This window comes from Citrobacter sp. Awk 4 (genome assembly GCF_028069725.1).
Lineage (GTDB): Bacteria > Pseudomonadota > Gammaproteobacteria > Enterobacterales > Enterobacteriaceae > Citrobacter_D.
On record NZ_JANEWG010000004.1, the window covers coordinates 1 to 57,671 of the forward strand.

General features: G+C 53.4%; 51 protein-coding genes, 1 other RNA gene and 1 other annotated feature (1 of these 53 running past the window's edge). Of the genes, 27 read left to right on the top strand and 25 right to left on the bottom strand.

Translation table 11 applies throughout. The features are described 5' to 3' along the window. Positions 1-136 precede the first annotated feature (136 nt). Positions 137-1,189 carry a PLP-dependent cysteine synthase family protein gene (locus NNO04_RS02200; RefSeq protein ID WP_271443286.1) on the bottom strand — a complete coding sequence of 351 codons (1,053 nt, stop codon included), beginning with the start codon at positions 1,187-1,189 and terminating at the stop codon, positions 137-139. A gap of 115 nt (positions 1,190-1,304) precedes the next feature. Here NNO04_RS02200 and decR point away from each other — a divergent pair, with 115 nt between their 5' ends. The 5 genes from decR to amtB all read left to right on the top strand — a co-directional run bounded on the left by decR (position 1,305) and on the right by amtB (position 7,253). Next, positions 1,305-1,763 carry a DNA-binding transcriptional regulator DecR gene (decR, locus tag NNO04_RS02205; RefSeq protein ID WP_192611392.1) on the top strand — a complete coding sequence of 153 codons (459 nt, stop codon included), beginning with the start codon at positions 1,305-1,307 and terminating at the stop codon, positions 1,761-1,763. Between the two features lie 44 nt (positions 1,764-1,807). Then, a complete protein-coding gene (locus NNO04_RS02210) occupies positions 1,808-3,580 on the top strand; it encodes a SmdA family multidrug ABC transporter permease/ATP-binding protein (protein WP_271443287.1) in 1,773 nt (590 codons plus the stop codon). After that, the gene (locus NNO04_RS02215) at positions 3,573-5,351 is read left to right on the top strand and encodes a SmdB family multidrug efflux ABC transporter permease/ATP-binding protein (protein ID WP_271443288.1); all 1,779 of its coding nucleotides are present in this window, start codon (positions 3,573-3,575) and stop codon (positions 5,349-5,351) included. Before NNO04_RS02210 ends, NNO04_RS02215 begins: the two co-directional genes overlap by 8 nt. A 244-nt stretch (positions 5,352-5,595) precedes the next feature. After that, positions 5,596-5,934 carry a P-II family nitrogen regulator gene (gene glnK / locus NNO04_RS02220; protein ID WP_192611395.1) on the top strand — a complete coding sequence of 113 codons (339 nt, stop codon included), beginning with the start codon at positions 5,596-5,598 and terminating at the stop codon, positions 5,932-5,934. Between the two features lie 32 nt (positions 5,935-5,966). Continuing rightward, positions 5,967-7,253, top strand: a complete 1,287-nt coding sequence (amtB, locus tag NNO04_RS02225; RefSeq protein WP_271443289.1) for an ammonium transporter AmtB — start codon at positions 5,967-5,969, stop codon at positions 7,251-7,253. A 76-nt stretch (positions 7,254-7,329) separates the two neighbouring features. Here the strand turns inward: amtB and tesB are convergent, their stop codons facing one another. After that, complete coding sequence (gene tesB, locus NNO04_RS02230) at positions 7,330-8,190, bottom strand: acyl-CoA thioesterase II (protein WP_271443290.1); 861 nt, start codon at positions 8,188-8,190, stop codon at positions 7,330-7,332. Between the two features lie 211 nt (positions 8,191-8,401). On the opposite strand from tesB, the gene NNO04_RS02235 reads away from it, so the two are divergent. Continuing rightward, positions 8,402-8,923 (top strand): YbaY family lipoprotein, encoded by a 522-nt coding sequence (locus NNO04_RS02235; protein WP_271443291.1) that lies wholly within the window; start codon positions 8,402-8,404, stop codon positions 8,921-8,923. Positions 8,924-8,955: 32 nt separating this feature from the next. Here the strand turns inward: NNO04_RS02235 and NNO04_RS02240 are convergent, their stop codons facing one another. After that, entirely contained in the window at positions 8,956-9,267 is a 312-nt protein-coding gene (locus NNO04_RS02240; protein WP_442870723.1) for an MGMT family protein, read from the bottom strand. Between the two features lie 162 nt (positions 9,268-9,429). Between NNO04_RS02240 and ffs the strand changes: the two genes are divergently transcribed. Beyond that, positions 9,430-9,526: signal recognition particle sRNA small type (gene ffs, locus NNO04_RS02245), an RNA gene on the top strand. A gap of 28 nt (positions 9,527-9,554) precedes the next feature. Here the strand turns inward: ffs and yczR are convergent. Beyond that, entirely contained in the window at positions 9,555-10,982 is a 1,428-nt protein-coding gene (gene yczR / locus NNO04_RS02250) for a MocR-like transcription factor YczR (RefSeq protein WP_271443292.1), read from the bottom strand. Between the two features lie 85 nt (positions 10,983-11,067). Here yczR and yczE point away from each other — a divergent pair, with 85 nt between their 5' ends. Then, complete coding sequence (gene yczE / locus NNO04_RS02255) at positions 11,068-11,697, top strand: membrane protein YczE (RefSeq protein WP_271443293.1); 630 nt, start codon at positions 11,068-11,070, stop codon at positions 11,695-11,697. A gap of 65 nt (positions 11,698-11,762) precedes the next feature. Further along, positions 11,763-12,116 (top strand): DUF1428 domain-containing protein, encoded by a 354-nt coding sequence (locus NNO04_RS02260; RefSeq protein ID WP_192611401.1) that lies wholly within the window; start codon positions 11,763-11,765, stop codon positions 12,114-12,116. Positions 12,117-12,155: 39 nt separating this feature from the next. Here NNO04_RS02260 and NNO04_RS02265 read toward each other — a convergent pair whose 3' ends face one another. Then, positions 12,156-13,853: an EAL domain-containing protein gene (locus tag NNO04_RS02265; protein ID WP_442870724.1), complete on the bottom strand. Its 1,698-nt coding sequence runs from the start codon at positions 13,851-13,853 to the stop codon at positions 12,156-12,158. A gap of 65 nt (positions 13,854-13,918) precedes the next feature. Here NNO04_RS02265 and NNO04_RS02270 point away from each other — a divergent pair, with 65 nt between their 5' ends. Together NNO04_RS02270 and ykgO are read left to right on the top strand one after the other, a co-directional pair. After that, complete coding sequence (locus tag NNO04_RS02270; RefSeq protein ID WP_271443295.1) at positions 13,919-14,179, top strand: type B 50S ribosomal protein L31; 261 nt, start codon at positions 13,919-13,921, stop codon at positions 14,177-14,179. Position 14,180: 1 nt separating this feature from the next. Continuing rightward, positions 14,181-14,321 carry a type B 50S ribosomal protein L36 gene (gene ykgO / locus NNO04_RS02275; protein ID WP_192611404.1) on the top strand — a complete coding sequence of 47 codons (141 nt, stop codon included), beginning with the start codon at positions 14,181-14,183 and terminating at the stop codon, positions 14,319-14,321. Positions 14,322-14,392: 71 nt separating this feature from the next. On the opposite strand, the gene NNO04_RS02280 is transcribed toward ykgO, so the two are convergent. The 6 genes from NNO04_RS02280 to acrA all read right to left on the bottom strand — a co-directional run bounded on the left by NNO04_RS02280 (position 14,393) and on the right by acrA (position 21,200). Then, the gene (locus tag NNO04_RS02280; RefSeq protein ID WP_271443296.1) at positions 14,393-14,863 is read right to left on the bottom strand and encodes a YlaC family protein; all 471 of its coding nucleotides are present in this window, start codon (positions 14,861-14,863) and stop codon (positions 14,393-14,395) included. A gap of 114 nt (positions 14,864-14,977) precedes the next feature. Continuing rightward, positions 14,978-15,529, bottom strand: coding sequence for a maltose O-acetyltransferase (gene maa, locus NNO04_RS02285; protein WP_271443391.1), 552 nt, complete (start codon positions 15,527-15,529; stop codon positions 14,978-14,980). 183 nt (positions 15,530-15,712) lie between these two features. After that, positions 15,713-15,931 (bottom strand): HHA domain-containing protein, encoded by a 219-nt coding sequence (locus NNO04_RS02290; protein WP_002892050.1) that lies wholly within the window; start codon positions 15,929-15,931, stop codon positions 15,713-15,715. Positions 15,932-15,957: 26 nt separating this feature from the next. Next, positions 15,958-16,332 carry an Hha toxicity modulator TomB gene (tomB, locus tag NNO04_RS02295; RefSeq protein ID WP_012133514.1) on the bottom strand — a complete coding sequence of 125 codons (375 nt, stop codon included), beginning with the start codon at positions 16,330-16,332 and terminating at the stop codon, positions 15,958-15,960. 502 nt (positions 16,333-16,834) lie between these two features. Further along, positions 16,835-19,984 carry a multidrug efflux RND transporter permease subunit AcrB gene (acrB, locus tag NNO04_RS02300; RefSeq protein ID WP_271443297.1) on the bottom strand — a complete coding sequence of 1,050 codons (3,150 nt, stop codon included), beginning with the start codon at positions 19,982-19,984 and terminating at the stop codon, positions 16,835-16,837. A 22-nt stretch (positions 19,985-20,006) separates the two neighbouring features. Then, positions 20,007-21,200: a multidrug efflux RND transporter periplasmic adaptor subunit AcrA gene (gene acrA / locus NNO04_RS02305; RefSeq protein ID WP_271443298.1), complete on the bottom strand. Its 1,194-nt coding sequence runs from the start codon at positions 21,198-21,200 to the stop codon at positions 20,007-20,009. A 139-nt stretch (positions 21,201-21,339) separates the two neighbouring features. On the opposite strand from acrA, the gene acrR reads away from it, so the two are divergent. Next, a complete protein-coding gene (acrR, locus tag NNO04_RS02310) occupies positions 21,340-21,993 on the top strand; it encodes a multidrug efflux transporter transcriptional repressor AcrR (RefSeq protein WP_271443299.1) in 654 nt (217 codons plus the stop codon). Positions 21,994-22,113: 120 nt separating this feature from the next. Beyond that, the gene (gene mscK, locus NNO04_RS02315; protein ID WP_271443300.1) at positions 22,114-25,476 is read left to right on the top strand and encodes a mechanosensitive channel MscK; all 3,363 of its coding nucleotides are present in this window, start codon (positions 22,114-22,116) and stop codon (positions 25,474-25,476) included. 15 nt (positions 25,477-25,491) lie between these two features. On the opposite strand, the gene rsmS is transcribed toward mscK, so the two are convergent. Together rsmS and priC are read right to left on the bottom strand one after the other, a co-directional pair. Further along, a complete protein-coding gene (rsmS, locus tag NNO04_RS02320) occupies positions 25,492-25,662 on the bottom strand; it encodes a pleiotropic regulatory protein RsmS (protein ID WP_162378916.1) in 171 nt (56 codons plus the stop codon). Between the two features lie 14 nt (positions 25,663-25,676). After that, entirely contained in the window at positions 25,677-26,204 is a 528-nt protein-coding gene (gene priC / locus NNO04_RS02325) for a primosomal replication protein N'' (protein ID WP_271443301.1), read from the bottom strand. Positions 26,205-26,273: 69 nt separating this feature from the next. Between priC and NNO04_RS02330 the strand changes: the two genes are divergently transcribed. The 6 genes from NNO04_RS02330 (at position 26,274) to htpG (ending at position 32,372) form a co-directional block, all read left to right on the top strand. Further along, complete coding sequence (locus NNO04_RS02330) at positions 26,274-26,651, top strand: DUF454 family protein (RefSeq protein ID WP_203358638.1); 378 nt, start codon at positions 26,274-26,276, stop codon at positions 26,649-26,651. Positions 26,652-26,803: 152 nt separating this feature from the next. Next, complete coding sequence (apt, locus tag NNO04_RS02335) at positions 26,804-27,355, top strand: adenine phosphoribosyltransferase (protein WP_162378913.1); 552 nt, start codon at positions 26,804-26,806, stop codon at positions 27,353-27,355. A 114-nt stretch (positions 27,356-27,469) separates the two neighbouring features. Continuing rightward, positions 27,470-29,398, top strand: a complete 1,929-nt coding sequence (gene dnaX / locus NNO04_RS02340) for a DNA polymerase III subunit gamma/tau (protein ID WP_271443302.1) — start codon at positions 27,470-27,472, stop codon at positions 29,396-29,398. Continuing rightward, positions 28,731-28,795, top strand: a sequence feature (DnaX frameshifting element). Its footprint overlaps the gene before it by 65 nt. A gap of 53 nt (positions 29,399-29,451) precedes the next feature. Next, positions 29,452-29,781, top strand: a complete 330-nt coding sequence (locus tag NNO04_RS02345) for a YbaB/EbfC family nucleoid-associated protein (RefSeq protein WP_003021764.1) — start codon at positions 29,452-29,454, stop codon at positions 29,779-29,781. Beyond that, the gene (gene recR, locus NNO04_RS02350) at positions 29,781-30,386 is read left to right on the top strand and encodes a recombination mediator RecR (RefSeq protein ID WP_271443303.1); all 606 of its coding nucleotides are present in this window, start codon (positions 29,781-29,783) and stop codon (positions 30,384-30,386) included. The genes NNO04_RS02345 and recR overlap by 1 nt, the downstream gene beginning before the upstream one ends. Before the next feature lie 111 nt (positions 30,387-30,497). Beyond that, positions 30,498-32,372, top strand: coding sequence for a molecular chaperone HtpG (gene htpG / locus NNO04_RS02355; RefSeq protein ID WP_271443304.1), 1,875 nt, complete (start codon positions 30,498-30,500; stop codon positions 32,370-32,372). A 60-nt stretch (positions 32,373-32,432) separates the two neighbouring features. On the opposite strand, the gene NNO04_RS02360 is transcribed toward htpG, so the two are convergent. Both NNO04_RS02360 and NNO04_RS02365 read right to left on the bottom strand, forming a co-directional pair. Further along, positions 32,433-33,128 (bottom strand): GntR family transcriptional regulator, encoded by a 696-nt coding sequence (locus tag NNO04_RS02360; RefSeq protein WP_271443305.1) that lies wholly within the window; start codon positions 33,126-33,128, stop codon positions 32,433-32,435. Between the two features lie 30 nt (positions 33,129-33,158). After that, entirely contained in the window at positions 33,159-35,072 is a 1,914-nt protein-coding gene (locus NNO04_RS02365) for a PTS fructose transporter subunit IIABC (protein ID WP_271443306.1), read from the bottom strand. 241 nt (positions 35,073-35,313) lie between these two features. Between NNO04_RS02365 and NNO04_RS02370 the strand changes: the two genes are divergently transcribed. From NNO04_RS02370 to hemH, 4 genes are all read left to right on the top strand, one after another. Further along, the gene (locus NNO04_RS02370) at positions 35,314-37,605 is read left to right on the top strand and encodes a pyruvate formate lyase family protein (RefSeq protein WP_271443307.1); all 2,292 of its coding nucleotides are present in this window, start codon (positions 35,314-35,316) and stop codon (positions 37,603-37,605) included. Between the two features lie 8 nt (positions 37,606-37,613). Further along, positions 37,614-38,519 (top strand): glycyl-radical enzyme activating protein, encoded by a 906-nt coding sequence (locus NNO04_RS02375; RefSeq protein WP_271443308.1) that lies wholly within the window; start codon positions 37,614-37,616, stop codon positions 38,517-38,519. Between the two features lie 291 nt (positions 38,520-38,810). After that, positions 38,811-39,455, top strand: a complete 645-nt coding sequence (gene adk / locus NNO04_RS02380) for an adenylate kinase (protein WP_271443309.1) — start codon at positions 38,811-38,813, stop codon at positions 39,453-39,455. A 179-nt stretch (positions 39,456-39,634) separates the two neighbouring features. Further along, positions 39,635-40,597, top strand: coding sequence for a ferrochelatase (gene hemH / locus NNO04_RS02385; RefSeq protein WP_271443310.1), 963 nt, complete (start codon positions 39,635-39,637; stop codon positions 40,595-40,597). On the opposite strand, the gene aes is transcribed toward hemH, so the two are convergent. Beyond that, entirely contained in the window at positions 40,588-41,562 is a 975-nt protein-coding gene (gene aes, locus NNO04_RS02390; protein WP_271443311.1) for an acetyl esterase, read from the bottom strand. The genes hemH and aes overlap by 10 nt on opposite strands. Before the next feature lie 153 nt (positions 41,563-41,715). Between aes and NNO04_RS02395 the strand changes: the two genes are divergently transcribed. Beyond that, positions 41,716-43,020 carry an inosine/guanosine kinase gene (locus NNO04_RS02395; RefSeq protein WP_271443312.1) on the top strand — a complete coding sequence of 435 codons (1,305 nt, stop codon included), beginning with the start codon at positions 41,716-41,718 and terminating at the stop codon, positions 43,018-43,020. Positions 43,021-43,108: 88 nt separating this feature from the next. Here NNO04_RS02395 and ybaL read toward each other — a convergent pair whose 3' ends face one another. Then, complete coding sequence (gene ybaL / locus NNO04_RS02400; protein ID WP_271443313.1) at positions 43,109-44,785, bottom strand: YbaL family putative K(+) efflux transporter; 1,677 nt, start codon at positions 44,783-44,785, stop codon at positions 43,109-43,111. Between the two features lie 235 nt (positions 44,786-45,020). Next, positions 45,021-46,241: an MFS transporter gene (locus NNO04_RS02405; RefSeq protein ID WP_271443314.1), complete on the bottom strand. Its 1,221-nt coding sequence runs from the start codon at positions 46,239-46,241 to the stop codon at positions 45,021-45,023. Between the two features lie 177 nt (positions 46,242-46,418). Here NNO04_RS02405 and ushA point away from each other — a divergent pair, with 177 nt between their 5' ends. Further along, a complete protein-coding gene (ushA, locus tag NNO04_RS02410; protein WP_271443315.1) occupies positions 46,419-48,071 on the top strand; it encodes a bifunctional UDP-sugar hydrolase/5'-nucleotidase UshA in 1,653 nt (550 codons plus the stop codon). A gap of 45 nt (positions 48,072-48,116) precedes the next feature. Here ushA and ybaK read toward each other — a convergent pair whose 3' ends face one another. The 3 genes from ybaK to copA all read right to left on the bottom strand — a co-directional run bounded on the left by ybaK (position 48,117) and on the right by copA (position 52,230). Then, positions 48,117-48,596 (bottom strand): Cys-tRNA(Pro)/Cys-tRNA(Cys) deacylase YbaK, encoded by a 480-nt coding sequence (gene ybaK, locus NNO04_RS02415; RefSeq protein ID WP_271443316.1) that lies wholly within the window; start codon positions 48,594-48,596, stop codon positions 48,117-48,119. 199 nt (positions 48,597-48,795) lie between these two features. Next, a complete protein-coding gene (locus NNO04_RS02420) occupies positions 48,796-49,590 on the bottom strand; it encodes a TraB/GumN family protein (protein ID WP_271443317.1) in 795 nt (264 codons plus the stop codon). Between the two features lie 138 nt (positions 49,591-49,728). Beyond that, positions 49,729-52,230 (bottom strand): copper-exporting P-type ATPase CopA, encoded by a 2,502-nt coding sequence (gene copA / locus NNO04_RS02425; protein WP_271443318.1) that lies wholly within the window; start codon positions 52,228-52,230, stop codon positions 49,729-49,731. A gap of 107 nt (positions 52,231-52,337) precedes the next feature. On the opposite strand from copA, the gene cueR reads away from it, so the two are divergent. Continuing rightward, a complete protein-coding gene (gene cueR, locus NNO04_RS02430; RefSeq protein ID WP_271443319.1) occupies positions 52,338-52,748 on the top strand; it encodes a Cu(I)-responsive transcriptional regulator in 411 nt (136 codons plus the stop codon). On the opposite strand, the gene NNO04_RS02435 is transcribed toward cueR, so the two are convergent. The 4 genes from NNO04_RS02435 to NNO04_RS02450 are packed head-to-tail and all read right to left on the bottom strand — an operon-like array spanning position 52,745 to position 56,982. Next, positions 52,745-53,461 (bottom strand): DUF3142 domain-containing protein, encoded by a 717-nt coding sequence (locus tag NNO04_RS02435; RefSeq protein WP_271443320.1) that lies wholly within the window; start codon positions 53,459-53,461, stop codon positions 52,745-52,747. The two genes, cueR and NNO04_RS02435, sit on opposite strands and share 4 nt — an antisense overlap. Further along, complete coding sequence (locus NNO04_RS02440) at positions 53,431-55,584, bottom strand: hypothetical protein (RefSeq protein ID WP_271443321.1); 2,154 nt, start codon at positions 55,582-55,584, stop codon at positions 53,431-53,433. Before NNO04_RS02440 ends, NNO04_RS02435 begins: the two co-directional genes overlap by 31 nt. Positions 55,585-55,603: 19 nt before the next feature. Next, complete coding sequence (locus NNO04_RS02445; RefSeq protein WP_271443322.1) at positions 55,604-56,068, bottom strand: NfeD family protein; 465 nt, start codon at positions 56,066-56,068, stop codon at positions 55,604-55,606. Then, positions 56,065-56,982: an SPFH domain-containing protein gene (locus tag NNO04_RS02450; RefSeq protein WP_271443323.1), complete on the bottom strand. Its 918-nt coding sequence runs from the start codon at positions 56,980-56,982 to the stop codon at positions 56,065-56,067. Before NNO04_RS02450 ends, NNO04_RS02445 begins: the two co-directional genes overlap by 4 nt. Positions 56,983-57,131: 149 nt before the next feature. Between NNO04_RS02450 and fetA the strand changes: the two genes are divergently transcribed. After that, on the top strand, positions 57,132-57,671 hold the 5' portion of the coding sequence (fetA, locus tag NNO04_RS02455; RefSeq protein ID WP_271443324.1) for an iron efflux ABC transporter ATP-binding subunit FetA. It continues 138 nt past the right edge of the window; only the first 540 of its 678 coding nucleotides appear in the window; it begins with the start codon at positions 57,132-57,134; the stop codon falls past the right edge of the window.

Sequence of the window (57,671 nt, forward strand, 5' to 3'; positions counted from 1 at the left end):
TTTACGGGCCGTAAGTAACAAAGTTGGATGCAAATGTCAGATCGTATGCGCCTGTTAGGGCGCGGCTGGTAACAGAGCCTTACAGGCGCATTTGAAAAACCTCCGGCTATGCCGGAGGATATTTATTTATACTGACTTAGCGGACGTTCAGCATCCGGGCAAGTTCAGCCTGCCACGGTGCTAAATCACCGATATGTGCGCTGATCCATTGCGGATTGTAGTAGGTGTCGAGATAACGTTCGCCGCTGTCACACAGCAACGTAACGAGAGAACCTGTTTCTCCGGCATCACGCATACGGGCCGCGAGTTGCAGTGTTCCCCACATATTGGTGCCGGTTGAGGCGCCGACTTTGCGACCCAACTGCGTTTCCAGCCAGTGCGCGGTCGCGATGCTGGCGGCATCCGGCACACGCAACATCTCATCCACCACGTCCGGAATGAAAGATGGCTCCACGCGTGGGCGGCCGATACCTTCGATTTTGCTGCCGACCGGACTGCGTAATGCGGCATCACGTTCCTGCCAGTAGGGTAAAAAGACCGAGTTTTCCGGGTCAACGACCATCAGGCGCGTGTCGTAGCCCTGGCAGCGAATGTAGCGGCCAATGGTGGCCGAAGTTCCGCCCGTGCCTGCGCTCATGACAATGTGTTTAGGCACCGGGTTTGGCTCGCACTGCATCTGGCGAAAAATACTGTCGGCAATATTGTTATTCCCGCGCCAGTCGGTAGCGCGTTCCGCGTAGGTGAACTGATCCATATAGTGACCGTTCAGTTCACGCGCCAGTTGTTCTGAGGCGGCGTAAATCTCGCAGGCACTTTCCACAAAATGACAACGGCCGCCGTAAAACTCTATTTGTTCGACTTTGCGTTTTGCCGTACAGGAAGGCATGACAGCAATAAAGGGCAGCCCCAGAAGGCGAGCGAAATAAGCTTCGGAAACGGCGGTTGAACCCGATGATGATTCAATGATTGGCGTGCCTTCTTTGATCCAGCCGTTGCACAGTCCGTACAGGAACAGTGAACGCGCCAGTCGGTGTTTCAGACTGCCGGTGGGGTGCGTACTTTCATCTTTCAGATAGAGCTGAATCCCCGGAAACGCAGGCAGCGACAGCCGGATGAGATGCGTATCTGCTGAACGCTGATAGTCAGCGTTAATTTCATTAATGGCGTTTTTAACCCAGGCGTTATTCATCGGTGTTTTCCATTTGTCATTTTGTGCCCAGATTAGCGAAAAGCACGGAAAAAATTGTTGCCATTTAACCTTTAAAATAGAATGTAAGGAGAAAATTCTTCTCTGTGAGGTGGGCATGTTAGATAAAATTGACCGTAAGCTGCTCGCCTTGCTGCAGCAGGACTGTACCCTCTCTTTGCAGGCGTTAGCCGATGCCGTTAATCTGACCACCACTCCCTGCTGGAAACGCCTGAAACGGCTGGAAGATGACGGCGTTCTGGTGGGAAAAGTCGCGTTGCTGGACCCCGAAAAATTGGGGCTGGGCTTAACGGCCTTTGTGTTGATAAAAACGCAGCATCACAGCAGCGAATGGTACTGCCGATTCGTGACCGTGGTCACCGAAATGCCGGAAGTGCTGGGCTTTTGGCGCATGGCGGGTGAATACGACTATCTGATGCGGGTCCAGGTGGCGGATATGAAACGCTATGACGATTTCTACAAACGCCTGGTGAACAGCGTTCCCGGACTGTCAGATGTCACATCAAGCTTTGCGATGGAACAGATTAAATATACTACCGCTCTACCCATTGAATAATTCTCCCGGCGCTGATTGCCGGAAATCATGTCAGGACAAAATACGTGCGATTATTTGTTCAATTAAGCTGGTACTTTCGCCGGGAGTGGCGTCGCTATCTCGGTGCTGTTGCCTTGCTTATCATCATTGCGATCCTGCAACTGATCCCGCCTAAGGTGGTCGGCATTGTTGTGGATGGCGTAAGCGCACAACGCTTTACCCCTCAGCAGGTGTTGATGTGGGTGGGAACCATCGCGCTGATTGCCGTCGTGGTCTATCTATTACGCTACGTCTGGCGCGTTCTGCTGTTTGGGGCGTCTTATCAACTGGCCGTTGAGTTGCGTGAAGATTATTACCGTCAGCTCAGTCGTCAGCATCCTGAATTTTATCTACGACATCGCACCGGGGACTTAATGGCGCGCGCCACCAATGATGTGGACCGCGTGGTGTTTGCCGCCGGGGAAGGGGTGTTAACGCTGGTGGACTCATTGGTCATGGGGTGCGCCGTATTGATCGTGATGTCCACCCAAATCAGCTGGCAACTGACTCTGTTTGCCTTGTTACCGATGCCGATAATGGCGCTGATGATCAAGCGCTACGGCGATCGGCTACACGATCGTTTCAAACTGGCGCAGGCGGCATTTTCCAGCCTGAACGATCGGACTCAGGAGAGCCTGACCAGCATTCGTATGATCAAAGCGTTTGGTCTCGAGGATCGACAGTCGGCGCTTTTTGCGGCCGATGCGGCGGATACCGGCAAGAAAAATCTGCGGGTTGCACGTATCGACGCCCGATTTGATCCGACGATTTATATCGCCATTGGTATGGCAAACCTGTTGGCGATTGGCGGCGGCAGTTGGATGGTGGTCCATGGCGCGTTAACGCTCGGGCAACTGACCAGCTTCATGATGTACCTCGGCCTGATGATTTGGCCGATGCTGGCGCTGGCGTGGATGTTTAATATCGTCGAACGAGGCAGCGCCGCTTATAGCCGAATTCGCGCCATGCTGGCAGAAGCTCCGGTGGTGAATGACGGCACAGAACCCGTACCGGAAGGGCGCGGTGAACTGACGGCGGCGATTGACGAGTTTCGTTATCCGCAGGCGGCGCATCCTACGCTGGAAGAGGTTCATTTTCACCTCAAACCCGGTCAAATGCTGGGGATTTGTGGACCGACCGGCGCCGGGAAAAGCACGGTACTTTCGTTGATTCAGCGTCATTTTGACATCACTCAAGGCGATATCCGTTTTCACGGCATTCCGCTGACGCATTTACAACTGGATAGCTGGCGTAGCCGACTGGCCGTGGTCAGCCAGACGCCGTTCCTGTTTTCAGATACGGTCGCTAACAACATTGCGCTGGGGCGACCAAACGCGACCCAGGACGAAATTGAACATGTGGCACGTTTAGCCAGCGTTCATGAGGACATTTTACGTCTGCCGCAGGGTTATGACACCGAAGTTGGCGAACGTGGGGTTATGCTTTCCGGCGGACAAAAACAGCGCATTTCGATTGCCCGCGCGTTGTTGCTCAATGCGGAGATCCTGATTCTGGATGATGCCCTCTCGGCAGTAGATGGTCGTACGGAACATCAGATTTTGCATAACCTGCGCCAGTGGGGAGAAGGGCGTACGGTGATCATTAGCGCACACCGCTTGTCCGCCCTGACGGAAGCCAGCGAAATTATCGTGATGCAGCATGGGCATATTGCTCAGCGAGGCGAGCATGACGATTTAGTCCTGCAATCCGGCTGGTATCGCGACATGTACCGCTATCAGCAGTTAGAAGCCGCACTGACGGACGCCCCTGAAATGCCAGAGGAGGCGGCGAATGCGTAGTTTTGCACAGTTATGGCCAACGCTGAAAAGGCTGTTAGCGTACGGTTCTCCGTGGCGAAAACCGCTTGCCATTGCAGTGGTGATGCTCTGGGTCGCCGCGGCGGCAGAGGTGAGTGGACCGCTGCTGATCAGCTATTTCATTGACCATCTGGTGGCGAAAAACAATTTGCCGCTGGCTATGGTGGCGGGGTTGGTAGCAGCCTACATTGGCTTACAGCTGCTGGCGGCTGGCCTGCATTATGCGCAGTCGCTGTTGTTTAATCAGGCCGCCGTTGGTGTTGTACAACAACTGCGTACCGACGTAATGGACGCAGCGCTCCGCCAGCCGTTGAGCGAGTTTGACACTCAGCCCGTCGGGCAGTTGATCTCCAGGGTGACTAATGACACTGAAGTGATCCGCGACTTATACGTCACGGTTGTGGCGACGGTGTTGCGCAGCGCCGCGCTGATTGGCGCGATGTTAGTGGCGATGTTCAGCCTGGACTGGCGCATGGCGTTGGTGGCGATGGCGATGTTCCCCGCCGTGCTGGTGGTGATGGTGATTTACCAGCGCTACAGCACGCCGATCGTACGCCGTGTGAGAGCGTATCTGGCGGATATCAATGACGGTTTCAATGAAGTCATCAACGGCATGAGCGTCATTCAGCAGTTTCGCCAACAGGCGCGTTTTGGCGAGCGGATGGGCGAGGCCAGTCGTTCTCACTACATGGCGCGAATGCAAACCCTGAGGCTGGATGGCTTTTTACTGCGTCCGTTGCTGAGTCTTTTCTCGGCGCTGATTCTGTGTGGGCTGCTGATGTTGTTCAGCTTTACCTCAGCCGGCACCATTGAAGTTGGGGTGTTATATGCGTTTATCAGTTACCTCGGGCGGCTGAACGAGCCGTTGATTGAATTGACGACGCAACAATCCATGTTACAGCAGGCGGTTGTGGCGGGGGAGCGCGTTTTTGAACTGATGGATGGCCCTCGCCAGCGTTATGGTGAAGATAACAGACCGCTGCGGAGCGGGAGAATCGACGTTGACCATGTCTCTTTTTCCTACCGTGACAATCATCTGGTGCTACAGGACGTCAGCCTGTCAGTGCCGTCCCGCAGTTTTGTGGCATTAGTCGGGCATACCGGGAGCGGTAAGAGTACGCTCGCCAGCCTGCTGATGGGCTACTATCCGCTGACTGAGGGCGAGATCCGTCTGGACGGGCGACCACTCTCTACGTTGGGGCATAGCGTTCTGCGTCAGGGGGTGGCGATGGTTCAGCAGGATCCGGTTGTGATGGCCGATACCTTCCTGGCAAACGTCACGCTGGGTCGCGATATCTGTGAAGCGCGCGTCTGGCAGGCGCTGGAAACCGTCCAGTTGGCGGAACTGGCGCGCGGTCTGAGCGACGGTATCCATACGCGTCTGGGTGAGCAAGGGAACACCTTGTCGGTGGGGCAAAAACAACTCCTGGCGCTGGCGCGCGTGCTGGTTGAAACGCCGCAGGTGCTGATCCTGGATGAAGCGACGGCCAGCATCGACTCGGGAACCGAACAAGCGATTCAGCAGGCGCTGGCGGCCGTGCGTGAGCACACTACGCTGGTGGTGATTGCGCACCGGCTGTCGACGATCGTCGAAGCTGACACCATTCTGGTACTGCATCGCGGCCAGGCAGTTGAACGTGGCACCCATCAACAATTGCTTGCCGCGCAAGGGCGTTACTGGCAAATGTATCAATTACAGTTAGCCGGCGAAGAGCTGGCAGCCAGCGCGCGCGAGGAATCGCTTACCGCCTGATGCACCAGCGTCGCCCGCCACTCTCGCGGGTGGTGCAAAAATGAAACGCATCATGCACTGGCATGGTGCGTTTTTCGTTTCCCGCTTCGCATCCGACGCACTTCACATTTATCTCCTCCTGTTTTGCTGCCTGTTTTTTGTGCAATTCCGTGTCGGATTGACACATTTCGCAATGTGGCACACCCCTTGCAAAAGATTCCTCGTGTCGTTGCAGTTATTACCCATTTCTGACTGGAGGGGATCTATGAAGCTGGTTACCGTGGTAATCAAACCGTTCAAACTGGAAGACGTTCGTGAAGCGCTGTCTTCCATAGGCATTCAGGGGTTAACGGTCACTGAAGTGAAAGGTTTTGGGCGTCAGAAAGGGCATGCCGAGCTGTACCGCGGCGCGGAATACAGCGTCAACTTTCTACCAAAGGTAAAAATTGATGTGGCCATCGCGGACGATCAGCTTGAGGAGGTGATCGATATCATCAGTAAGTCTGCATGGACCGGAAAAATTGGCGACGGCAAAATTTTCGTTGCTGAACTGCAACGCGTCATTCGTATTCGTACCGGTGAAGCCGACGAAGCGGCACTGTAACTTTCAGGCTACACAGTGATAGGAACGAAAAAATGAAGATAGCAACGATGAAAACGGGTCTGGCTTCACTGGCGCTGCTGCCAGGTCTGGCGATGGCGGCTCCAGCCGTTGCTGACAAAGCCGATAACGCCTTTATGATGATTTGTACTGCATTGGTGCTGTTCATGACGATCCCCGGCATTGCCCTGTTCTACGGTGGGTTGATTCGTGGAAAGAACGTGCTGTCAATGCTCACTCAGGTCACCGTGACGTTCGCGCTGGTCTGTATTTTATGGGTGGTTTACGGCTATTCACTGGCCTTTGGTGAAGGCAACAATTTCTTTGGTAACTTCCACTGGACGATGCTGAAGAATATTGAACTTACGGCGGTGATGGGCAGTTTCTATCAGTATATTCACGTTGCGTTCCAGGGATCGTTCGCCTGCATCACTGTTGGGCTGATCGTGGGGGCACTGGCTGAGCGTATTCGTTTTTCGGCGGTGCTGATTTTCGTGGTGGTCTGGCTGACGCTTTCCTACATTCCTATTGCGCACATGGTGTGGGGCGGCGGTTTACTGGCATCGCATGGCGCGCTGGATTTTGCGGGCGGCACCGTGGTGCATATCAACGCGGCGATTGCCGGTCTGGTTGGCGCTTATCTGATTGGCAAGCGCGTCGGCTTTGGCAAAGAGGCGTTTAAACCGCATAACCTGCCGATGGTCTTTACCGGTACGGCGATCCTGTATGTTGGCTGGTTCGGTTTTAACGCCGGTTCTGCCAGTGCGGCGAACGAAATCGCGGCGTTGGCTTTCGTCAACACGGTGGTGGCAACAGCAGCGGCGATACTCGGATGGATATTTGGCGAATGGGTGCTGCGCGGTAAACCGTCTCTGCTGGGGGCCTGTTCTGGTGCCATTGCCGGTCTGGTTGGGGTTACACCAGCCTGCGGTTACATCGGTGTCGGCGGCGCGCTAATTATTGGCGTGGTGGCGGGGCTGGCGGGATTATGGGGCGTGACAATGCTTAAACGCCTGCTGCGCGTTGACGATCCTTGCGATGTGTTCGGTGTTCACGGTGTCTGCGGTATCGTCGGCTGCATCCTGACCGGGGTCTTCGCTTCTCGCTCGCTCGGCGGCGTGGGCTTTGCCGACGGTGTCACAATGGGACACCAGGTGCTGGTACAGTTAGAAAGTATCGGCATTACGATCCTCTGGTCCGGCGTGGTCGCGTTTATCGGTTACAAACTGGCGGATTTAACCGTGGGGCTGCGCGTACCGGAAGAACAAGAGCGCGAAGGGTTGGATGTGAACAGTCACGGCGAGAATGCCTATAACGCGTAATGCAGATTGCCCGGTGGCGCTGTCGCTTACCGGGCCGACAAAAAGCCGGATAAGCGTCAACGCCATCCGGCTTTTTTCAGTTGTGATTCCGCATGACTCCTTCTTGCACGGTAGACGCAACCAGCACACCGTCCTGCGTGTAAAACTCACCGCGCACAAAGCCGCGGGCGCTGGAAGCAGAGGTGCTTTCCACGCTGTACAGCAGCCATTCATTCATATTGAAAGGACGATGGAACCACATGGAATGATCGATAGTGGCAATCTGGATCCCTTTTTCGAGAAAACCAATACCGTAAGGCTGTAATGCCACAGGCAGGAAATTAAGATCGGAGGCATAGCCCAGCAAATATTGATGCGCGCGGAGGCTGTCTGGCATCGTGCCGTTTGCGCGGATCCAGACCTGACGCGTCGGCTCCGAGACATGGCCTTTTAGCGGATTATGAAATTCGACCGGACGAATCTCTAATGGGCGATCGCAGAGAAATTTCTCTTTTAACATCGGTGGTAGTAAATGCGCCACTGAGCGGGCAATTTCGGTTTCTGATTTCAGGGATTCTGGCCCCGGTGCAGCGGGCATTTGTTTCTGGTGTTCAAATCCCTCTTCCGGGCCCTGAAAAGAGGCGGTCATGTAAAAGATCGGCTTCCCGTTCTGAATCGCGGCCACCCGGCGGGCGCTAAAACTGTTGCCATCGCGCAGCACTTCTACATCGTAAATAATCGGTTTTTGCGTATCACCCGGACGTAAAAAATAGCTGTGGAAAGAGTGTACATGGCGCTCTTCAGCGACGGTTTCCTTGGCGGCACACATTGCCTGACCGACGACTTGTCCGCCAAAAACCTGACGTAACCCCAGGTCCTCACTTTGTCCCCGAAAGAGTCCTTCTTCAATTTTTTCCAGATTTAACAATGTCAGCAAATTCTTCAGTGCCAGACTCATACTTACTCTCCAGGTAATGACGGCGCCGCAGCGAGATAGCCACAGTATAACGCAATTTTAAAAGTGGTCCGATGGGTGCAATAGTCTGAATAACTGACTAATTTCAGGAAAAAATAGGTGATTTGTGCCAAACTTAATAACGTTATGTGTTTGTTAACCAATCTCCGGCGAGTAAATAACTTACTGGGGCTCTGGTGAGAAGGAGAATTTAATGAAACTTGTGCACATGGTAAGTGGTTTAGCGATGGCGGTTGCTCTGGCGGCTTGCGCAGACAGAAGCGCAAATGTCCAGACACCCACGCCAAACCCGGGCACTTCAGGTGTGGCTACACAGCCTGCAATTCAGCAACCCTCGGTTTCGGGTACCGTCTGGATCCGTCAGAAAGTGGCGTTGCCGCCGGATGCGGTATTAACGGTGACACTGTCGGATGCCTCACTGGCTGATGCGCCGTCAAAAGTGTTGTCGCAGCAGGCGGTGCGTACTGAAGGCAAACAGGCGCCGTTTAGCTTCGTTCTCCCGTTTAATCCGGCAGATGTACAGCCAAATGCCCGGATCCTGCTGAGTGCCGCGATCACCGTCAATGACAAACTGGTATTCATTACCGATACCGTTCAGGAAGTGATCAATCGCGGTGGGACAAAGGCCGATCTAACGTTGGTACCGGTTCAGCAAACGGCCGTGCCGGTGCAGGCTGGCAGTGGGGCGATAGCAACGCCACCTACAGAGTACTAATCTGAAATAAACCCTCTTCGATATGGAGAGGGTTAATACATCCAGCGGTATCGTTGTAAATCGATCTGCCCGCTCCCTGACACTATCACCCCTTCCGATAACAAAGCCTGGCGTTGACGCTGAAGGTCAGGGCCGGTCAGCGAGATCGCGCCGTGGCGATTGACGACTCTGTGCCAGGGGAGGGTGCTGCCTTCCGGTAACCGTTTTAATACGCCGCCGACCTGGCGAGCGGCACGGGGTGAACCCGCAAGCCGTGCGACATCACCGTAGGTGGTCACAAATCCTTCGGGTATGGAGGCGACAATTTGCCAGACGCGTTGAGGGAAAGAGTCTTGCATATTCATGGTGTATTCCTGCGCTAATCTCTCAGCATAATCCTCAATAGAGGCGGAGTGAAGTCACATTGCGCAAGAAACCAGCATCCGGTGCAGGATCGGTTGCATTTACCGGGGACAGCAGTGATAATGCGCCTGCGCGTTGGTTAACAACGCTCTCAATGGGGGCTCTGTTGGTTCTCCCGCAACGCTACTCTGTTTACCAGGTCAGATCCGGAAGGAAGCAGCCAGAGCAGACGACGTGTGTGCCGGGATGTAGCTGGCAGGGCCCCCACCCAATTCTGCCGTCCGGCACGTCAAATAATCTTACGCATTTTTCCCACACCGGTTTGAAAACGCAATCCGTCCCACAGGGGCTGTAACGTGCTGAATGCTGCGCGTAATGTGTCGTCCGGGTGGGTAAATGGCATCCGCAAGAAGCGATCGAAAGCACCATTCAGACCAAAACGGGTGCCGGTACCGAGCTGAATACCGGCGCTTTCAGCGTGTGTCGCGAACTGGGTGGCTAAGGTGTCAGGCAGTTCCACCCAAAAAGATAATCCCCCCGCAGGCTGAGAAAACGTCCATTCCGGAAAGTGTGTTCGCATCAGTTCACCGCATAACGCGCGCCGCCCGGCCAGTTGTTGCCGCCGTTCGGGAAGGAAGGTTCCAGAATGTTCAATCAGCCAGGCAGTCGCCAGTTGTTCCAGTACCGGCGAGCCCAGGTCGAACGTATCACGGGTTTGCACGAGCGCAGCAATGGTGCGTGACGATGCGCGAACCCAGCCCAGACGCAGTCCTCCCCAGAAGCTTTTGCCTGCTGACCCCAACATAATAATGGGCGCATCGGCGTTGTAGCAGGCGAGCGGCGGTGGTGGAGGGGCATCAAACCAAAGATTCACCATCGTTTCATCCACCACCATGGTGGTCCGCGTTCTGGCGGCAATATCCGCCACTGTCTGGCGCGTCGCGTCGTCCATGCAGCGCCCGGTGGGGTTATGAAAATCAGGCATCAGATAGGCCATTCCTGGCGACGTTTGCGCAATGGTGGCGACCAGACCGGCGGTATCCCAACCATGCTCCGGTAGAGAGACGCCCACCGGACGACACGACGCGCCCTGAATGGCTGCGATGGCGAGCGGGTAGGTGGGGTGATCCACGACGACACGGTCACCTGGTCCGGTCAGCAGACGCAGGATCAACGCCAGACCACTCACCGCGCCATTGACGATCATTATCTCATCCGGCTGGGTGGGTAACCCACGTTCGCAGTAGTGTCCGGCAATGGTTTCACGTAGCGACAATAATCCCTGTGGTAGATAACCCGAACTCAGCAGGTGCTGGGGCATTGCACACAGAGCCTGCTGGTAGGCCTGATGAATTTCCGGGCCGGCGCTCAGCGCGGCGGTGGAAAGATCCAGCGCCATGCTGGTGCTGGTGCGGGTGGGTACCCGGTGGATATGCTCTGGCAGGATGACCCGCGAACCACTCCCCTGGCGGCTTTCCAGATAGCCTTCTTCACGCAGTTGCGCCAGCGCGCTGGCAATAGTGGTTCGGCTCACGTCCAGCACGGTGGCCAGTTCGCGCTCGCCGGGAAGGCGGCTATCCAGTGCCAGGCGACCATCCAGAATGAGCAGACGCAGCGCGCCGGCGAGCTGACGCCAGAGTGGGGTACGTGAAGCGGTTTCCTGCCAGTGTCCGAGCAAGCGCTGCAGAGATTGGCTTCCATGACGGCGAGATGACATAACAGTCCACTTTTTGAAAACTGGACATTAATCATAGTGCCAATTGCGCAGAAGATGAACGTTATCTGGCGAGGAAGGGGGAATTATGTTGCGTCGATTGGTTCAATTGTATCTGGGGCTGGCGCTTTACGGTGTCTCAACCGCTATGTTTGTGCGCGCGGATTTAGGTGCCGACCCCTGGAATGTCTTTCATCTTGGCGTGGCGAATCTGCTGTCGATGAACATCGGTATTGTGATGATTGGCGTTGGCGTTCTGGTCTTGCTGTTATGGATACCCTTGCGACAACGCCCAGGGCTTGGAACACTGAGTAACGTTATTGTTATCGGCCTGGCGGCAGATGCCGCTCTGGCTATCATGCCTGGCGTTGAATCCCTGCTTGTACGCGCTGTTTTGTTAGTTTCTGCGGTGATCGTCAACGCGCTGGCAACCAGTATGTATATTGGCGCAGGCTTTGGTGCCGGTCCGCGTGACGGCCTGATGACCGGGATCCATGCGCGCACTGGTTGGCCCGTGCACTCTATTCGTACTGCGATTGAGGTTTCCGTTTTGTTGAGCGGTTGGCTACTTGGGGGGGCATTGGGTGTCGGAACCGTGCTGTATGCGCTGGCGATTGGACCGTTGATCCAGATTTGTCTGCCCTGGTTTCATTATTCGCCCGCGGCGCGCATTCCGCTGCGCAATGCTTCTACAGCACAGTACCGCAATGGCGACTAAACTTAACTGCGACTGACGCGGCCAGAATTGTCTTGCCGTGCAGTAACACTTCGGAGGTTTATCTCATGAAGTATGTTGATGGTTTTGTGGTTGCCGTACCTGCCGAAAACAAGGAGGCCTATGTGGCAATGGCGGCAAAGGCTGTCCCGCTCTTTAAAGAGTTTGGGGCATTACGCGTCGTGGAGTGCTGGGCCGATGACGTTCCGGACGGCAAACTGACCGATTTTCGGATGGCGGTGAAAGCAGAAGAACACGAGGAAGTGGTTTTTAGCTGGATTGAATACCCCTCGAAAGAGGTCCGCGACGCGGCGAATCAAAAGATGATGTCGGATCCACGAATGAAAGAGTTTGGCGAGTCGATGCCGTTTGACGGCAAGCGCATGATTTACGGTGGATTCTCTCCCATTCTGGATGACTGATGCGACTGGCTGTGCGGCGTGCCGCCAGCCACCCTGACATCACCGATGCTGTTCAGCCCACAGAATAAATTCTGACTTACCCAGGGCTTTACTGTATAGCCAGCCCTGACCGTACTGCACGCCGTGCTCACGTAACCAGCTCTCCTGGCGGGGAGTCTCAATACCTTCGGCTACCATCTCCAGTTTGAGGGTTTTTGCCATCTCAATGATGTGCGTCGTGACATTTTTGTATTCCAGCGCATCGACAAACGACTTGTCGATTTTCAGGATATCCACTTCCAGATTCTGCAAATAGCTGAGGCTGGAATAGCCCGTACCAAAATCGTCGATATAGATTGCGTGTCCCGCTTTACGGTATTGGGTAATGATTGGCGCGCAGGTCTTCGGGTCGGCAAATTCGCGTTCTGTCAATTCCAGTGCGATTTGCGATGGGGCAACGTGATGCCGATTCAGCAACTTGCTTAGATGCGACGGCAGCGTCTGCGAGGTCAGATCGCTGGACTCAAGATTGATCGAAATATGCAGTCCGGGATGCAGTTGCAACCATTTTCCCAAATCCTCAAAGACCGTGTCGATAATCAGATGGCTGAGCGATTCTGTCAGTCCTGTCTCTTCTGCCAGCGCGATAAAAATGTCTGGTGAAAGGTAGCTGCCATCGGTTTGCGGCCAGCGGGCCAGCGCTTCGGCGCCTACAACTTTGCCGGTACTTAATGAAACAATAGGCTGGTAGTGGACTTTTATATCGCGATTTTGAATGGCATCCTGCAGGCGATGGTGGGGCGACTGTATACGGCGCAGAATGCGCAGAATAAACGCGGCACTCAGAAGACCTATCACAAGACCGGCCGGGAGCCAAATAAAGGCCTGACGATACCAGTTTTTTTGCAGTGAAAGCGCGGAAGACCAGGCAACAATAGAAATACGCATTTCCGGAACAGGCTGAATATTGTAGAAAGTCCCGTCATGCTCCATATACTGGTCAGAGGCTTGCTGTAATTGTTGAACTATCTCGGGTTTGAGGTGATCATTACTGGTGATCACGATATTATGCGCTTCCCCAATAATGGCCGCATCAATGCGCGAAGAACTAAAAGGGATCACGTCAATAAAGGAGGCTGGGTCAATCATCACGATATAATGATTGGTGCCCACCGCAACCATATAACGTTTTATCCCTAAATCATTTTGTGACGTTATCCATACACGATAGCCGTCCCGGGAGATTTCTCCGGGTTCAGGCAGTGCGGCGGCGTGACTTTTTTGCTCCAGCGATGAACAGGCGGGAACGTTATTCTCCAGATATAAGACTTCCTGGACGTAGCGGTTGCTATAGGACACCCGGCGCATCGCCAGTAAATGCTCATTACTGCAAGGTGCGCCCTCAAAGCGTTCCATCTCCTTTAGCGCGAGCTTTCCCTGATCGGCGACTTTATCAGCACGTAAAGCGACGCGTGATGAATAGGTATTGAGCTCTTCGATAAATTTCTGTTCAACCTGACGATGTGCCAGCCAAAGGCTTAATCCAACAGGAACAAGGACAGATAAAATAAGTACACCCGTCACCAGGCTGGCCAGATGTCGTGTTGTCACGTTACTACCTCTATTTACGAAGCGTAGGCAAAGTATATCTGATCGTGAACGATCTCCTTTCGTTGATACCGTTATTCTATGATTTTTTGGGAAAACGTGTCTTTCATCGCCAGATAAAGCGCCATTCTGGTTCAATTCCCTTTTCATTAGTAAGGTTGAATTGTCGCTGCTGATAAAGTATTGTTATGTTATAACATAAATGTGAGGCAGCTATGAAACCAGATATACATCCTGTTTATCGCACGGTGGTTTTTCATGACACCAGCGTGAATGCATATTTTCATGTCGGTTCGACCATCCGAACCGAACGTGAAATCGAACTGGGGGGCGTGGTATATCCGTATGTCACGATTGATGTTTCCTCCAAATCACATCCGTACTACACCGGAAAACAGAAAACGTTCGACAATGAGGGCAGCGCAGCGCGTTTCCAGAAACGTTTTGGACATTTTATTGGAACAAAGCGGGGATAAGATGAAGGTAGTGAATTCACTTCGCAGTGCAAAGCAACGGCATCCGGATTGCCAGGTCGTCAGACGCAAAGGACGCGTTTATGTGATTTGTAAAACAAATCCGCGTTTTAAAGCGGTGCAGGGGCGTAAAAAAAGACGTTAATCGTTTTGCCAACATTTCAGGGAACCCGGTGCGCTCCAGGGAAGGGCGCACCTTTTCCGGCTGTATTCGGACTACGGAGTTGCCTGCGGGCGTGCAAGCGTAAAAATATCGTAGAAAGAGAGTTCACCTTTACGCGATATCATTTTTTGCAATTGCGCTTTATGGTCGCTGTCTACACGCGGTGAATGAAGAATGGCAGTGATAAGCGAGGAGGGGACAAAACGTGTGTTATACCACTCACCGTTATAACAAACTCTAAAATCCAGCACGTCGATATCTTCATAACGGTAGCGTGGCGCGACGTCAAAAAAGAAAAAGCCATTTAGCAATACAAACAAGACCACCAGCAACCAGACGGAATCCACCAGGGTTTCAGACTGGAGCATCACTGCCAGCGTGGCAAACCAGGCGATATACATGCCGACAAACAGTCCAGGATGTTTGCGAATGAAGCTAATGCTAAAACGCGGTCTGTTATCGCGCTTTTCACGCGTGTTGAGGTCGTCAATGGTTTCTGTAAGCAGGCGTTGTATCTCTGTCATCTTTTGCCTTCGTGATATCAGCAACATTCAGGGGAACAACCCATTTTAAAAGGGAGTACCGGATGAAAAAAGTAACAGATTAACCTCAATTTAGCATAACAGTTACATTTCACTTTACAGTGTTTTGATAACACGAGCAGGATTCCCGCCAACCACCACATTTGCCGGAACGTCTTTCGTCACCACAGCGCCTGACGCAACAACCACATTATCGCCAATGGTCACGCCAGGATTAATCACGGCGCGTCCGCCGATCCAGACGTTGTTTCCGATGCTGACGGGTTTTCCAAATTCCCTGCCGCCGTTGCGTTCAGTGGCGTCGAGCGGATGTGTGGCCGTGTAGATATGCACGCCGGGTGCAAGCATACAGTTATCGCCGATATGAATGGGGCAGACATCAAGCATCACGCAGTCGAAGTTCGCGTAAAACGCTTTCCCGAGATAAATGTTATAGCCGTAATCGCAGCGAAACGAGGGTTCGATACAGACGCCATTTGCGCGCCCCAGTAATTCATTCAGGATTGCCTGACGTTCATGCTTTTCATCAGGCGCGGTGTGATTGTAACGGTGGGTTAACTGACGCGCCCGCAGGCTGTCTCTGCGTAAAGTCTCGTCTGCCGGGCTATACATCTCGCCAGCAATCATCTTTTGTTTTTCTTCACTCATCATGCGCTCTCCTGTGGGTTGCCTGAATGTCGCAATACAGTAAAACGCAGTATGCTGAAAGGGAACGTTCCCATTAAGCCGGTGTGATCCTGCTCACGTGAATAAACGTTAGAATTAACAGTAAATACGGAAAATCAGCCTGTCTGATTGCACGCATGTCATCCCTGAAAAATGCATAACCAATTAACGAATAAATTTCCAGACCGAGGTGGGGATCTTGTCGTAAAGCTTATTCATCGTCAATTCTGCAAGACGATGGTCTGCTGCTGAGTAAAATACAGCCAATTCATTGTCAGATAATTCATATTTATTTTTCTCAATAACACGTTCAAGCGTGTCAATAGTCTGACAGCGTCGTAAGCGCATCAAATAATCAGTTTTAGTTAATGGTTTATCGGACATAAATCTTACCTATGATTGTAATATTTTTAACAAGACAAACTAACAGGATTAGCCCTGGTGGCGTTGACAAAACAGCGGAACAGGCGGTTACCCGACTTTCGCCATTTCTGAAGATCCTGCGCATTAATGCCATAACTGCTGAACAACATAAACGTGTCGTCCAGATATTCATCTATCTGTGCAATCAGCTTATTGTCTTCATTGTACTTAATTTTATAATTAAGTGCGAAGGTTGCAATATGCTCTATCAGTTCATTAAGCTGAAGATTGATCGCCGATGTCGGGTCGTTAACCCAGCCATGGTTACTTTCTTCAAGGTTTGCAAGACAGTCATGATACAGGGTTTCACAGAGAAACTTAAGCTGTGCGATATCATGTCTTTTGGGTGAGTATTCATCCATAACGCATCCCCTTCTTAGTGGCTTGAACAAACCGAACACCTTTCGGGATGGATACAACTTACTGACCTGGAACTTACCCTCATCTCCTGATGATTTAACTATAATCCACTCTAAAAAAGATTTCATCGTCATATTACGAAAAATTACAATTAGGGCGAATTAGGTCACTGCAGCCAGGTTTTCTCATTTTAGCAGTCATATGCACTGGCACAGAATGAAGAAAAATCTTTATTACGTTTGTAATTCATAAAGTTATCCCTTTTTAACATTACAACCTGCGGCCACTGCTTGTTGCAACGTAGAAACTACCAGGAATAGTCCTAATATTTCTTAATTAATAAGAATATAAGAAATAACCAAACAGTTCGGGAATAGCCTTTGGCAATCTATGGATTATATGCCTTATTTATACTACAGAAAATAAATGAACTGACAATAAGCGTTTTTTATGAATTTTATCCAATAAAAAGGCCGCTTACGCGGCCTTTGTTCAGAGGATGAATTAGTGATTCTCTACCGAATGACTATGTTCAATGTCTTCATTCTTGCGGCTAAAGCGGCGGCGAACCACCACAAAGAAGACCGGCACGAAGAAGATTGCCAAAACGGTTGCGGTGACCATCCCACCCATTACGCCTGTACCGACGGCGTTCTGCGCGCCGGAACCTGCGCCGGAGCTGATAACCAGCGGCATAACCCCCAGGATAAACGCCAGAGACGTCATCAGAATGGGGCGTAAACGCATACGAACGGCGTCCAGCGTTGCCTCGATCAGACCTTTACCTTCTTTATCCATTAAGTCTTTGGCGAATTCGACGATCAATATCGCGTTCTTCGCCGACAACCCAATGGTTGTCAGAAGACCTACCTGGAAGTAAACGTCGTTAGTCAGGCCGCGGAAGGTGGCGGCAAGCAATGCACCGATAACACCCAGCGGAACGACCAGCATAACGGAGAACGGAATTGACCAGCTCTCGTACAGCGCTGCCAGACACAAGAACACGACAATAAGTGAAATTGCATACAGGGCAGGGGCCTGGTTGCCTGATAAGCGTTCCTGATAAGACATACCTGTCCAGTCATAACCAATACCGGATGGCAGTTTGCTGGCCAGCTGTTCCATCATCGCCATGGCTTCACCGGTACTCTTACCTTCTGCTGCCTGGCCAAGAATTTCCATTGAAGGCAGGCCGTTATAGCGTTCCAGACGCGGTGAACCGTATTCCCAGCGAGAAGTGGAGAAGGCGGAGAACGGTACCATCTGTCCATTGCTACCACGCACATACCAGTTATTAATATCTTCCGGCAACATACGGTATTTGGCTTCAGACATGACGTAAACTTTCTTCACACGACCACGGTCAATAAAGTCGTTTACGTAGCTTCCGCCCCATGCGGCACCCAGCGTTGTATTAATGTCGCTAATAGATACGCCAAGCGCCTGCGCTTTTTCCTGATCGATGTCGATCTTGAATTGCGGGGTATCTTCCAGACCGTTAGGACGTACGCCAACCAACAGATCAGGATGCTTAGCCACTTCGCCAAACAGCTGGTTACGTGCCTGAGTCAGTTTCTCGTGGCCCAATCCCGCCTGGTCAATCAACTGGAAGTCAAAGCCGGTTGCCGTACCCAGTTCAACAATCGCAGGTAGGTTAAAGGCAAATACCATAGCGTCTTTAATCTTCGAAAACGCGCCCATGGCTCGACCCGTAATTGCCTCTACCTTGTTCTCTTTACCAGGACGTTGACTCCAGTCTTTCAGAGAGACGAACGCGATACCGGTGTTCTGACCACGACCCGCAAAACCGAAGCCGTTAACGGCAAAGACCGATTCAACGTTGTCTTTTTCTTTGGTCAGATAGTAGTCCGAGACTTCGTCCAGCACCTTCTGCGTACGCTCCTGTGTCGCACCCGCCGGTAGCTGGGCCATCGTCATGAAGACCCCCTGATCTTCATCAGGTAAGAAGGAGCTTGGCAGGCGAACGAACAGATATGCCATACCGACCACAATGATCAGATAGAGCAGCAAATAACGACCGGTACTGCGCAGAATGTTGCCTACGCTGTCGGTGTAATGGTGCGTACTCTTATCAAACATGCGGTTAAACCAGCCGAAGAAGCCTTTCTTGCCTTCGCCGTGATCGCCTTTGGCGATGGGTTTGAGCATGGTGGCGCACAGGGCTGGCGTCAGAATCAAGGCCACCAGTACCGACAAGGCCATTGCCGAAACGATGGTGATAGAGAACTGACGATAAATTGCACCAGTGGAGCCGCCAAAGAAGGCCATCGGAATAAATACCGCAGACAGTACCATCGCGATACCGACCAGTGCGCCCTGAATCTGGCTCATGGATTTACGCGTGGCCTCTTTCGGCGGCAGGCCTTCTTCCGCCATAACACGTTCAACGTTCTCGACCACCACGATGGCGTCATCCACTAACAGGCCGATGGCGAGCACCATCCCGAACATCGTCAGGGTGTTTATCGAGAAGCCGAATATCGCGAGGATGGCAAAGGTACCCAGCAGAACCACCGGAACGGCAATGGTCGGAATCAACGTCGCGCGGAAGTTCTGCAGGAACAGATACATGACCAGGAACACGAGGATGATAGCTTCCGCCAGCGTTTTCACCACTTCGTGAATAGAGATCTTCACGAAGGGAGTGGTGTCATACGGGTAAACAATCTTCAGACCCGACGGGAAGAACGGCTCCATCTTTTTCAGCTCGGCGCGGATCGCCGCAGCGGTATCCAGCGCGTTTGCGCCGGTTGCCAGTTTGATCCCCAGACCGGAGGCCGGTTTGCCGTTGAACTTCGCAATAATGTCGTAGTTCTCGCCGCCCAGCTCCACTTTCGCGACGTCACGCAGGCGAACCTGAGAACCGTCCTGATTCACTTTCAGCAGAATTTTGCTGAACTCATCGGCGGAAGTCAGACGCGTTTGCGCGATAATTGATGCGTTAAGCTGCTGACCTTTCACCGGCGGCGTACCACCTAACTGACCGGCAGCAACCTGGGCGTTCTGCGCTTTGATCGCGGAAATCACATCAACGGGCGTCAGCTGGAAGTCGTTCAGTTTATTCGGGTCCATCCAGATACGCATGGCGTACTGAGAACCGAACAACTGAACGTCGCCCACACCGGACGTACGGCTGATGGCGTCTTTCATGTTGGCGCCGACATAGTCCGAGATATCTTCCTGAGTCATGGTGCCGTCAGTGTTAATGACGCCGACTACCATCAGGAAGCTACTGGATGATTTCTCAACGCTAACACCCTGTTGCTGTACTTCCTGAGGAAGTAACGGCATTGCCAGCTGCAGTTTGTTCTGCACCTGAACCTGTGCGATATCCGCATCGGTACCAGACTGGAAGGTTAAGATGATCTGCACGGTACCCGTGGAGTCACTGTTTGAGGACATGTACATCAGGTTATCGATACCGTTCATATTCTGTTCGATAACCTGTGTCACAGTGTCCTGTACTGTTTTGGCATCTGCGCCAGGGTAGGTCGCGGAGATCGATACTGCTGGCGGCGCAATCGTAGGATATTGCGCGACCGGCAGCTTGAGGATCGCGAGTCCCCCTGCCAACATGATGATGATGGCGATCACCCACGCAAAGATAGGGCGATCGATAAAGAAATTAGGCATGTCTTAACGGCTCCTGTTTAAGTTAAGACTTAGACTGTTCAGGCTGGCTTCCGCTCGCGGCTTGCTGTTCGTTATCAGCAGTCACTTCTTGTGCTTTTACCTGCGCGCCAGGACGCACTTTTTGCAGCCCACTGACAATCACGCGGTCGCCTGACTTAAGACCTTCTGTCACCAACCACTTATCGCCGATCGCCTGAGTAGCGACGATTTGACGTGTTTCCACTTTGTCATCCGCACCAACAACCAATGCACTGGCTTCACCACGCGGGGTACGAGTAACGCCCTGCTGCGGAACCAGAATTGCGCTTGGATTCGTCCCTTCTTCCAGACGAGCGCGAACAAACATGCCTGGCAGCAAGGTGTGATCCGGGTTCGGGAAGATGGCGCGTAATGTAATTGACCCTGTGGTTTGGTCTACGGTCACGTCAGAGAACTCCAGCGTACCGGACTGCGGGAATTTAATGCCGTCGTTGGTGACCAGATCGACTTTGGCTTTCCCGTTCTCCTGCTTCAGCGTGCCATTCGCCAACTCTTGCTTCAGACGCAGGAAGTCATTGCTTGATTGCGTTACATCAACATAAATAGGATCGAGTTGTTGAACGGTGGCCAATGCGGTGGCTTGACCATTTTGTACCAATGCACCTTCTGTGACAGACGATTTACCAATACGACCGCTGATCGGCGAAGTCACTTTGGTGTAGGCCAGATTGATACGAGCGGATTCGACGGCGGCTTTTGCAGCTACGACAGCGGCATTCGCCTGTTGTGCATCAGCCAGCGCAGTATCGTAATCCTGTTGACTGATGTACTTGGTGCCCAACAGTTTCTGGTAACGCTTAACGGTCAGCTGTGCGATGTTCGCCGCCGCCTGCGCTTTGGCTAAATCACCTTTTGCACTTTCGTAAGCTGCCTGGTAAGTCGCAGGATCAATCTGATAGAGAGACACTCCTGCTTCGACGTCACCGCCTTCCGTGAAATTACGCTTCAGGATAATACCGCTTACCTGAGGGCGAACTTCCGCAATACGGAAAGCGCTGGTGCGACCCGGGAGTTCAGTCGTTATCTGCAGAGGTTCAGTTTTGAGCGTCACAACTCCAACTTCTGGCTTCTGCTGGCCCCCTTTTTGGGCCTCTTTGTCGTCACATCCTGTTAGCGCTAAGCTGCTTGAGAGCATCAGAACGACCGCCAGAGGCGTTAACCCTCTGTTTTTGTTCATATGTAAACCTCGAGTGTCCGATTTCAAATTGATCAATGGTCTAGCCCATAAACCCATTACTGCGTTTATATTATCGTCGTGCTATGGTACATACATTCACAAATGTATGTAAATCTAACGCCTGTAAATTCACCAACATATGGCACGAAAAACCAAACAACAAGCGCTGGTAACACGACAACACATACTGGATGTAGCTCTGCGTTTGTTCTCGCAACAAGGTGTATCATCCACCTCGCTCGTGGAGATTGCAAAAGCTGCTGGCGTCACACGCGGTGCAATCTATTGGCATTTCAAAAACAAGTCGGATTTATTAAGCGAAATCTGGGAACTATCAGAATCCAATATTGGTGAGCTTGAGATTGAGTATCAGGCAAAATTCCCCGGCGATCCACTATCAGTATTAAGAGAAATTCTAGTCTATCTTCTTGAAGCCACTGTGACAGAAGAGCGCCGACGGTTGCTGATGGAGATTATATTCCATAAATGCGAGTTCGTTGGGGAGATGGTTGTTGTTCAGCAGACCCAGCGAAGCATTTGTCTGGAAAGTTATGATCGCATTGAACAAACGCTAATGCATTGTATCAATTCTAAAATGTTGCCCGAAAATCTTAATACCCGCCGGGCGGCGATATTAATGCGCAGTTATATCTCAGGCATAATGGAAAACTGGTTATTCGCTCCGCAGTCCTTTGACCTTAAAAAGGAGGCGCGTGATTATGTCGCTATTCTGTTGGAGATGTATCAATTCTGTCCAACGCTTCGGATACCGTTATCTGGCGAAACTCCCTGAGACCATTCCCAGGATTTTTCCTGGACGCTTTCCATCCTGCTATTTTGTCTGCCAGAGCCGTGATATTCTGGCGCCCAGGCTATTTTCGGTCGTTTTTTCGGTTCAGAAACCTTCATTCTCATGACTATGTTGCAGCTAAATAAACGTTTACAGCATCTTGTTTTTATTGCTATTTTTTTCTTCATCCTGTTACTGGCCTGCCAGTCATCTGCCTTTGCGCGCGCGCAATCGAACGGTGACCTGCCGACGAAAGCCGATGTGCAAAGCCAGTTAGATGCACTGAGCAAACAAAAAGACCTCACTGCGCAGGATAAGCTGGTGCAGCAGGATCTTCTTGAGACACTGGAGACGCTCGATAAAATTGAGCGGGTGAAAGATGAGACCGTTCAGTTGCGTCAGAAAGTGGCGCAGGCTCCGGAAAAAATGCGCCAGGCGTCCGATGCGCTCAATGCGTTGAGCGACGTCGACAATGATGATGAAACGCGAAAAATATTGAGCACGCTCTCATTGCGTCAGCTTGAATTGCGTGTTGCGCAATTGCTGGATGAATTGCAAAGCGCGCAAAACGATCTGGCGGCCTATACCAGCCAACTCGTCTCCCTCCAGACGCAGCCAGAGCGCGTGCAAAACGCCATGTACACCGCTTCGCAGCAACTGCAACAAATTCGTAATCGGCTGGATGGCACTAATGTGGGTGAAGCGGCGTTGCGCCCAAGCCAGCAAGTGTTGCTCCAGGCGCAGCAGGCATTGCTCAATGCGCAGATTGATCAACAGCGCAAGAGTCTGGAAGGCAATACGGTGTTGCAGGATACCCTGCAAAAGCAGCGCGATTATGTGACGGCAAACAGCAACCGACTGGAACACCAGCTTCAGCTTTTACAGGAAGCCGTAAACAGTAAACGCCTTACGTTGACGGAGAAAACGGCGCAGGAAGCGGTCAACCCGGATGAGACCGCGCGTATCCAGACGAACCCGCTGGTGAATCAGGAGCTGGAGATCAACCATCAACTGAGCCAGCGGCTGATTTCGGCCACGGAAAACGGCAACTCGCTGATGCAGCAAAATATTAAGGTCAAAAACTGGCTTGACCGCGCGCTGCAGTCGGAACGCAATATTAAGGAACAAATCGCGGTCCTCAAAGGCAGCCTGCTGTTGTCTCGTATCCTTTATCAGCAGCAGCAAACCCTGCCGTCAGCGGACGAATTGAAAGACATGACCAACCGCATTGCGGATTTACGTCTTGAGCAATTTGAAGTCAACCAACAGCGTGACGCGCTGTTTCAGAGCGATGCCTTTGTCGCCAAACTGGAAGAAGGGCACACCAAAGAGATTAATGAAGAGGTTCACGACGCGCTGCTACAGGTGGTCGAAATGCGTCGCGAACTGCTTGATCAGCTGAACAAACAGCTGGGCAATCAATTAATGATGGCCATTAACCTGCAGATCAACCAACAGCAGTTAATGAGCGTCTCCAAAAACCTGAAAGAGATCCTCACCCAGCAAATTTTCTGGGTTAACAGTAACCGCCCGATGGACTGGGACTGGATTAAAGCCTTCCCGCAGACGCTGAAAGATCAGTTTAAGTCGATGAAAATCACCGTAAACTGGGAAAAGGCCTGGCCTGCGGTGTTTATTGCTTTTCTGGCGGGATTACCGTTATTGCTGATCGCCGGACTGATACGCTGGCGACTGAAATGGCTCAAAGCCTACCAGCAGAAATTAGCTGCCGCGGTGGGATCGTTACGTAATGACAGCCAGCTCAACACGCCAAAAGCGATTTTCATTGATTTGATTCGCGCCTTACCGGTGTGTCTGGTCATCCTCGCTGCTGGCCTGATCCTGCTCACCATGCAGCTTAACATCAGCGATCTCCTGTGGGCGTTCAGTAAAAAAATGGCGCTTTTCTGGCTGGTGTTTGGTTTGTGCTGGAAAGTGCTGGAGAAAGAGGGCGTCGCAGTACGTCACTTTGGTATGCCAGCGCAACTGACCAGCCACTGGCGCCGCCAGATAGTGCGTATCAGCCTCGCGCTACTGCCTCTGAACTTTTGGTCGGTGGTGGCGGAACTCTCACCTCTACATCTGATGGACGATGTGCTGGGTCAGGTGGTGATTTTCCTGAACCTGCTATTGATTGCTTTCCTCGTGTGGCCGATGTGCCGTGAAAGCTGGCGCGACAAAGAGTCGCACGGTCTGCGACTGGTCACCATTACGGTGTTATCAATCGTTCCTGTTGCGCTGATGGTCTTAACGGCGACCGGTTATTTCTATACGACGCTGCGTCTGTCTGGCCGCTGGATTGAAACGGTCTATCTGGTGATTATCTGGAACCTGCTGTACCAGACGGTACTGCGTGGATTGAGCGTTGCCGCGCGCCGTATTGCTTGGCGTCGCGCACTGGCGCGTCGTCAGAATCTGGTCAAAGAAGGCGCAGAAGGTGCCGAGCCGCAGGAAGAGCCGACCATTGCGCTTGAACAGGTCAACCAGCAAACGCTGCGTATCACCATGTTGTTGATGATCGCACTGTTCGGCGTGCTGTTCTGGGCAATTTGGTCTGATTTGATCTCCGTGTTCAGCTATCTCGATAGCATTACGCTCTGGCATTACAACGGTACGGAAGCGGGCGCGGCGGTGGTGAAAAACGTCACCATGGGAAGTCTGCTGTTTGCCATTATCGCCTCAATGGTGGCTTGGGCGCTGATCCGCAACTTACCGGGATTACTGGAAGTATTGATCCTCTCGCGGCTAAAATTGCACCAGGGGGCGTCTTACACCATTACCACGATCCTCAATTACGCAATTATTGCCATTGGCGCAATGACGGTGTTTGGATCGCTCGGCGTATCGTGGGACAAACTGCAGTGGCTGGCAGCGGCCCTCTCCGTTGGTCTGGGTTTTGGTTTGCAGGAGATCTTCGGTAACTTTGTTTCGGGTCTGATTATTCTGTTCGAACGCCCGGTGCGCATTGGGGATACGGTCACGATTGGGACTTTCTCTGGCACGGTAAGCAAGATCCGCATTCGCGCCACCACCATTACCGACTTTGATCGTAAAGAAGTGATTATCCCGAACAAAGCGTTTGTGACCGAGCGCCTTATCAACTGGTCACTCTCGGATACCACGACGCGTCTGGTGATCCGCATTGGCGTGGCCTACGGTTCGGATCTGGACAAAGTGAAAAAAGTGCTGTTGCAGGCGGCGATGGAACACCCGAAAGTGATGCACGATCCGGAACCTGACGTCTTCTTCACCACTTTTGGCGCCAGCACGCTGGATCACGAGCTGCGCTTATATGTGCGTGAACTGCGCGATCGTAGCCATACGGTAGATGAACTGAACCGTGCGATTGATCGTCTGTGTCGTGAAAATAACATCGACATCGCCTTTAACCAGCTTGAAGTGCATCTGCGCAACGAGAAGGGAGATGAGGTGACAGAAGTGAAACGCGAGATCAAAGACAACGAACCTGCGCCAGCGATGGGCTAAACGCGTTTTTTGCTTTCAGCAGCTCCCTTCCTGGGAGGAGGCGAGCTGCTGAGTTTTCCTTTCATAGTCCCGCTTTATAATCTCCAGCGCTTTCAGCACCGTGTCGGGTGCGACGTTGTGCTCTTCTAATAACATAATCAAATCAACGGCCAGTTTGACCTCGTCAGGGGCGTTTTCAAGCGACATAGATTCTCCGGGTGTTAACGGGTTAAACGTGCCAGAACGTTTTCGATTTTTTCCAGTGCGTGGCGACAGCGCGCCAGACGTGCCTCATAGGCTTCCACTTCACGATGCAATCTCTGTTGATCATCCAGACGGGTAGCCCTGGCGAGCAGGGCTTTACGCTCTTGCGTCATTTCCAGCAAACGGCGCTCAAATTGCTGGTGCTGAACACGCTTGCGTTGCCAACGGGTGAGTGTCGGAGAGGCGCTGTCCCATACCCTGAGTGACCACGAGGCGGTTTCACGTGAAATCGCTTCCATCTGGGAGGCAAGATGTTCAGCAAGCCAGGCGATTTGGGGCAACTGCTGTTGATCAACAGCATGGCGCAGGGCGGTCAGGTTTTCTCCGGCTTCCTCCAGATAGTCCTGTAGCAATGTGCTGCGTGTATGAAAAAGATGACGGTCAAAGCGAGGGCTAAGCGTTGCATGCAATGCCTGCGGAGCGCAACGCTGACGCAGGTTAATGAGTTGCTCTTCCAGCTTCTGTAACAGCATGTCGGTTTTCAATTTAACACTCCGATGAAAATGATAACCGTTATGCTAAAGTAGCATTCAGGTGTTCCAGATACTCTTATTATGCAACGTATTATTTTAATCATTATTGGCTGGCTGGCGGTAGTGCTGGGAACATTGGGTGTTGTACTGCCGCTGTTGCCCACCACGCCTTTTATTTTGCTGGCGGCCTGGTGCTTCGCCCGTTCATCGCCGCGTTTTCACGACTGGTTACTTTATCGCTCGTGGTTTGGCGGATACCTTCGCTATTGGCAACAGCATCACGCAATGCCTCCTGGTGCCAAGCCACGGGCGATCATCCTTATATTGATAACCTTCGGTGTTTCTCTGTGGCTGGTCAATATGATGTGGGTCCGGATACTGTTACTGGCCATTCTAAGCTGTCTACTCATTTTTCTGTGGCGGATCCCGGTGATTGATGAAAAGCAACAAAAGCACTGAAGCACCATAATCTCTGTTGCAATTGTTGCCAACAGTCAGTAAATTCGACCGTTTTCGAGCACAGGCGCAGGCGGTCAAAGGTTATACAATCGTTACTTTTGACCCGATATGATTGCGCCGTGAGTAACACCGTTCTTAGCAGGCATATATCCATGACCGCGACTGCACAGCAGCTTGAGTTTCTTAAAAATAGCATCAAAAGCATTCACGACTACCCAAAACCGGGCATTCTTTTCCGTGATGTCACCAGCTTACTGGAAGACCCGAAAGCGTACGCGCTTAGCATTGAATTGCTGGTTGAGCGATACAAAGATGCGGGCATCACCAAAGTCGTCGGCACTGAAGCGCGCGGCTTCCTGTTTGGCGCGCCGGTAGCTCTGGGCCTGAACGTTGGCTTTGTTCCTGTGCGTAAACCGCGTAAATTGCCACGTGAAACGATCGCTGAGAGCTATGAACTGGAGTACGGCACCGACCAGCTGGAAATTCATGTCGATGCCATCAAACCGGGCGACAAAGTTCTGGTGGTTGATGATCTGCTGGCAACCGGTGGAACCATTGAAGCGACCGTAAAACTGATCCGCCGTCTGGGTGGTGAAGTGACGGATGCGGCCTTTATCATCAATCTGTTCGATCTCGGCGGCGAGCAACGCCTGGAAAAACAGGGACTGACGTGCTATAGCCTGGTGCCTTTCCCGGGACATTGATTCAGGCTATCTGCGTCTGATGCATTAGCAAGAGACACAACCTCGCTGTATCTGCGAGGTTGTGTTAGCATTACCCCTTCGTGAATCCACCTTCCAGCGTTTCAGAGCCTGCCAATGAGTTATCAGGTCTTAGCCCGAAAATGGCGCCCACAAACCTTTGCTGACGTCGTCGGCCAGGAACATGTGCTGACCGCACTGGCGAACGGCTTGTCGTTAGGGCGTATTCATCATGCTTATCTTTTTTCCGGCACCCGTGGCGTCGGGAAAACCTCTATCGCCCGTTTGCTGGCGAAAGGGCTGAATTGTGAAACCGGCATTACCGCCACCCCATGCGGCGTGTGTGATAACTGCCGTGAAATCGAGCAGGGGCGTTTTGTCGATCTGATTGAGATCGACGCCGCGTCGCGCACCAAAGTTGAAGACACCCGTGACCTGCTGGATAACGTTCAGTACGCGCCTGCGCGTGGTCGCTTCAAGGTCTACCTGATCGATGAAGTGCACATGCTGTCGCGTCACAGCTTCAACGCGCTGCTAAAAACCCTTGAAGAACCGCCAGCACATGTGAAGTTTCTGCTGGCGACGACCGATCCGCAGAAGCTGCCGGTGACGATCCTGTCGCGTTGTCTGCAATTTCATCTCAAAGCGCTGGATGTCGATCAAATTCGTCACCAGCTTGAGCATATCCTCAACGAAGAACACATCAGCCATGAACCGCGTGCACTGCAATTGTTGTCCCGCGCGGCGGACGGCAGTTTGCGCGATGCGCTGAGTCTGACGGATCAGGCGATCGCTAGCGGCGACGGTCTGGTCTCCAATCAGGCGGTGAGCGCGATGCTCGGTACCCTGGACGACGACCAGGCGCTTTCTCTTGTAGAAGCTGTGGTGGAAGCCAACGGCGAGCGTGTGATGTCGCTGGTAAACGAGGCGGCCGCGCGGGGGATTGAATGGGAAGCGCTGTTGGTTGAGATGTTGGGCCTGCTGCACCGCATTGCGATGGTACAGCTTTCACCAGCGGCGCTCGGTAGCGACATGGCGGCTATTGAACAGCGCATGCGTGAACTGGCGCGGGTCGTGCCGCCAACCGATATTCAGCTCTACTATCAGACGCTGTTGATCGGTCGTAAAGAGCTGCCTTATGCGCCGGACCGGCGGATGGGCGTTGAAATGACGCTGCTGCGTGCGCTGGCGTTCCACCCGCGTATGCCGCTCCCGGAGCCTGAGGTTTCGCAACCCGCTTTTGCGCCGGTCGCCCCGACAGCAATCGTGACCCCGACACCGATGTCACAACACGCTGCTCCTGTGCATCAGGCACCTGAGGCTCCGTTACCGGAATCCACCAGTCAGGTACTGGCGGCGCGTAATCAACTGCAGCGTGCTCAGGGAGCAACCAAAGCAAAAAAGAGTGAACCGGCAGCCGCTACCCGCGCGCGGCCGGTGAATAATGCTGCGCTGGAAAGACTGGCCTCCGTGTCCGAACGTGTTCAGGCGCGTCCGGCACCTTCTGCGCTGGAAAAGACGCCCGCGAAGAAAGAAGCCTATCGCTGGAAGGCAACCAATCCGGTTGCTGAAGTGAAAGAGGTTGTCGCCACGCCAAAAGCGCTGAAAAAAGCGCTGGAGCATGAAAAAACGCCGGAGCTGGCGGCCAAACTGGCGGCGGAAGCGATTGAGCGCGACCCGTGGGCGGCGCAGGTGAGCCAGCTTTCACTGCCAAAACTGGTGGAGCAGGTCGCGTTAAACGCGTGGAAAGAGGAAAACGGCAATACCGTGTGTTTACACCTGCGTTCCACGCAGCGGCACCTCAATTCCAGCGGCGCGCAGCAAAAGTTAGCCGAGGCGTTAAGCGCCTTAACGGGCTCGTCGGTTGAACTGACCATCGTTGAAGACGATAATCCGGCGGAGCGAACACCGCTCGAGTGGCGTCAGGCAATTTATGAAGAGAAACTCGCGCAGGCGCGTGAGTCGATTATTGCGGATAATAACATTCAGACGTTGCGCCGTTTCTTCGACGCAGACCTGGATGAAGAGAGTATCCGCCCCATTTGATCGTAAGCTGTGCTTATGGTCGTCATCCCTTAACGTGATTGAGAGAGAAGCCTATGTTTGGTAAAGGCGGTCTGGGTAACCTGATGAAACAGGCCCAGCAGATGCAAGAAAAAATGCAGCAGATGCAGGAAGAAGTTGCGAAACTGGAAGTGACCGGCGAATCTGGCGCTGGCCTTGTGAAAGTGACCATTAACGGCGCGCATAACTGCCGTCGCGTGGAGATCGATCCAAGCCTGCTGGAAGACGACAAAGAGATGCTGGAAGATTTGGTTGCAGCGGCGTTCAACGATGCTGCTCGTCGCATCGAAGAGACCCAGAAAGAGAAAATGGCATCCGTCTCCTCCGGCATGCAATTGCCGCCAGGCTTTAAGATGCCGTTCTGATGCAAACCAGCCCGCTGTTAACACAGCTGATGGAAGCGCTGCGTTGCCTGCCGGGCGTTGGCCCCAAGTCAGCGCAGCGTATGGCGTTCACGTTACTGCAACGCGATCGCAGCGGCGGGATGCGTCTGGCGCAGGCGCTGACGAAGGCGATGTCGGAGATCGGTCACTGCGCCGATTGCCGCACCTTCACCGAGCAGGACGTGTGTAACATCTGTTCGAATCCGCGTCGTCAGGAGAACGGTCAAATTTGTGTCGTAGAGAGTCCTGCGGACATCTACGCCATTGAGCAAACCGGGCAGTTTTCCGGGCGTTACTTCGTACTCATGGGGCACCTGTCGCCGCTGGACGGTATTGGACCGGATGATATTGGTCTTGACCGTCTGGAGCAGCGACTGGCTACCGAGCAACTCAGTGAAGTGATCCTCGCGACCAACCCAACGGTCGAAGGGGAAGCCACCGCGAACTATATTGCCGAGCTTTGCGCGCAATATGACGTTGAAGCCAGCCGTATCGCTCATGGCGTGCCGGTCGGCGGTGAACTGGAGATGGTCGATGGCACCACGCTGTCGCACTCTCTTGCCGGGCGTCATAAGATTCGTTTTTAACCAAACGGGGGCGGTTTTCGCCGCTTCCGCTTGAAATCCATTCCGTTCGTCCCCATTTCCCCCTCAACCTGTTTTTTACCATTAAAAATGGCATTGTTGAGGTAGATCTACATGAAAGGACAAGAAACCCGTGGTTTTCAGTCAGAAGTAAAACAGCTTCTGCATCTGATGATCCATTCTCTGTATTCCAATAAAGAAATCTTCCTGCGTGAGCTTATCTCTAACGCCTCGGATGCGGCAGACAAGCTGCGTTTTCGCGCGCTGTCTAACCCGGACCTGTATGAAGGCGACGGCGAGCTGCGTGTGCGTGTCTCCTTTGATAAAGAAAAGCGTACCTTGACCATTGCCGATAACGGCGTGGGGATGAACCGTGACGATGTTATCGATCATCTGGGGACCATCGCGAAGTCCGGCACCAAATCTTTCCTCGAATCTATGGGCTCCGATCAGGCGAAAGACAGCCAGCTTATCGGTCAGTTCGGGGTCGGTTTCTATTCCGCGTTTATCGTTGCCGATAAAGTGACCGTACGCACCCGCGCGGCGGGTGACAAGCCGGAAAATGGCGTGTTCTGGGAATCGGCTGGTGAAGGCGAATACACCGTTGCCGATATTACTAAAGAGGATCGCGGAACGGAAATCACCCTGCACCTGCGTGAAGGTGAAGACGAGTTCCTCGATGACTGGCGCGTACGTTCCATCATCAGCAAATATTCCGACCATATCGCACTGCCGGTAGAGATTGAAAAACAGGAAGAGAAAGACGGTGAAACCGTGGTTTCCTGGGAAAAAATCAACAAGGCGCAGGCGTTGTGGACGCGTAACAAGTCTGAAATCAAAGACGACGAATACAACGAATTCTATAAGCACATTGCTCACGATTTCACTGACCCGCTGACCTGGAGCCACAACCGCGTGGAAGGGAAGCAGGAGTACACCAGCCTGCTGTACATCCCGTCGCAGGCGCCGTGGGATATGTGGAACCGCGATCACAAGCACGGTCTGAAACTGTACGTTCAGCGCGTGTTTATTATGGATGACGCAGAGCAATTCATGCCGAACTACCTGCGCTTTGTCCGTGGCCTGATCGACTCCAACGATCTGCCGCTGAACGTTTCCCGTGAAATTCTGCAGGACAGCACAGTGACCCGCAATCTGCGCAGTGCGCTGACCAAACGCGTATTGCAGATGCTGGAAAAACTGGCGAAAGACGACGCGGAAAAATATCAGACATTCTGGAAGCAGTTCGGTCTGGTGCTGAAAGAAGGCCCGGCGGAAGATCACGCTAACCAGGAAGCGATTGCCAAACTGATGCGTTTCGCCTCTACGCACACCGACTCTTCTGCGCAGACCGTTTCTCTGGAAGAGTACATCTCCCGGATGAAAGAAGGGCAGGAGAAGATCTACTACATCACCGCCGACAGCTATGCGGCGGCGAAGAGCAGCCCGCATCTGGAACTGCTGCGTAAGAAAGGCATCGAAGTGCTGCTGCTTTCTGACCGCATCGATGAGTGGATGATGAACTACCTGACCGAGTTCGACGGCAAGCCGTTCCAGTCTGTTGCCAAAGCGGACGAGTCAATCGATAAGCTGGCAGATGAAGTGGACGAAAGCGCGAAAGAAGCTGAAAAAGCGCTGACCCCGTTCGTTGAGCGCGTGAAAACCCTGCTGGGCGAGCGCGTGAAAGAAGTGCGTCTGACGCACCGTCTGACGGATACGCCAGCCATCGTGACGACCGATGCGGACGAAATGAGCACCCAGATGGCGAAACTGTTTGCCGCTGCGGGCCAGGCAGTACCCGAGGTGAAATACATCTTTGAACTCAACCCGGATCACGTGCTGGTGAAACGCACGGCAGATACCCAGGATGAAGCGCAGTTCAAAGAGTGGGTCGAATTGTTGCTGGATCAGGCGCTGTTCGCTGAGCGCGGCACGCTGGAAGATCCTAACCAGTTCATCCGTCGTATGAACCAACTGCTGGTGTCGTAATTTTTACCCGCCACTGAGCATCACAATGAGAAGGGCAACGCAGGTTGCCCTTTTTTCGTTTTAGCGCATCGACACCGTCGTAACGCTATTTGTCGCCAGCGTTTCCTGGGTGTATTGCGCCAGTTGACCGCTTTGCAAATAGACCTTGTGGGTGATGCAGAGACTCACTTGTCCTTCCGGTAGCCGTAAAAGCCAGCCCTCATCCGCATTGAGTATTTTTCCCGACCATATTTTGACGTCGTGACTGATGGCGTAACCACAGGTTTGTTCAATGTAGTGGAGTACTGACTGGCGGCAGTTTTCCTGCGTAAACTCCGGAAATAGCGCCTGCGGCATCCAGGTTTCTTCAATGATGGCGGGCTGTTGGTTGATGATTCGCATTCGGCGATAGTGAATCAATGGGGTCTCTGGCGGTAAGTCGAACAGCGCCGCTACCTCAGTAAAGGTAGACTGAATATCATAACTGAGCACCACGTTATCCAGCGTTTGATCGCGGTGAATACGTTCCGACAGCGTAATGACATTGTTGTCCTGGTAAAACTCAGGTGGATTAACGAAGATCCCTGAACCTTGTCGGGTATGGACGAACGATTCCCTTTTCAGGCGCGCAACGGCTTTCTGAATGGTAGGGCGGCTGACGCCATAGCGCTCAGCAAGGGCATGTTCACCTTCTACCGGTTCACCGGCAGCGTATTCACCTTTAAGGATTTTCTCTCTTAACAACAGATAGATATCAAGATACTTCATGGCGTCCATTGTGGCGCGTCTTACGACGCGCCCTATATTTTAGGCTTGTGGTTGAGCTAAAAACTGCTGCTTTTTCGTCATTCTAAGTCGTTTGAGCGCAATAGCAATGACGGCAGTGGTGATAATACCGCAGCCCATCGCAACGAGCGCCATTAACGGCTGATCAAAACCACCCAGCAATACAATAATCGGACCGCCATGCGCGACATTGCAGTGCAGGCCGAAAACAAAGCCGAGGATGCATGCCACCGCAGAGCCAATCATGTTCGCCGGGATCACAGACAGCGGATCGCGGGCGGCAAAGGGAATCGCGCCTTCCGAAATACCGACCAGCCCCATCGCTGCCGCAGCTTTGCCGTTTTCGAACTCTTCATCGTCAAACAAATTGAAACGCTTGCCGATAAAGGCCGCCAACGCCATGCCCAGCGGAGCCACCGGGATAGCTGCCGCCTGCGCGCCCATAAACTGCGTTTGCCCCTGAGCGATAAGACCCACGCTGAACATGAAGACCACTTTGCCAAAGGGACCGCCCATGTCAAAGCCCTGCATCAGTCCCATCACCAGGCCAATCAGAATAATATTGCCCGTGGAAAGGTTGGTCAGCATATGGTTAAGGAAAGCCATCAGATCGGCTACCGGCGCACCGATGACAAAGATAAATAACGCGGCAATGAACGCGGTGCCCGCGATGGGGGCAATCATGATCGGCACCAGCGGTAGTAACATTTTGTGCCATGAAAGTTGGGTCAACCAGCGGATGAAATAGCCCACCAGCAGCCCGGCAATGATCGCGCCGATAAATCCGCATCCTGCGCTGGCGCCGTAAAACGAACCGGTATTGGCGATCCAACCGCCGATAAGACCAGGCGCTAGCGCAGGCCGTTCACCAATCGCGTAAGCAATATACCCGGCAAGGACTGGGATCATCAGGGTGAACCCGACGACGCCGACATTCAGCACCTGGTTCCATAAACTGCCTTCCGGGATCGCCAGTCCTGACGGCGTCGGCACGCCGCCCAGCGCCAGCGCCAGCGCGATCATTAATCCGCCGGTCACGACAAACGGGATCATGTACGAAACACCGTTCATCAGCGATTTGTATAACTGGCTGCGTACCGTGGTCGTCGACGCCTGCGTTTTGACCGTACCTTTCGCCTGATAAGGTTGTGCCGCCAGCGCCTGATGAATTAATCCCTGCGCATCTTTAATGGCGGCTTTGACGCCCGTGATGACCACTTTCTTACCGTTAAAGCGGTCCAGATCGACCTGCTTATCGCAGGCGACAATAATGGCGTCAGCCCGGGCGATATCGTCCGCTGTCGGCGCATTTTTTACGCCAATAGAGCCGTTGGTTTCGACAATGGCCTCATAGCCCATCTCAGCGGCCGCTTTTTCCAGCATCTCAGCGGCCAGATAGGTGTGTGCAATTCCCACCGGACAACCCGTCACGCCGATGATCAGCCCGCGTGAGGCAGCGGTGGTTGTCGTCCCGGAGCACGCTTCATTGTGCTGGCAGAAATAATCCATAACCGCCTGAACATCCTGACAGGCGAGGATCTGGCTGACGCTGTCATCTTCCACCAGGCGGGAAGAGATCTGCGCCAGAACCTCAATGTGGGCTTCACTGGCCTGCTCCGCCGAGGCGATCATCAGGATCAGGTGGGTTGGCTGCCCATCTTCAGCGCCATAATCAATGCCCTGACGGCTGATGCCGATGGCGACGGCAGGTGATACAACACAACTGCTACGGGCGTGCGGAAGCGCGACGCCGCCTTCAAATCCGGTATTTCCCGTCTCTTCTCTGGCCCAGACCTCCTGGAGGAATTCCCCGGTGTGGCGAATTTTATTCTCGCGGAATAACAGGTCTGCGAGTTCAGTCAGCGCAGCCTCTTTTTGGCTTGATTTGAGATCCAGACAAATCAACGCCGGTTGAATAAGGTCGTTTATCTTCACAGTAGACTCTCACGATTATTTGTATTTACAACTTTCGCAGAGGCTAAAAGTTTACCCTGTAAGGGATCTTGATATTGATCATGAGTTATGGTGCGTTCCATACCGTTTGTGTGGATTTGCTGGTGATTTCACACATTCTGCCTGGCGATGATTTGCTCATTTCAGAATTTTTGATTTAGGTCAAAGACGGATATTTGTAATTACAAGTTAATGGAAGGACGATTTTTATGGAGGCAGGACAGTGAGCAAACAACCGATTATCGCCGAACAAGTCGACGTGAATAAAAAGATCCCATGTGAAAAAAGCCCGGAAGAGCAACTCGCGATCATGGAAGCCTACACCAGGGCATTTCAGTCAACGCCGGAGCGCTTTGCGCGTGAAGTTCGCTGCCTGCAGGAACTCTACCCCACGCTGTTCCGCCGTCCCTTGGCCGACGATCTTATTCTGGGGCGTGTCGACGCGTTGCCGATTGGCTTTGGCTGCGTCACCTCTGTGGGCGGCGTTGGACACTACTGCAATTTTGCAAAGTTAAGCCAGTTACGTGAAACGCTGGAAACAGAGGCTCAGCGGGAAAGGGTTGATGCGCTTGAGCATTTCTGGCGCGAGCATGACACCCGTACGGTCTATTTCCGCCAGGCGCTGACCGACGACACGCTGGGCAAGTTTGTCGATGTTAACTTCCCGGCGATTGCCACTGCGCGTTTAAGCGGGATGTATCTGGATTATCCGCAACTGATGGAGCTGGGGATTGGCGGACTGCTTCAGCGCATTGACCAACAGCAGAAGCTGGCCGAGAGCGTGAAGGATGAGACGGCGGTTCAGTTGTATCACGCTTTTCGCGATGTGCTGGGCATTTTGCAGCAGGTGATTGACCGACACATTCAGTTGGCCGCAGACGAAATGGTCAATTGCACGGATACCGATCGCTGTCAGCACCTGGTGTTGTTAATGAGTGAACTGGCTGCCATCCGCAATGATAAACCGGCCACCTTTATTCAGGGGATTGAATTGAGCTGGCTGTATAGCCTGTGCGCAGGTGTGGTGAACTATGGGCGCATGGATGACTATCTTGGCGATCTGCTGGTGGCGGATCTGCAGGCCGGACGACTCACTGAACGGCAAGCCATTGACTGTATTCGTTCCCATTATCGTCTGATTGAAGCGCGTAAAACTACGGTGAATGGCCGTGTTGTTGTCGGCGGGAAAGGGCGACGTAACCCGAAAAATGCCGATGTTTATTGCCGCCTGGCGATTCAGGCTGTCGAGGAAAATGGCGATACGGAACCGCAATTTACGTTGCGTATTTATGAGGGGATGGATACCGCTATCTGGCAACAGGCGTTGGCGGTGATTGGTACGGGGTTAACCTATCCCATTCTGTATAACGATGATGTGAACATTCCGGCGGTGATGAACGCCATGCAGGTCGCGGAAGCGGAAGCTGAGCAGTATGTCCCCTTTGGCTGCGGCGAGTTCGTGCTGGCCGGAAGGAGCGTCGGCACGCCGAACACCTGCATGAACTTACTCAAAATACTCAATATTTCGCTCAGCGGCGGCATTGATTTTTGGGATGGTAAAGAGAAAAGCGGTGGTGTGGCATTAATTCAGCCAGAACAGATAACCTGCTTTGATGATGTGCTCAGTAACTACCAACGGTTACTGGATTACTACATTGACACCACGGCGCGCGCCCAGGCGTTGTCTTATCAGGTGATGAATGAGCAGATCGGCTTTTTATTCACCTCGCTGCTGACGGCAGACTGCGTGGCGCGCGGCAAAGCCCTTCTGGATGGCGGCGCGCGTTACCTGGGCGGGACTAACGAAACCTACGGCAATACCAATGCGGCGGATTCCCTGACCGCGATTAAACAGGTCATTTTTACCGAGCAACGCTACAGCTACATGACGCTGATTGAGGCGCTGAAAGCGGATTTCGAAGGGTATGACGATCTGAAGCGTTCGCTGATTGCCGCGACGAAGTTCGGCAATGACGACGATGCAGCCGATTGTCTTGCGGTGATGCAGCATCAGTATGTCTGCAACGGCGTGCGTGATGCGGCGAAGCGGGTTGGGCTGGACAGCTATCTGGTGGTGATTATCAACAACCAGGTGAATACCGAATGGGGACGTGCGACCAGCGCCTCCGCAGACGGGCGACACAAAGGCATTTATATGAGCAATGCCAACAACCCACAAAGCGGCGCGGATAAAAATGGCCCGACGGCGATGCTTAACTCGTTGTTGAAACTGGATGCTAAATATCACGCCGGTTCGGTACAAAACATCAAATTCAGCAAAGGGCTATTCAACACCCGTCGTCCGCTGGTTGAGGCGTTAATGCACTCTTATTTTGAGCGTGGCGGGCCGCAGCTCATGGTTAGCGTGGTTGGAAAGGGCGAACTGGAGGCGGCGTACCAGCACCCGGAAAAATACCCCAATCTGATTGTGCGGGTCGGCGGATTCAGCGCGCGTTTTGTGAATCTGGACAGAGACGTTCAGCAGGAAATCCTCAACCGTACGCTGAATGACTGAGGTGCGTGATGAGCGAGACGGGCACGATTTTTGATATTCAGAAATTTTCTCTCCACGATGGGCCAGGGATCCGTACCACGGTATTTCTGAAGGGGTGCCAGATGCGCTGCGTCTGGTGCCACAACCCAGAGTCTTTGAGAGCGGAAAAGCAACTGGCGTTTATGGAGCATAAGTGCCTGCAATGTCAGCGATGTGCTGAGGTTTGCCCGCACGGTTGCCACCAATTCGCACAAGGGCGGCATGAGATTGATTATGCTGCCTGTCAGGCGTGCGGACGCTGCGTTGAGGCGTGCCCGGCGCAAGCGCTTAAAATCTACGGCCAGACCAGAGATGTTGACGGTATTATCGCCGAGGTCATCAAGGACAAGCCCTACTTCGAGAAAACAGGGGGCGGGATAACGTTATCCGGAGGGGAGGCGATGTTCCAGTTCCCCTTTGCGTTAGCGCTTGCAAAAGCGGCGAAAGCCGCAGGGTTGCATGTCTGTATCGAAACAAACGGCGCATCACGCCCTGAGCGGTATCGCGAGATTGCCCCCTGGGTGGATCTTTTTCTGCTCGATTATAAGGTGACCGATGTGCGTGCGCATAAATCGCACACCGGTATTGCCAAACGCGTGGTGGAGACCACGCTGGAGACGCTCAATGAGATTGGCGCAAAGGTTGTCCTGCGCTGCCCGCTCATTCCGGGGTATAACTTCAATGACGAGCATCTTGCTGCGATCCGCGCTATCACTGACCGTTACGACGCGATCCTGCATAGCGAAATATTGCCATACCATAATTTAGGGATGGCGAAACATCGTGAGTTGGGACAGATCCCGGTATGCACGATTACCGTACCGGACGATGCGAGCGTGGCGAAAGCGCTGGATGTTCTGAATCAGGAGGGAGGAAAAGCGGTGCGCCGGGGGTAGGGGCAGATTCCGCAAGCAGAATATTACTCGTCATACTTCAAGCTGCATGTGCGTTGGCTACGTTTGCTCACCCCAGTCACTTACTTAGGTAAGCTCCTGGGGATTCGCGCACTTACCAACTTCCTGCAACTCGAATTATTTAGAGTATATAAAAGCGTGATTCAAAATATTTCACGATATCCTACTGTTAACCGTTTCAGCGGAAGGCGCCTTTCTTGAGCCAATTGCGTGATGGTGGTATCGTTTAGCGCTTTTTAAAAAATATCGACAACCTTTAAGGGGATTTTCGTAATGCGTATCATTCTGCTTGGCGCTCCGGGCGCGGGTAAAGGCACTCAGGCTCAGTTCATCATGGAGAAGTATGGTATTCCGCAAATCTCCACCGGTGATATGCTGCGTGCCGCAGTGAAGTCGGGTTCCGAGCTGGGCAAACAAGCAAAAGACATCATGGACGCCGGTAAACTGGTGACCGATGAGCTGGTAATTGCACTGGTGAAAGAACGCATCGCCCAGGAAGACTGCCGCAACGGTTTCCTGCTCGACGGTTTCCCTCGCACGATTCCGCAGGCTGACGCCATGAAAGACGCGGGTATCGTGGTCGATTATGTTCTCGAGTTTGACGTACCGGACGAGCTGATTGTTGATCGCATTGTGGGTCGTCGTGTTCACGCGGCATCTGGCCGTGTATACCACGTCAAATTCAATCCGCCAAAAGTGGAAGGTAAAGACGATGTGACCGGCGACGAGCTGACCACACGTAAAGACGACCAGGAAGAAACCGTACGTAAGCGTCTGGTTGAATACCATCAGATGACCGCGCCGCTGATCGGCTACTACCAGAAAGAAGCCGAAGCGGGTAACACCAAATACGCCAAAGTTGACGGTACTCAGGCTGTGGCTTCTGTGCGTGCCGATCTGGAAAAAATCCTCGGTTAAGTTTTACCGCATTCACTGCCGGATGGCGGTGTGAACACCTTATCCGGCCTACCGTCTTCGCGTAGGCCTGATAAGCGTAGCGCCATCAGGCATAATCTAATTACCTCTCGCAGCAATTAGTTCTTCTTCCTCACTTTTCCGCTACAATTCTCCGCAATATGAATGGAGAAGAGGCGGTAATGCGTCAGACGAAAACCGGTATTTTACTGGCTAACCTTGGTACTCCCGATGCCCCAACGCCTGAAGCGGTCAAACGCTATCTAAAGCAATTTTTAAGCGACAAGCGTGTGGTCGATACCTCCCGGCTATTATGGTGGCCGCTGCTGCGTGGCGTGATTTTGCCGCTGCGTGCGCCGCGCGTGGCGAAACTTTACCAGTCTGTCTGGCAGGAAGGCGGCTCTCCGTTGATGGTCTACAGCCGCAGGCAACAGCAGGCGCTGGCCGCAAGGTTGCCTGACATCCCTGTTGCGCTGGGGATGAGCTACGGTTCGCCTTCGCTGGAAAGCGCGGTGGACGAACTGTTGGCCAATAATGTGGATAACATCGTGGTCTTGCCGCTTTACCCGCAATACTCCTGCTCGACGGTTGCCGCAGTCTGGGATGAACTGGCGCGCATTCTGGCGGGGAAACGGCGTATTCCGGCGATCTCTTTTATTCGCGATTATGCCGACGATCGCGCGTACATTGATGCGCTGGCAAACAGCGCGCGCGCCGCCTTTGCACAGCATGGCGAACCGGATTTACTGCTGCTCTCTTATCACGGTATCCCCCAGCGTTACGCCGATGAAGGTGACGACTACCCCCAGCGTTGCCGAGATACCACCCGCGAGCTGGTTTCTGCGCTCGGCGTCGCGCCTGAAAAAGTGATGATGACCTTCCAGTCCCGCTTTGGCCGTGAACCGTGGTTAACACCGTACACTGACGAGACGCTGAAAATGCTGGCTGAAAAAGGCGTGGGGCATATTCAGGTCATGTGCCCGGGATTTTCGGCAGACTGTCTGGAGACGCTGGAAGAAATCGCGGTGCAGAATAAAGAGATCTTTCTCGAGGCGGGCGGTAAAAAATATGAATATATTCCGGCGCTTAATGATGCGCCAGAACATATCGAAATGATGGTGAAACTGACGGCGCCTTATCGCTGAGCGCCATCCAGTTGCTGCGTGAAGTAATGCGCGCCATCGCGCAGAGCGTCATCGGCGGTTTTCATCATCCGCGAGTAGTGCAGAAAGGCGTGGAGCGTGCCGGGGTACATTTTGTATTCGCAGGGCTGCTGATGCGCCTGTAACGTCTGGTGCAGCAGTCGGCTGTCATCAATTAAAGGATCAAACTCCGCGCCGGCAATAAAACAGGGCGGCACATCGCGCGTCAGATCGTTGTTAAACAGGCAGTAGTACGGCGATTCGCGATCGTTTTCGTCACGCAGATACGCCTGTTCATAGCTCTGTAGATCCTGACGGGTTAACCCATCCCAGTCGCCGCCAAACAAACGGCGGCTCACCGAATCCTGCAAGCCGTACAGCCCGTACCAGAGCAGAACCCCGACCACATGACCGCACGCAATTCGCCTGTCGCGCAACCACAGCGCACTGGCGAGCGACAGCATGGCGCCTGCGGAATCGCCGGCAAAACCGATGTTCCGCATGTTGAGCGAGAAGGTGTCCGCGTGTTGGTGGAAGAACTGACATACGGCGGCAGTTTCTTCAATTGCCTGCGGGTACCGGGCTTCTGGCGACAAGGTGTAATCGATGCCAATGACCGTACACTGGGTGTAATGTGCCAGTAGCCGCATAATCCGGTCGTGGGTGTCCAGATTGCCGAGAATAAATCCACCGCCGTGCAGGTAAAACAGGGTGGCTTTGCTCTCGGATTGGGGAAAGTAAAGGCGCGTGGCGATCGCACCAAACGGGGTCGGAACGGCGCACTCCCGGGTGGCCATTTCTGGCGCATCGGCGTTCCAGAACTGCCGTTCGCGGGTGTAGTGCTGGCGTTGAGCGTTGATATCGCCGTTCACGGGCCAGGGGGGTAGACCTTCTTGTTGAAAGTTTGCCACGGCTTTCATCTCAGCGGAGATGCTGTCGAGGACGGGGATTTTGTTTTCCGGTTTCATAAAACGCTCCTTGTGAAAGGCATCCATTGTAGAAACTGTCGCCTGACAAACTGCGATCCCGTCGTCCGATATTGAAACTCGGCCTCACGTCGCGCGAACAGGAAGGAATGTGCTACCATTCTTCGCTCCGTTATCCACCCCGTAAAAACGACCATGAAATTTCCCGGTAAACGCAAATCCAAACACTATTTCCCCGTTAATGCGCGCGATCCGCTGCTGCAGCAAATTCAACCCGAAAACGAGACCAGCGCGGCATGGGTCGTGGGTATCGATCAGACCCTGGTGGACATTGAAGCCAAAGTTGATGACGACTTTGTACAACGTTATGGATTGAGTGCCGGACATTCGCTGGTCATTGAAGATGATGTGGCGGAAGCGCTGTATCAGGAACTGGTGCGCGAGGATCTGATCACCCATCAATTTGCCGGCGGCACTATCGGCAATACCATGCACAACTACTCTGTGTTGGCCGATGATCGTTCCGTACTACTCGGCGTGATGTGCAGCAATATCGAAATTGGCGGCTATGCCTATCGCTATTTGTGTAATACCTCCAGCCGTACCGACCTGAACTATCTGCAGGGCGTTGATGGGCCGATTGGTCGTTGTTTTACGTTGATTGGCGAGTCCGGTGAACGCACGTTTGCGATAAGCCCCGGGCACATGAACCAACTGCATGCGGACAGTATTCCGGAGTCGGTGATTGCCGGAGCCTCTGCGCTGGTCCTGACCTCCTATCTGGTGCGTTGCAAACCGGGTGAGCCGATGCCGGAAGCCACCATGAAGGCGATTGAATACGCCAAAAAGCACAATGTCCCGGTGGTGCTGACCCTCGGGACGAAGTTCGTCATTGCCGACAATCCGCAGTGGTGGCAGGCGTTCCTGAAAGAGAATGTCTCTATCCTTGCGATGAACGAAGAAGAAGCGCAGGCGCTGACCGGGGAAACCGATCCGCTGCTGGCATCCGATAAAGCGTTGGATTGGGTTGATCTGGTGCTCTGCACCGCCGGTCCGATCGGTCTGTATATGGCCGGTTTTACTGAAGATTCTGTTAAACGCAAAACACAACATCCGCTGCTGCCGGGCGCGATTGCTGAGTTTAACCAGTACGAGTTTAGCCGTGCAATGCGCCACAAAGATTGCATCACCCCACTGCGTATTTATTCGCATATCGCGCCATACATGGGGGGGCCGGAAAAAATTATGAACACGAATGGGGCGGGCGACGGTGCGCTGGCGGCGCTGTTACACGATATCACCGCCAACAGTTATCACCGTGCCAGCGTGCCGAATTCCAGCAAACACCAATTCAACTGGCTGACCTATTCGTCATTAGCGCAGGTGTGTAAATATGCTAACCGCGTGAGTTATCAGGTGCTTAATCAGCACTCGCCACGTTTAACGCGCGGTCTGCCGGAGCGTGAAGATAGTCTCGAAGAGTCGTACTGGGATCGTTGATGTTGTTTGCCCGATGGCGCTTCGCTTATCGGGCAATCATGTAGGCCTGATAAGACGCATCTGCGTCGCCATCAGGCAAATAACAACGTTATCCCGTCACCACTTCACCAGCGGGAGGCGTTTCCAGCAGTTCCAGCATGGTACGCGCGATTTCACGCTCGCCCATGACTACCTGATTCGCTCCCCGTTCGGTAATGTATTCCACTTCATCGTCATAATGCGCGCGGGCGATAATTTCGATATCCGGGCATTTTTCACGCGCCGACGCGACAATCTCACCCGCTTCATACCCATTTGGAATGGTCAGAAGCAGCCAGCGGGCGCAGTCCAGATGCGCCAGATTCATGATCTCTTCATTAGCGGCGTTGCCTAACACGGCGCGGATCCCGCGTTCACGTAGCTCATCAACACGGGTACGCGAGGTTTCGATGACCACCAGCGGAATACCCGCCGCCATTAATTTCTCGCCCAGCAGGCTGCCAACGCGACCAAAGCCGACCAGCAGCGCGTGATTGCAAATATCCACCGGGATCTGCTTCTCTTCTTCGATGGCTTCTTCCAGGGTTTGTTCTTCGAGGGTTTCGGTTTTCGCGAGATATTTTTCCAGCACGGCAAACAGCACCGGATTGAGCATAATCGAGAGGATCGCCCCTGCCAGAACAAGATTCTGCCCGGCTTGCGGCAGCAGATTCAGCGCCATCCCCAGTCCCGCCAGAATAAACGCAAACTCACCAATTTGCGCAAGGCTGGTGGCAATGGTTAACGCGGTACGCTGCGAGTGGCCAAACAGGCGCACGAGGAAAAAGGCGGCGACGGATTTACCGAAAATAATAATGACCAGCGTCGCCAGAACGGCCAGCGGTTGTTGAATCAGAATCAGCGGATCAAACAACATACCGACGGAAACAAAGAACAGGACGGCAAACGCATCGCGCAGCGGCAGCGTGTCATGTGCCGCGCGGTGGCTCAGTTCTGACTCGTTCAGCACCATCCCGGCGAAGAAAGCCCCCAGCGCAAAGGAGACGTCAAACAGTTCGACCGCGCCAAAGGCGATCCCCAACGCCAGCGCCAGCACGGAAAGGGTAAACAGCTCTCTTGAGCCTGTCGCTGCGCTACGCGCCATAATCCACGGCACCAGGCGACGCCCGACCAGCATCATAATGGCGATAAACGCGACCACTTTACCGATGGTAATGCCCATGTCGATGGCCAGGGACGCAAAACCGACATTGTCCTTTTCCATCATGCCGGCAACGGCAGGCAGCAGAACCAGCGTCAGCACCATCACCAGATCTTCAACAATCAGCCAGCCAATGGCGATTTGCCCACGCTGGCTATCGATAAGCTGTCGTTCTTCAAGTGCTCGCAACAGTACCACGGTACTGGCGGTGGAAAGACATAACCCAAAGACGATGCCGGTCATTGGCGACCAGCCCAGCACTGCGGAAAGCGCCATACCCAGTAACGTCGCCACGGCTATCTGGGCGATCGCACCGGGAATGGCGATGGCCTTTACCGCCATCAAATCCTTCAGAGAGAAATGCAACCCGACGCCGAACATCAGCAGGATAACGCCAAGTTCCGCCAGTTCAGGCGCAAGTTTAGTATCAGCCACAAAACCAGGCGTAAAAGGACCGGCCAGAACGCCCGCTAACAGATATCCCACCAGAGGAGAAATACGCAGTTTATTGGCAAGCATGCCAAATATAAAAGCGAGCACAAGGCCGCCTACAATGGTGGTGATAAGCGGGGTGGCGTGATGCATTCCGTCTCCTTTCTGGGGTGTGTTGATCCATTTTTGGCCTGGAAACCAAAATTCCAGGTAATAGTTTATGACAATTTTGATGTTTATGTTTATGAATAATTATTGAAATTTGATGAAAAATGGAATTTAGACTGTAAAGCGCACGGATCGGAAAACGAAGAGAGTCTATGAGCAGCAAAGGCTTATGGTGACTGGAAGTGAGTGTGGCCAAAGTTTGCCTTTGGCCACAGGAAAATCAGGCTTTATGCCGGTTATCAGGCAAGAATATGGTCAGTATCCCCAGAAGAGGCAGGAAAGCGCAGATTTTGTAGACCAGGTCGATACTGGTATGGTCGGCAATCAGCCCTAACACGGCAGCGCCAAGGCCACCCATACCGAAGGCAAAACCGAAAAACAGACCGGAAACCATGCCGATACGACCCGGAAGCAGCTCCTGAGCATAGACCAGGATGGCAGAAAAGGCAGAGGCGAGGATAAAACCAATGATCACGGTTAAAACGCCCGTCCAGTAGAGGGTTGCATAGGGTAAAACGAGGGTAAAAGGCGCAACACCCAGAATAGAGCCCCAAATTACATATTTCCTGCCGATCTTGTCACCCAAAGGCCCGCCAATCAATGTTCCCGCGGCAACGGCGAACAGAAAGGCAAACAGATGTATTTGCGCGTTTTGTACCGATAATCCGAATTTTTGCATCAGATAAAAGGTGTAATAGCTGCTGATGCTCGCCATATAGAAGTATTTGGAGAATATCAGGATTAACAGGATGCAAACGGCGAGTACCACTTTGTTGCGTGGGAGCGGATTGGTTATCACCGCTTTAGGTTTTCCTTTACTCATCCGATGCTGCGCGGCATACCAGCGGCTTATCTGCGCCAGCACCACAATCGCCAGCAGTGCGGCCAACACAAACCAGGCCACATTCCCTTTGCCGTAGGGGGCGATGATCACCGCAGCGAGCAAAGGGCCAAGCGAGCTGCCAAAGTTACCGCCCACCTGGAAGATTGACTGCGCGAGGCCGTGGCGCCCGCCTGAAGCCATTCGCGCCACGCGGGAGGATTCCGGATGAAACACCGACGAACCGGTGCCGACCAGCGCCGCAGCTAACAGTACCGTGCCATAACTGCCGGCCATCGCCAGTAATACCAGACCGCTCAATGTGAAACACATCCCAATCGGCAGCGACCACGGCATGGGGTATTTATCCGTCCAGTAACCGACCACTGGCTGGAGCAGAGAAGACGCTAACTGATAGGTGAGGGTGATCATCCCTACCTGCATAAAAGTGAGCGAGAACTCGGATTGTAACAGTGGGTAAATCGCCAGGATCAGCGACTGAATCATATCGTTTAGCAAGTGGGAAAGGCTGATGGCGCCTAAAATGCGAAACGACGTACGTGCCTGAGCAACGGGCGCAGGCGCGCTCGCTAACGGCTGGGTTGGTTCACTCATTGCCATAGAACGTCACTTCTGTTGTTTTGTTTGCGATGTCGGAGATAGTCTGCGTTGTAATTATTACCTGACTAACATACCTGCGGATGGTGTTTGAAGGAAGTCTCAATTCTGAAAACATTTTCGGCTATTATTTCATATCATTGTCATTTCAGCGGTTGAGATTGGGTCAGGGAGAGAAACATGAAATTTTTGAAGCGGGGCGTGGCGCTGGCGGTGTTCGCTGCGTTCGCACTGGCGGGCCAGCCTGCGCAGGCTTATGAGAAAGATAAAACCTATAAAATAACGGTTCTGCATACCAACGATCATCATGGTCACTTCTGGCGTAGCGAATACGGCGAATACGGTCTTTCAGCACAAAAAACGCTGGTGGACGGCATTCGTAAAGAGGTTGCGCAGGAAGGCGGCAGCGTGCTGTTGCTCTCAGGCGGTGATATCAACACGGGGGTTCCAGAGTCAGATCTGCAAGATGCAGAGCCCGATTTCCGGGGCATGAATCTGATTGGCTATGATGCGATGGCCGTCGGGAACCACGAATTTGATAACCCGCTCACTGTGCTTCGCCAGCAGGAAAAGTGGGCTAAGTTTCCTTTTCTGTCTGCCAATATCTATCAGAAAAGCACCGGTGAACGCCTGTTCAAACCCTGGGCTATTTTTAAGCGACAGGATCTGAAAATCGCCGTTATCGGTTTGACCACGGATGATACGGCAAAAATTGGCAATCCGGAGTTTTTCACCGACATCGAGTTCCGCAAACCGGCTGAAGAAGCCAATCTGGTGATCCAGGAGCTGCAAATCAATGAAAAGCCGGATGTCATTATCGCCACCACACACATGGGGCACTATGACAACGGCAATCACGGGTCGAACGCGCCGGGCGATGTCGAAATGGCGCGCAGTCTGCCAGCGGGGGCGCTGGCGATGATTGTGGGTGGTCACTCACAAGATCCGGTGTGTATGGCGGCGGAAAATAAAAAGCAGGTTAATTATGTGCCGGGTACACCATGCGCGCCGGACAAACAAAATGGTATCTGGATTGTGCAGGCGCATGAGTGGGGGAAATACGTCGGGCGGGCCGATTTTGAGTTCCGTAGTGGCGAGATGAAAATGGTGAACTACCAACTCATTCCCGTGAATCTGAAGAAGAAAGTGACCTGGGATAACGGGAAAAGTGAGCACGTACTTTACACCCCGGAAATCGCTGAGAACCCGCAAATGCTCTCTTTGCTGACGCCGTTCCAGAATAAAGGTAAAGCGCAACTGGATGTGAAAATTGGCAGTGTGAACAGCCGTCTTGAAGGCGATCGCAGTAAAGTCCGTTTTGTGCAGACCAACATGGGGCATCTGCTGCTTGCCGCGCAAATGACGCGCACCAGCGCTGATTTTGGCGTGATGAGCGGCGGCGGTATTCGGGATTCCATTGAAGGCGGCAATATCACTTATAAGAGCGTGCTGAAGGTACAACCGTTCGGCAACATCGTGGTGTATGCCGACATGAGCGGGCAAGAGGTGATTGACTATCTGACCGCCGTGGCGCAGATGAAGCCGGATTCAGGCGCTTATCCGCAGTTCGCCAATGTCAGTTTTGTGGCGAAGGACGGCAAGCTCAATGATTTAAAAATCAAAGGAGAACCTGTAGATCCGGCGAAAACCTACCGGATGGCGACGTTGAGTTTTAACGCTACGGGCGGCGACGGTTATCCGCGAATAGATAATAAACCCGGTTATGTGAATACCGGATTTATTGATGCGGAAGTGCTCAAACAGTACATTGAGCAGAACTCGCCGCTGGATGCGAGTACTTACGAACCTCAGAATGAGGTCTCCTGGCAGTAGCTCCGGGTTGCCGGATGGTGCTTGCGTCGCCATCCGGCAAAACACTCAATCCCGGCGCGCAATATCCGCAAACTTAGCGTCGAGGATCTTCGCCAGATCGCCCGCCGCGAGTTCAATATCCAGCCCGCGTTTGCCGCCTGAAACATAAATAGTGGCGAACGTCTGGGCTGGCGCATCAATCAGCGTTGGCAGCCGTTTTTTTTGCCCCAGCGGGCTGATACCGCCCACCAGATATCCTGTCGTACGTTGCGCCACCATCGGGTCAGCCATATCGACCTTTTTGGCGCCCAGCGCTTTGGCGACTTTTTTCAGATCTAACTGTCCGGCTACCGGTGTGACGGCGACAGCCAGTTGTTTCATGTCGCCATTCACGGCAACCAACAGCGTTTTGTAAACCTGATCGGCATTTAATCCTAATTTACGCACCACCTCATCACCAAAATTGGTTTCATTCGGGTCGTGATCGTAGGTATGGATGTTAAACGGGATCTTGTTCTTTTCGAGTAACTTAACGGCGGGAGTCATAACGGTCCTTCTTACTACAAACGTGATATGCCATCAGCATACGCCCGAAGGCAGACGAAAAAATAGTACAATCTTGCGCAATAGATCTTGGCAGTTGCAGCAACTTTGAGCGACAATCGGAAGATCCGGACCCGAGTCCGGCATAATAATAAAGATGAAATTCCTCTTTGACGGGCCAATAGAAATATTGGCCATTTTTTTAGCGCATCAGTTCCGGTAAGTTCCCTTCTCCATAAAGATGCAGCGCCCCCACCGCGACGACGTACTGGCCGGGAGGCATGGCGTAGAGTTGATCCCGCCAGGCGATATTACGCTGATGCATAAGCACATCATATAACGACTGACTGAAGGTATTCGGCAGCGTGAGATCGTTATTTTGCGGTGGCGTTTTCAGCCACCAGCTCATCATCTGCTGCAGCAACCTGGCGTTGGTGTGCCAGTGTGTCAGCGTATCGTTCAGCAACGCCAGACCGTTATCGGGCAACTGGCACAGGAGCGCAATCTGGCTGGACGCCCCTTCCAGCTCAATAATGGTTTTTTGTGCCTGCTTCGCGGCCTTCAGCAATTGGTAGTCGATGCCGTATTCAGCGCGCAATCCCAGCTGTTGCGCCTGGGTGGCCTGTAAGACCATCGCGATTTGCCACAGCGGCTGGGTTGAAAAGAGAGACGCAGAGATCCCCAGTTCATCGGTGACTTTATGCAGATGATGCAACTGCTCTTCACTGATGCGTTCTTCCAGCGCGGCAAACGTGGGGAGATTCACAAATGGGGTATCGTCGCCGGAGACGTCGGCTTCAACGATCAACGCATCGGCTTGCCTGAGCTTTTTCAGTAATTTGGCGGGGAGGGGAGCCATATCGCGACTGCCCATATGGATACTGCCGACCAGATGAAAATGGCGATTACCGGGAAGGACAACGTCGATGGCAGGCCAGGTATAATGGTTGCCGCGCAATGCGCGCCAGAACGATTTTACCCAGTACATCAGATCCATACGACCTCCCTTAGTAGAACGTCATGCTAACGCGTGGGGAGAGAAGGCGCAATGCGCGAATTGCCGGATGGCGCTAACGCTTATCCGGCTTACAACGTTCGCGCAAAATGGATGGCGGGACAGCCATCCGACAATTGATCACTCTTTCGGTTTAAACCGTAACAGGCGGTTGGCATTGCTCACCACGGTAATCGAAGAGAGCGCCATTGCCGCACCGGCGACGACCGGGTTGAGCAACGTTCCGGTGAGCGGCCACAGAATACCGGCGGCTACCGGGATACCGATGCTGTTATAGATAAACGCCCCCAGCAGGTTCTGCTTCATATTACGCAGCGTGGCGCGTGAGATGGCAAGCGCATCCGCCACTCCCATCAAACTATGGCGCATCAACGTGATAGCCGCGGTTTCAATCGCCACATCACTGCCGCCGCCCATCGCGATACCCACATCAGCCTGCGCCAGTGCCGGTGCATCGTTGATGCCATCGCCCACCATCGCCACCTGGCGCCCCTGACTTTGCAGGCGCTTGATAGCATCGGCTTTACCGTCCGGTAATACGCCTGCAATCACCTCATCAATACCGGCCTCTTTCGCAATCGCGTTGGCGGTTGTGGGGTTATCACCGGTTAACATCACCAGACGGTAGCCCGCACGGTGCAGCCGCTGGAGCGCTGCCACGCTGTCGCTACGCAGGGGGTCACGTACCGCCAGCAATGCCGCCGCTTTACCGTCAATCGCCAGCAGCACCGGGGTGGAACCCTGGGAAGCACGGGCTGCAATCTCCGCATCCATTTCCGTGGTATCTACCTGCTGTTCATTCAATAATGCCTGGTTGCCCAGCAGCAAGGTATGACCTTCCGCTTCTCCACTCACACCCAGACCGCGCAGCGTCCGAAAGCCATTCACCTGCGGTAGCGTTGCCTCTGCGGCTTTTTCCAGAATGGCACGAGCCAGCGGGTGGCTGGAACCTTGTTCAAGGGCTGCCGCCAGGCGCAGCGCCTGTGCTTCGTCTGTTGTGCCAAAGGTTTTGATCGCGACCACCTGCGGTTTCCCTTCGGTCAGCGTGCCGGTTTTATCAAAGACCACCGTATCCAGCGTACTGGCACGTTGTAAGGCATCGGCATCGCGGACCAGCACGCCAAATTCAGCGGCGCGACCCACGCCAGAAATAATCGACATCGGCGTTGCCAGCCCCAGCGCGCAGGGACAGGCGATGATCAGCACCGTCGTGGCAATCACCAGCGTGTAGACAATTTGCGGCGCCGGACCAAAGAAATACCAGATAGCGGCGCTCACCAGCGCAATCACCACCACCACGGGGACAAAGACGGCCGAAATTTTATCGGCCAGTTGACCGATTTCCGGTTTGCTGCTCTGCGCCTGGCGTACCATGCGGATAATCCGCGACAACGTAGTGTGGCTGCCGACTGCGCTTGCGCGAAACAGCACGCTACCGTCCTGAACAACCGTCCCGGCATGTACGCTATCGCCTTCGCCTTTCTGTTGCGGGATCGGCTCGCCGGTGAGCATTGCTTCATCCAGCCAGGCTTCGCCCTGGGTGATTTCACCGTCTACCGGTACCCGATCGCCAGTGGTCAGTCGCAGCAGCATACCGGCCTGCACGTCGGCCAGCGGCACGCTTTTTTCACCCTCTTCGGTGACAACACGCGCCGTTGGTGGCGTTAAATCGAGAAGTTTTTCCAGCGCCTTCGAAGAACGCTGACGGGCGCGCGCTTCCAGCATGTGTCCGAGGTTAATCAGACCGATGATCATGGCGCTCGCCTCATAATAGAGATGGCGCGCTTCCATCGGGAACCACTGCGGCCACAGGTTGACGCTCATCGAGTAGAGCCAGGCCACCCCGGTACCGAGGGCAACCAGCGTATCCATCGTGGCGGTGCCGTTCATCAGGCTCTTCCACGCGCTGCGATAAAAATGGCCGCCCGCAAAGACCATCACGGCGAGGGTAGCGAGGCCAATCGCGAGCCACAGGCTGCGGTTATCGGCGGTGACCATCATGTTGTCGCCGATCATCCCCCAGACCATCACCGGTACGCCGACCAGCAGCGCGACAATCGCCTGCCAGCGAAAGCGTTTCATGGTGGCGACGGCGGTCTCCTGCTGGCGTTCACGGCGTTTCGCATCATCTTCAATGGCTTCTGCGCCGTAGCCGGCTTTTTCCACCGCCTGGACTAAATCTGCGGCAGACGCGCTGCCCATCACCAGCGCAGTGCGTTCCGCCAGGTTTACCCGTGCCTGCGTGACGCCCGGTACGTTTTGCAACGCATTTTGTACCCGGGAAACACAGCTGGCGCAGCTCATGCCGCTTAACAACAATTGTTGACTGTCATCATCGGCCGTTGCTGCCGGAAGCTCAGGAGGGACCGCTGCCAGCGCTTCCGACGGGGTTGATGACTCCGCCAGCGGTTTAGCCTTTGGGTGGCTTAACTCTGCACCATAACCGGCTTGTTTGATGGTTTCGATCAAGGCTTCGGCGCTGGCGCTACCGGTAACGTGCGCTTCCGTCACAGTGACGTCCGCCTGTTCCACGTCCGGGCGTTGCTCAAGACTTTCTTTTACGCGTTTGACGCAGTGACCACAGGACAGGCCGTCCAGGGTCAGGTCGATGGTTTGAGACATAACAAAACTCCTTTAAAATGGTCAGAGACTTATTGACCTTAGCAATCGTATTGACTAACTGTTATAAAGGTTAAACCTTCCATCAAGGGTAAGGTCAAGGGGGAAATGTGAATATTAGCGATGTGGCGAAAAAAACCGGATTAACCAGCAAAGCGATTCGATTTTATGAAGAGAAAGGGCTGGTGACGCCGCCGCTGCGTAGCGAAAATGGATATCGCACGTACACCCAACAACATCTGAATGAATTGACGTTATTACGTCAGGCGCGCCAGGTGGGGTTTAACCTGGAAGAGTGCGGCGAACTGGTGAATTTATTTAACGATCCGGGGCGGCACAGCGCCGATGTGAAAAAACGTACGCTGGAGAAAGTCGCCGAAATTGAGCGGCATATCAGTGAACTGCAGGCGATGCGCGGGCAACTGCTGGCGCTGGCGGATTCCTGCCCTGGCGACGACAGCGCAGAGTGCCCGATTATCGATAACCTTTCTGGCTGCTGCCATCACAAAATTCAGGCTTAACGTTCAGGTTGTTTGAGCATAAATACCACCGTGCCGCGATACCAGGGCGAGGCCTTTAGTTTCGCTTCGTCCTGCGGCATCCACTTTCCGTTTTGCACCAGCCCGAGCTTAAAGGGAATGCGTAGCCGCTGTAGCGCGGGCAAATAGTGCGCGTAGTTATCGACCGTATGACGCCCCTGATAGCTTTGCACCACCAGTTCATCCACCGGCAGTGCGTTGAGGGTGTCAATATCGCCCGTTTTTGCCCAGTCCAGCAACCCGGTTACGCCAAGGGCGAACTCGGGCGGTAACTGCTGACGCAACTGACGCAAAAAACGGGCGTAGTCCGCCAGTTGATGGGTGGCGGCGTCAAAATCGACCTGCAAACCGATAACCTGGTTGCCTGTTTTTTGCCAGCGCTGCATCAGGTGGATAATCCGCGCCGGGATCGCCTCCGGCACGTCAAGCGTCGTAAAGCGCACCGTGAGCCAGAGGGTCGGAAACGTCAGGCGACTCACCGGCAATCCCAGACGCTGAAAGACCACCTCGCCTGAGCGTGTCAGTACCTCGCCCTGATGCAGGTAGACCGTTTGCGCATTTTGCAGGTCAGCGCTGGCTTTCACGCCAGACCACAGCCAGAACGCTTGGTGTTCGCGGGCATTGACGGTCTCTGCCGCCTGCGACTGACCTGTCAGCAGTGCGACTACCAGTAATATTTGAGCTTTTGTGCCCACGGGCTACCCGGATACGCTGTTTTCAACTGTGTGAACCAGCCTTTACGCTGTACTTTATCGACCTCTTCACCGCCGCACTCGTTTATCCCGGAAGGCGAATAGCACATGATGGCCCGGTAGAGGGCATAGCTTTTATCCTCGGGTTCCGCTTTCGGTGAGGCGATGACCTGCTGGTAGTAGCTCTGGCGATCAAACTGGCCATACGGATGTTTGCGGTCGATAGCCGCCTCCAGCGCGTCGTTTCCCCCTCCGTCTTTCCATAAATCGACATGCGTTTGCGTGGTGCGGAAGAACTCACCCAGACAGTTGAGGGCGTGCGCGTCGTTGGCTTTTTTGCTCAGGACGCCAACCGTTTCGCTCAGGCCACGACAGACGTATCCGGCATCCGCCGCGCTGCCATTCCAGTCAAAAACACTCAGATTCACGTCGTCGAAGTCTTCACCGATGACCGGCGGCGTAATCGCCTGCACAAGTTTGATATCGGTTAACCAGTCGCTAAAACGGTTTTCGGTGAGATCACGCACCAGTAGAGTGTGCAGGGCGATAGTGCGTTCTTCATTATTCGTTCCCTGAGTCGCCAACTGGCGCAACAGGTCGAGAGGGGCCTGCGTTTTCAGAACCCGGGAGCGGAATCGCAGGTTGGTTACGGGACTTTGCGGGGCAAAAATCGCGTTAATCTCGTTGTTATATACCAGCGTTGCGGCCAGTTTCGCCTGCAGATACTGTTGCTGCTCGTTGTCTTTGCTGAGTTTCAGCAACTGTTGCCAGAAATCACGCGCCGCCTGCCACTGTTGTTGTCCCATCAGCGCTTCGCCGTACAATACTTGCTCGCTGAAGGCGAGAATATCCTGCGCCGGAAGCTGTTGGGCTGGGGTGACGGCCTGAACGACAGCGGCATAGTTGCCTGTTGTCATCCACAGATTGAGCTGCAGGTTGCGCCACAGCGGCGCTTTTCCGCCTTGCTCAAATGCCGGTTTACTGCTGTCGAGGTCGGCTTGCGTCAACGTTGGTTTATTGTCACTTTTCAGACGCAGTGCGCGTAACAATTCGATGTAACTTATCTGTAGCGCATCGGGGAAGGCTTCCGTGAACGGGGCGTTGTAGAAGCGCATGCCGTACACGTTATCGTATTCGGTTACCAGACGACGCAGTGCGTCAGGATCTTTCGCCTGCTGGAAGGTCTGTTCATACAATGCCGCCAGTTGCGGCCACGCTTGCTGATACCAGTTGATACGGCGCAGCATGCCGTGTGCAGAATCGGCGTAGCGCCCTTGCGGCCAGCGTTGCAGATAACGCTGCGCCGCTTCTTGTGCCTGGTTGGCGAACTGCTGGTCTATCTTGCTGATATCAAAATCGCCGTACTCGCCGGTACTGTTCTGGCTACTTTTGTTCAGCGCCGTACGCATCAGCATGTATTGTGCCGTCTCTTCCAGCCACGGATGCTTGCTGTTTGCCAGGGTGGTGAAATCCTGCTCTGCGGATTTGTAGTCTTCAGTGTAGAAATAGGTAGCACCGATCAGATACGTTTTGTACAGCAGGGCAGTGGAATCTGCCGGAAGTGTTGCAAGCGCTTCAGAGACCTGCCCCGTTGTGGCGCCATCCCAGATTGCCATGCGCGCCTGCGCCAGCAGATGACGTTGTTCCGGCGTAAGGGTCTCGTCATCGATGAGCGCCGTAAAAAACTGACTCACGCCGTCACTGCTATTCGAAACGTAGCGGTTTTCCAGTCCGCTATCTTTTTCACTCAGCCGTAGTATCTCTGCCGAATCAAGTTGCAGCGCCGTCGCTTGCTCAGTCAGCGTTGGGTTCTCTCTGGATACCACGGTTGGCGCAGAGGGGGCGCTCACGGCATCCCATTGCGGATGATAGGCAAAATAGTAATCGCGGGAACGGGTGATATCCGCAGGCATCGACTGCACGGGGAGGGCAAACGACTTTGCTTCGCTGAGTAACCGCAGCAGGTTGTCGCGGGTATCATTTCCGGGAGTGAGCACCGGTACGCCTTTCAGCAGGCAGTTTTTGCTGCTCCATGTGCAGTCCTCGATATCGAAAGAGGCGAATGCCTGTGGCGCACCCGCCAGCAGTGCACAGAGAGCGAGTGTAAGGGGAGTCTTCCTGGCCATAATTGTATTTCCCTGATAATTATTGTTCTGATGGTATCGATTTGATTTTCAGCGTAATGCCTTCTACCGCGATAACTTCGACATGCGTACCGGCAGTGAGATCCTGATCGGCGCTGACGGGCCAGGAGCTGTCGCCAACCCGCATGTGACCCCGCCCGTTGCTCAGCGTTGTGTCCAGAATAAACCGGCGCCCAACCAGTTGTTGTCCGCGTTGATTGAGATGGCTGTCTGATGGTTTTTGCTCACTGACGCGCCGCGTCAGCCACTTCCACCAGAACCACGCCGCCAGCAGGGTTAAGATGGAAAACAGCGTCCCTTGCCACTCCCAGCCGAAAGGAAACAGCCAGACCGTTAATCCGGTGATCACAGCCGCCACACCGCTCCACAGCAGATAGCCGTTACCGCCGAGCATCTCGGCGGCCAGCAACAGACCGCCGAGGCTGAGCCAGAAAAGATGCGGATGTAACAGAATCATCTCTATCATGGGTTTTTCCGTTCGCTGGCGCTGTCCTTAATCAGTTCGGTGATCCCGCCAATGGCGCCCATCAGACTGCTGGCATCGAGCGGCATCATCACCACTTTACTGTTATTAGCAGAACCAATTTGTTGCAGCGCTTCGGTGTATTTCTGCGCCACGAAATAGTTGACCGCCTGAATGTTCCCGGAGGCAATCGCATCAGAAACCATTTGCGTAGCGCGGGCTTCCGCCTCGGCGGAACGTTCACGGGCTTCTGCCTGTAAAAATGCCGACTGACGGTCACCTTCCGCTTTCAAAATCTTCGCCTGTTTTTCACCCTCAGCTTTGACGATCTGCGCCTGACGGATGCCTTCAGCCTCCAGAATGTTGGCGCGCTTGGTACGTTCCGCTTTCATCTGAGCATTCATTGCGTCAATCAGTTCTGCCGGTGGGCGTACATCGCGGATTTCGATACGGGTGATTTTAATACCCCACGGATTGGTGGCTTCATCGACAATGTGCAGCAGGCGTGTATTGATGTTGTCGCGCTGGGAGAGCATTTCATCAAGCTCCATCGAGCCCAGCACCGTACGGATGTTGGTCATGGTCAGATTGATGATGGCCAGCTCCAGATTACTGACTTCATAGGCGGCTTTCGGCGCATCAATCACCTGAATAAAACAGACGGCATCAATGGCGACGTTGGCGTTATCTTTCGAGATAACTTCCTGTGATGGAATATCGAGAACTTGTTCCATCATATTGATTTTTCTGCCAATTCTGTCCATAAACGGCACGACGAGACTCAGGCCTGGCTGTAGTGTTTTGGTATAGCGGCCAAACCGCTCTACGGTCCACTGGAACCCCTGCGGTACAATTTTGACGCCAGCGCCGACAATCACCAGTGCGACGAAAATAAGAATCGGGATAAAGATAAGCATCGATAAACCTCCTGTAGTGTTGTCCATGTCAAAAACGATTTTTATTGTTTCTGTGAATTAATTATACCTGATTAATCATAGTGAGTTACCTCCTGGTCATTAGAGGGATACACTACATTTTCGCCAGAAACATGAAAAACGGATGCGTAATGAAAGAAGAAAGCATTTTGCTCCAGCTTAACAGGGTTGGATACCAGACAGGGGTTACCAACATTCTGAATAACATCAGTTTTAATCTTAAGGCGGGTGAGTTTAAGCTGATTACCGGCCCTTCAGGATGCGGTAAGAGCACGCTGCTAAAAATTGTCGCATCGCTGATTAGCCCGAGTCGTGGCGAGATCTTTTTTTCCGGGGATGAGATCACTACCCTGAATCCCGAACACTATCGCCAGCAAGTCTCTTATTGCGCCCAGACGCCTGCGCTGTTTGGCGACACGGTTTACGATAATCTGATTTTCCCGTGGCAGATCCGTCATCAACAACCCGATCCGAACGCATTTGCCGCCGATCTGGCGCGCGTTGAATTATCGCAAGCGATCCTGACCAAGAGTATTACTGAACTTTCGGGCGGCGAGAAACAGCGGGTCGCCTTAATTCGCAACTTACAGTTTCTGCCTAAAGTGCTGCTGCTGGATGAAATTACCAGCGCGTTGGATGAGCGCAATAAACGCAATGTGAACGATCTTATC

Bases quoted from the DNA above. Each gene is read 5' to 3' on its own strand.
- copA (WP_271443318.1), bottom strand. From the start codon at position 52,230: ATGTCTCAAACCATCGACCTGACCCTGGACGGCCTGTCCTGTGGTCAC.
- NNO04_RS02345 (WP_003021764.1), top strand. From the start codon at position 29,452: ATGTTTGGTAAAGGCGGTCTGGGTAACCTGATGAAACAGGCCCAGCAG.
- glnK (WP_192611395.1), top strand. From the start codon at position 5,596: ATGAAGCTGGTTACCGTGGTAATCAAACCGTTCAAACTGGAAGACGTT.
- NNO04_RS02445 (WP_271443322.1), bottom strand. From the start codon at position 56,068: ATGATAGAGATGATTCTGTTACATCCGCATCTTTTCTGGCTCAGCCTC.
- NNO04_RS02330 (WP_203358638.1), top strand. From the start codon at position 26,274: ATGCAACGTATTATTTTAATCATTATTGGCTGGCTGGCGGTAGTGCTG.
- acrB (WP_271443297.1), bottom strand. From the start codon at position 19,984: ATGCCTAATTTCTTTATCGATCGCCCTATCTTTGCGTGGGTGATCGCC.
- NNO04_RS02265 (WP_442870724.1), bottom strand. From the start codon at position 13,853: ATGAAAAGGGAATTGAACCAGAATGGCGCTTTATCTGGCGATGAAAGA.
- maa (WP_271443391.1), bottom strand. From the start codon at position 15,529: ATGAGTGAAGAAAAACAAAAGATGATTGCTGGCGAGATGTATAGCCCG.
- ybaK (WP_271443316.1), bottom strand. From the start codon at position 48,596: ATGACTCCCGCCGTTAAGTTACTCGAAAAGAACAAGATCCCGTTTAAC.
- tesB (WP_271443290.1), bottom strand. From the start codon at position 8,190: ATGAGTCTGGCACTGAAGAATTTGCTGACATTGTTAAATCTGGAAAAA.
- ykgO (WP_192611404.1), top strand. From the start codon at position 14,181: ATGAAGGTAGTGAATTCACTTCGCAGTGCAAAGCAACGGCATCCGGAT.
- decR (WP_192611392.1), top strand. From the start codon at position 1,305: ATGTTAGATAAAATTGACCGTAAGCTGCTCGCCTTGCTGCAGCAGGAC.
- NNO04_RS02375 (WP_271443308.1), top strand. From the start codon at position 37,614: ATGAGCGAGACGGGCACGATTTTTGATATTCAGAAATTTTCTCTCCAC.
- aes (WP_271443311.1), bottom strand. From the start codon at position 41,562: ATGAAACCGGAAAACAAAATCCCCGTCCTCGACAGCATCTCCGCTGAG.
- NNO04_RS02420 (WP_271443317.1), bottom strand. From the start codon at position 49,590: ATGGATCTGATGTACTGGGTAAAATCGTTCTGGCGCGCATTGCGCGGC.
- ushA (WP_271443315.1), top strand. From the start codon at position 46,419: ATGAAATTTTTGAAGCGGGGCGTGGCGCTGGCGGTGTTCGCTGCGTTC.
- amtB (WP_271443289.1), top strand. From the start codon at position 5,967: ATGAAGATAGCAACGATGAAAACGGGTCTGGCTTCACTGGCGCTGCTG.
- apt (WP_162378913.1), top strand. From the start codon at position 26,804: ATGACCGCGACTGCACAGCAGCTTGAGTTTCTTAAAAATAGCATCAAA.
- NNO04_RS02260 (WP_192611401.1), top strand. From the start codon at position 11,763: ATGAAGTATGTTGATGGTTTTGTGGTTGCCGTACCTGCCGAAAACAAG.
- recR (WP_271443303.1), top strand. From the start codon at position 29,781: ATGCAAACCAGCCCGCTGTTAACACAGCTGATGGAAGCGCTGCGTTGC.
- yczR (WP_271443292.1), bottom strand. From the start codon at position 10,982: ATGTCATCTCGCCGTCATGGAAGCCAATCTCTGCAGCGCTTGCTCGGA.
- NNO04_RS02450 (WP_271443323.1), bottom strand. From the start codon at position 56,982: ATGCTTATCTTTATCCCGATTCTTATTTTCGTCGCACTGGTGATTGTC.
- rsmS (WP_162378916.1), bottom strand. From the start codon at position 25,662: ATGTCGCTTGAAAACGCCCCTGACGAGGTCAAACTGGCCGTTGATTTG.
- NNO04_RS02405 (WP_271443314.1), bottom strand. From the start codon at position 46,241: ATGGCAATGAGTGAACCAACCCAGCCGTTAGCGAGCGCGCCTGCGCCC.
- NNO04_RS02240 (WP_442870723.1), bottom strand. From the start codon at position 9,267: ATGAATATGCAAGACTCTTTCCCTCAACGCGTCTGGCAAATTGTCGCC.
- dnaX (WP_271443302.1), top strand. From the start codon at position 27,470: ATGAGTTATCAGGTCTTAGCCCGAAAATGGCGCCCACAAACCTTTGCT.
- acrA (WP_271443298.1), bottom strand. From the start codon at position 21,200: ATGAACAAAAACAGAGGGTTAACGCCTCTGGCGGTCGTTCTGATGCTC.
- ybaL (WP_271443313.1), bottom strand. From the start codon at position 44,785: ATGCATCACGCCACCCCGCTTATCACCACCATTGTAGGCGGCCTTGTG.
- htpG (WP_271443304.1), top strand. From the start codon at position 30,498: ATGAAAGGACAAGAAACCCGTGGTTTTCAGTCAGAAGTAAAACAGCTT.
- acrR (WP_271443299.1), top strand. From the start codon at position 21,340: ATGGCACGAAAAACCAAACAACAAGCGCTGGTAACACGACAACACATA.
- hemH (WP_271443310.1), top strand. From the start codon at position 39,635: ATGCGTCAGACGAAAACCGGTATTTTACTGGCTAACCTTGGTACTCCC.
- mscK (WP_271443300.1), top strand. From the start codon at position 22,114: ATGACTATGTTGCAGCTAAATAAACGTTTACAGCATCTTGTTTTTATT.
- yczE (WP_271443293.1), top strand. From the start codon at position 11,068: ATGTTGCGTCGATTGGTTCAATTGTATCTGGGGCTGGCGCTTTACGGT.
- NNO04_RS02395 (WP_271443312.1), top strand. From the start codon at position 41,716: ATGAAATTTCCCGGTAAACGCAAATCCAAACACTATTTCCCCGTTAAT.
- adk (WP_271443309.1), top strand. From the start codon at position 38,811: ATGCGTATCATTCTGCTTGGCGCTCCGGGCGCGGGTAAAGGCACTCAG.
- NNO04_RS02200 (WP_271443286.1), bottom strand. From the start codon at position 1,189: ATGAATAACGCCTGGGTTAAAAACGCCATTAATGAAATTAACGCTGAC.
- tomB (WP_012133514.1), bottom strand. From the start codon at position 16,332: ATGGATGAATACTCACCCAAAAGACATGATATCGCACAGCTTAAGTTT.
- NNO04_RS02440 (WP_271443321.1), bottom strand. From the start codon at position 55,584: ATGGCCAGGAAGACTCCCCTTACACTCGCTCTCTGTGCACTGCTGGCG.
- NNO04_RS02290 (WP_002892050.1), bottom strand. From the start codon at position 15,931: ATGTCCGATAAACCATTAACTAAAACTGATTATTTGATGCGCTTACGA.
- NNO04_RS02235 (WP_271443291.1), top strand. From the start codon at position 8,402: ATGAAACTTGTGCACATGGTAAGTGGTTTAGCGATGGCGGTTGCTCTG.
- NNO04_RS02215 (WP_271443288.1), top strand. From the start codon at position 3,573: ATGCGTAGTTTTGCACAGTTATGGCCAACGCTGAAAAGGCTGTTAGCG.
- NNO04_RS02270 (WP_271443295.1), top strand. From the start codon at position 13,919: ATGAAACCAGATATACATCCTGTTTATCGCACGGTGGTTTTTCATGAC.
- NNO04_RS02360 (WP_271443305.1), bottom strand. From the start codon at position 33,128: ATGGACGCCATGAAGTATCTTGATATCTATCTGTTGTTAAGAGAGAAA.
- NNO04_RS02280 (WP_271443296.1), bottom strand. From the start codon at position 14,863: ATGACAGAGATACAACGCCTGCTTACAGAAACCATTGACGACCTCAAC.